The sequence below is a fragment of the Mesorhizobium wenxiniae genome (assembly GCF_002284535.1).
GTDB classification, from domain to species: Bacteria; Pseudomonadota; Alphaproteobacteria; order Rhizobiales; family Rhizobiaceae; genus Mesorhizobium; species Mesorhizobium wenxiniae.
The window spans coordinates 343,556-398,644 of the sequence record NZ_NPKH01000020.1; the positions used below are offsets into that span (position 1 = coordinate 343,556).

Sequence of the window (55,089 nt, forward strand, 5' to 3'; positions counted from 1 at the left end):
CCCAGGTCTGGAAATCGCCATCCAGCGACACGCCATAGGTCGAGCCGCGATACTGGTTGAGCAGCGAGACGCCCTTGGCGCCGTTGACATAGCCGCGCTCGGGATCGTCCCATTCCGGCTTGTACTGGGCGACGAAGTCGTCGAGCTTCAGGATGCCGCCGGTTTCGGCGAGATCGCCAAGACGGTTCCATTCCACCGCGTAGATATCATAGGCCCCACCCTTGGTGGAGATGTCCTGCATTGTCTTGGTGAACTCCTGGCCATTCGGCACGCCGACGATCTCGAGCGGAATGCCGGTTTCCTTCTCCCACAGGTCCTTGATCGAGGGCGCGCCGGCAGGAAATGGCTGCGTCAACTGGCCGATCGAGCCGTCGGACAGGCCGAGCACGATTTTGGCAGGCGCCTTGCCGGCGCCCTTCATCGCCTTTGCCGCCTCGATGGCGCGGCCTTCCGGCGTATCAGGCCCATACTGATAACGCTCTGAGCCGTCGAAGCCCGTCGGGCCGCCGATCATGCCCGGCGCGAGCGCATCGGCCGCATAGGCGCGGCTGGGACGAATGAATTTCGGTGCGATACCTGCGGCGGCAACAAGCACTGCCGCCTTTCCACCGGACGCCAGCAAACGGCGCCGCGACATGCCGATCATATCAGACATTGGAAGTTCTCCCTCGGGGCCTTGTTCCTCCACGGCCCTCATGATGGATATTGACGACACTATGGGAAGGCTGTCAACATCATAGATACTCAGAACACGTCATAACATCGCAAATGAGGGGAGAGAATGCAGTCCAACGAGGTCACTCTACGGTACCTGGTGCTTGAATTTGAGGGAACCGTGCGCCGCGCCTACCCTTTTCGATCCGGCTCGACGATTTGGTGTAGCGCGCCGGCTTGCGCATCGGCTAAGGCCGGATACATCATTTCCCATCAGAATCGCGGATGGCAATGAAGTCGTCGTCCGACGTACATCCGTTAATCCGCGGTTTTGATGCGCCTGTAGCGCACTAGCAGTAAGGTGATCGACTATGCGGTCCACCCTGACAGACATAGCCCGGGAAGCCGGCGTTTCAGCCGCCACGGTCGATCGTGTGCTCAACAACCGCGCCGGGGTCAGGGCGCGCACCCGCGAAGTCGTACTCGAAACGGCGCAGCGGCTTGGCTACATCGCGGAAAATTCGAACAGCCCAACCCCGCGCAATGCGCTGCGCGGCGATGTCATACGGCTCGATTTCGCTCTGCCCGCCGGCACCAATTCCTTCATCAAGATGCTGCACCGGCATATCGAGGCGCAGGCGCAGTCGCGGCCGGACCTCGACGTGCGCGTCGCCACGATCGAAGGCTTCAATCCCGACCGACTTGCCCGCCTGCTGCAGGAATTGCGCGGCCAGACGCAAGGTGTCGGCGTCATTGCGCTCGACCATCCGACCGTCCGTGAGACAATCCGCTCGCTGTCGGCCAGCGGCGTCAAGGTCGTCACCATCGCGTCCGACATCCTGCATGTGCCGAGGATCGCCTATATCGGCATCGACAACCGCGCCGCCGGGCGCCTCGCCGGCTATTTGCTCAATCGCTTCATGGGCGCTGATCGTCCGGGCAAGGTCGCACTGTTCGCCGGCTCGCTCTCCTATCGCGGCCATGAGGAACGCGAGATGGGGTTCCGCCACATCCTCACGGAAGAATCGCCCAATCTGCAGATCGTCGAGATGCGCGAGATGCTGGACGACCGGGAAAAGGCCTATGCGGAGGCCTCCGCCCTGCTGGACCGGCATCCGGACCTGGCCGCGATCTACAATGTCGGTGCCGGCAACACCGGCATCGCTCGCGCGCTTAAGGAGCGTGGGCGCGCACTGTCGACCGTGTTTCTCGGCCACGAGGTGACGGAAGGCACCAAGGATCTTTTGCTCGACGGCACGCTCGACGCGGTCATCGACCAGAACCCGCGCGTCGAGGCCCGCGAAGCGCTCAACACCTTGACCCATGCGGTCAGGGGCTCGCCCTACGAACTGCACCAGCCAAGGCTGCAGGTGATCTTCAGGGAAAGCATCCCGGAGATCTGAACGGAAGTTCCGGGATAAGAGAGGTCGCGCCAGCAAGTGGGGCTGTGGCGCTGCGGCGATCAGGGTAATCTGAGCTCGATGCCGTGCGGGCTGTTGTCTTCGGGACGAGGAGGACCGGGATCTCCTCCGCATGCAAACGGTTCGGCGTTCGGCTGGGTTCGCGGCGGAAGCGGCTGCCGCGAGGATCGTTCGCGAACACTGGCGCGGCACGCTGGGGCTCGGCCGCGACGAGACGCTGGCTGCGGCCTATTGGCGACGTGGCGCGGCGGGACCGATGGCCGGCTGGATCCTGCTCACGATCGCTTGCGCATCCTCGCCAAGGCCGATCGCGATCCGGTCGCCGGAAACAATGCCTGATATGTCGCAGACGACCAGCGGCATGCTGACATCGTAGAGAAACTCGGCGACGATGGCGCCGACGGCCAGAATCGGGTCGGGCCGCTGCAGGATAATGCCGGCCGGCGCAGTGCCCCTGCGGATCGCCTCGGCCAGAACCGAGGACGAGGACGAAGATCCCCGCCCGGAAGCCATCACCAGGATCTTGGCAGCGACATTTTGGCCAAGACCAGGATGCGAACGGTCGATGATGTCGCCCGTCTCGATGTCCAGGCCGCCCCAGAAACTGAGCGCTTGCGACAGCACCAGCGCCGAGCCTTGTGCCTCGCCGGCAAGCTGGAAACTGCCAACTCTGTTCAGGGCTCGACCTTTCAGGGCTCGACTTGCCTGTTCACTCATGGCGCACCCCTCACGACGTGCCCGACCGCTGCCGAGCGGATGCAGTCCTCCATCTCGCCGAACGCCACCGAGACGCCGATATTGCCGGGGGCGTAATGCGCCCATTTGCCGGAGTTGGTCATCACCACGCCGTCGAGGCGCTCGATGATGGTGGTGACATAGGTGCAGGTATCGGTCACTGGAATGAGGTTGAACGCCTTCACACTCTCCAGCTCGCCTTCGTCCTTAAGCCGCGTCAGCGTCGCGCGCCCGGTGTTGACATAGATCGGGATGCCCCTGCCCGGCGCGATATGGCGCAGCATCGGCAGCAGGCGCATCCACTCGTGATGGGAAAAATGCGGCGTGCCGAGCGATACGGCCACAAGCGGCGCACCGTCGGGGACGCTGGACAGCCTGGCCAGAGCATGATCGATGTCGGCGCGAGAGATCCGGATCGTCTCCTCCGGCGCCTTGCCGCGAAACGCCTCGTCGAGCGTCTTTGCTTCCGGCGTGATGCCGACCGCATGAAACAGTGCCACCGCGCCCGTCGTTGCCGCCGCCGCACCCAGCGCCTTCAGCTGGTCCTCGTCGCGCGGCTGCGGCAGGCCCGATATCACCGGGATGCGGTCGCGACTCGCCTGCCCGATGATCAGCCCGACGCCAACGAACAGGGCGTCGGTAGGCTCGAAAGAACCGGTCAGCTCGAACAGGATCTGGCCGCGCCGGTTTTCGCTTAAATGCAGCCCCCAGGCCGGCGCCCGCCCGGTCATCGCGCAGCACAAATCGATGAAATCACCATAGCGATTGGTCCGCGCTCCAATCACCGAATTGGCAAAGACGATGGCGTTGGACTCGCCCCAGGCGATCTGCTCGCCGAAAGCCGGCCGGAACCGCGTCTGATAGGGCGCGCAGGTGAAGGTCGCCTGACAGCCGAGCTCCAGATGCGCCTTCATCAGCCGCCGCGCCGGCACTTCTTCGGCGGCCGGCATCTTCACCAGGCCGGGATGGATGAGGTCGAACGAACCGACGTTCAATGTGGTGGGCACCCGAACGCTGCCACCGCCCTCGACCAGCCTCTCGACGAAATCGAAACCGGCCTGGCCGTGATAGAGGCAGCCGTCGATATGGGCACCGGCAATATCCAGCAGCTTGCGCGCGCCGACCGCCTTCGAAAAGGCGACCAGGATCTTCATCGCTGCGGCCACGGCCGGGCCGTGCTCGCCCTGCAGCATCGACTGATCGCCCGCCATCAATTCAAGCGTCATCGGGTGTTCCGCTTTCCTGACTATGCCCGACCATGCTCTCACTGATTGCAGTCCGCCTGGCAAGATCAGTTCGCGGCGATCAGCACCGTACTCTTCGGCGACCAGCGCAGCAGCACCTCCTGGCCTGCCGCCAGCCTGTCAGCGCCGGTGTTCTGCACGATGACCTTGAGCGTCTGGCCGTCGCGTTCGACGAAATAGGTACTGTTGTTGCCGGCGAAGATACGCTTGGAAACTTGGCCACGGAGCACATTGCCATTGGCCTGGTCCGCGCTTCCGGAATCGATGGCGATGCGGATGCGTTCGGGCCGCACCGCGCAGCTGGCCTTGGCGCCGGCGGCAAGCGTCGCCCCTGCCCGGGCGGCGATCGCCGTGCCATCGGGCAGCCGGATACCGACGCCTGTGGTCTCGCCGCGAAAGATGTTGGCATCGCCGAGGAAGGTGGCGGCGAATTCGCTTTTCGGGCTGTCGTAGATCTCCTCCGGCGGCCCTTCCTGCACCAGCCGGCCATCGCGCAGGATACCGATGCGGTCGCTCATCGTGAGCGCTTCTTCCTGGTCGTGGGTGACGAAGATGGTGGTGATGCCGATCTCGCGCTGGATACGCTTCAGTTCGATCTGCATGTCGACCCGCAGCGCCTTGTCGAGCGCGCCGAGTGGTTCGTCGAGCAAAAGCACACGCGGCTTGGTGACGATGGCGCGGGCCAGCGCAACCCGCTGACGCTGACCGCCGGACAGCTGGTGCGGCCGGCGGCCGCCGAGCTTGCTGAGTTGTACCAGATCGAGCGCGCGCTGCACCTCGCTTGCAATAGTTGCCTTGGCCTCGCCACGCACCGACAGGCCGAAGGCAACATTGTCGGCCACGCTCATATTGGGAAACAGCGCATAGTTCTGAAACACCATGCCGATACGCCGCCTCTCGACCGGCACCCGCTCGACGCTCTCGCCGCCGATCGCGATGCGGCCCGAGTCGGGGAAATCGAAGCCCGCGATTTGCCGCAGCAGCGTGGTCTTGCCGCTGCCCGAGGGCCCAAGCAGTGCATAGAAACCACCGTCGGCAAAATCGATGGAGACGTCATCCAGTGCCTTGTGCGCCCCGAAATTGCGCGACAAATTCGATACTTGAACGCCGGCCATTATTTCTCTCCGCCGAATTTGAAGAAACGTGCCGTAAGCAGCATCAGCGCCATCGAGACGACGATGATGATCGTCGAGACCGCGTTGATCTCGGGCGTGAAACCCTTGCGGATCGCGGCGTAGATCTCGACCGGCAAGGTTGTCTGACCCGGCGTCGACAGGAAGTAGGACACCACGAACTGGTCGAACGATACGGCAAAGGCGAACAGCCCGCCGGCGATGACGCCCGGCATGATCCAGGGCAAGGTCACGCGCCGAGTCACCTGCCACTGGTTGGCGCCGAGCGATCGCGCCGCCTCTTCCAGTTCCGGCGCAAAGGTCTGCAGCCGTGCCGAGACGACGACGATGACATAGGGCAGCGCCAGCGCCACATGGCCGAGCAGGATTGCGAACAGACCACGCCCGATGCCGACGCCGAAGAAGAAAATCAGCATCGCCGTACCGGTGATCAGCCACGGAATGGCGATCGGCGGAAACAGCAGCGCTTGCAGGAATTTCTTGCCGCGAAATTCGTAGCGATAGAACGCCAGCGATGCCGCCGTGCCGAGCGCTGTGCAAAGGATGGTGGTGATGACGGCGATCTCTATGCTGTTCGAGGTTGCGGAGATCAGCTGGTCGTTCTGCCACAGCGACGCGTACCATTCAGTCGTCCATTCGAACGGCAATTGGTAGAAGGGCGAGACGTTGAACGACATCAGCGCCATGATGACGATCGGGAGATAGAGGAAGGCGAGCAGCAGCCAGATGTAGAGCCGGCCAAGCCATTCGAGGATACGGGTCGTCGCCATCAGGCGGCCCTCCTGAGCACCGGCGATGTCAGCGCAAGAATGACCAGGACGACGGCCAGCAGGATGAAGGACAGCGCTGCGCCCAGCGGCCAGTTGAAGACGGCGACGAACTGATCCTCGATGACCGTTCCGTAGAAGGTACCGGTGCGCCCGCCGAGGATACGCGGCTCCATGAAGGAGCCGACGACGGGCACGAAGATCAGCGCTGCGCCCGCCACCAGCCCCGGCATGGACAGCGGGATGATCACCCGCCTCAGCATCTGCAGCCTTGAGGCGCCGAGCGAGCGCCCTGCCTCGATCAGCGAGTCGTCGATGGCCTGCAGCGTGAGGTAACAGGTCAGCACCATGTAGGGCACGTAGGAATGCACCAGCCCGATGACGACGGCCGGATACGAATACATCACGTCGATGTTGATCTTGAACGGCAGCACGGCGTTGAGCGCGGTGTCGAGAATGCCGCCCTCGCGCAGCACCATCGCCCAGGAGAAGATGCGCACCAGCCCGTTCGACCAGAACGGCAGGATGACGAGCAGGAAGATCGCCTCGCGGCTGCGCCCTTTCAGCACCTTGGCCAGCACATAGGCTGCGGGAAAGCCGATGACGACGCACCACAGGGTCACCTCAAGCCCGAGCCTGAGCGACGCCAGCAGCAGCGTCAAATACAGCCGCTCTGAGAAGAAGGTGGCGTAGTTCTCCAGCGTGAACGACCACGCCTTCCCCGACAGCGGCAGCTCGGTCATGGAGGAGAAGAAGACCATGGCCGACAGCGGCAGGAAGATCGCCACCGTCAGCCACAGATAAGCGGGCAGAAGCAGGGGCAAAGCCGATCGCAATCCGCTCCTCGAACCGGTCGCGACGTGTTCCGCCATATGCCTCTCCCCGAAAGCCCGCCCGCTACTTCACGTTGACCTTGAGCTCTTGCCACAGCGCCAGATAGGCCTCGCGCTGCGCATCGGTGATGGGCGCCTGGAACTGGATGCGCTTGGCGACATCGGGATCGCCCATCACCTTGCGGTTAAATGCATCTTCGGGAAGCGCTGCAACCGCCTTGGTGTTGGCCGAGACCGGGGCGCCGACCTTGGTGACCCATTCAACGTAGAAGCCGGGATCGATCATGTAGTTGATGAACGCCTCGGCGCCGGCGACATTCTTGGAGCCGACCGGAATGGAAAAGGCGTCGAGCCAGGCGACGGCGCCTTCCCTTGGGATGACCAGCGAGACCGGCAGCTTGAAATGCGTCTTGGCGCGGTCGGCCGAACCGCTCCAGTAGGTGCCGATGTCGATCTGGTTGGAGGCGACCATCTGGTTCCAATCGTTCTCCGAGCTCCAGAATGTCTTGATCTGCGGCATCAGCGAGGTCAGCTTCGCCTTGACGGCTTCCATGTCCTTGATGTCGTTGATGTTCTGGCCGGTGGTGATGGCGCCGAACTGAACCGCTTCGACCGCGTCGTCGCGAATGACCACGCGGCCCTTATGGGCCTCGTTCCACATTTCGGTGATGCTGGTCGGCGGCGTCTCGAAGGACTTCTCGTTGATGGCGAGCGCGGTCAAGCCCCACACCCATGGCACGCCATAGACCTTGCCGTCACGAATTAGCATCGGCGATCCCGCCTTGTCCGGGCTGATGTCGGCGTAATTGGGAATATTGGCGACGTCGATCGGCTGGATCAGCTTTTCCGCCATCGCCTGGTCGTTGAAGGCTGCGTTGATCATGACGACGTCGTAGAGGCCGGGATTGGTCCTCAGCTTGGTCAGCATTTCCTGTTCGGAATTGAAGAAGTCGTTGATGACCTTGTTGCCGGTCGCCTTCTCGAAGGCCGCGATGGCCCAAGGCTCGTCGGCCCCGTAGCCCTTCCAGTTGAGCACATGCACTTCGGCGGCAGTGGCGGCCAGCGTGAGCGCGGAGGTGAAGACGGCAGTCGCCGTCAGAAAAGCAGTCAGTTTGGACATGCGCATGTTCGTTCCTCTCATTGTTTGCCCGGTTAGCGGGGCTTGTTACGTCATTTAGGCTGTCAGAAATGGGCCTCTTGCTTCCGGCTATGCACGGTCGTCAGTCGATCGTAATGGCCGAGGAATGTCTGGATCTCCTGGTCGGTCGGCGCCGACGACCCGCCATGGCGGGTGACCGAGAGCGCCGCCGCCGCATTGGCGTAGCGCGCCGCTTCGACGGGCGGCACCCCGCGCGAAAGCGCGCTGACGAAGGCGCCGATATGGGTGTCGCCGGCGCCGTTGGTATCGACGGCGGCGACCTTAAAACCGGGCACGGCCTGCGCGGTGCCGTCAGCCAACCGCACGAAGCAGCCTTTCGCCCCGGCGCGTATGACGACCCCCTCGGCGCTCGGACTGTGATTGGAAAGAAGCCTGGCAGCAATAGCCTCGACATCGCCGGCGCCGGCGATCTCGGCCGCTTCTACGATGTTGCAGCTCAGCCAGCTCGTGCGCGCCAGCACCCGGTCGAGAATGGTGCGCGGGATGTCTGATATAACAGGCGTCGGATCGAAGACGAAGGGAATTTCCGCCGGCAGCGCCTCGATCCAGTCGGCCAGCGCATCGCGGCTGCCGACATAGCTCAGCGTGTAGCCGGAGGCGAACACCCAATCCCCCGGCGCAACCCGGATGGGCGCCATCATGCCGAGGCTGAGCACACTCTCGGCACCAGGCCATGACACGAAGGTGCGCTCGGCGTCGCCGCTGATCATGGCGACGCAATTGCCGCTGTCCATCATGGTGGATGCCGGGGTCAGCGTTGCGATGCCTTCCGCCGCGAGGGCGGCACGCAGGAAGTCGCCATTCGGTCCGCTGCCGAGTTGGCCGCCGAACGCCACTTTCATACCAGTGCGGCTGGCCGCGACCATCATGTTGAAGCCGCCGCCGGCGACCTGGGCAAAGCTCGATGCGGTTTTCTCGGTGCCGGGCGCCGGCAAGGCGTCGATGCGGTAGACAAAGTCGACCACCGCGCTGCCGATATGGACGAGACGCCCGCTCATGCCGCCGCGTCCTTGCCTGAAATGCTTTTCGCCATCCGCGCCGCGACCAGGTCGGCGGCGAGCGCGCGCACCTGCGCAATGTCGAGGCCTTTGAGCCGGTTGATGTGTTCCTGCGGCAATCGGGAAAAGCCGGCGCAGGCGCCTGCCATGCCGGCGGCAATGGCGCCGATCGTGTCGGTGTCGCCGCCGAGATTGGCGCTGATGACGGCCGCCAGCCAGGGATCGCCGCCGGCTATTTCCAGCACCGCGAAGGCCGCCGGAACCGATTCCTGGCTAGCGACGCCGGTGCCGACCAGGTCGACGATCAGCCGGATGCCGTCAGTGACAGCCTTGCCGCGAACGAGGCTCCTCGCCCAGTCGATCCGCGCGGCAATGTCGCCGCCGGTGATCCAGTGACCGAGTTCTGCGCCGCGCTTGGCCGCCACGACGGCACGATCTGCGGCGGCGCGCCAGTCGCCGCCGGCAACGCCGCGGCTGACGGCGGCAGCGACGGCTGCGGCTGAAGCAATGGCGATCGAGGTGTTGTGCGTGGCGCGGCAGGTTTCCGCCACCTTGGCGACCAGCGCGTCGAGCGGCTCCGGCGGCATCATGATGCCGACCGGCGCGATGCGCATGGCGGCGCCATTGGTGTCGCCGCCACTTCCCGCTTCCTCGGCCGGCACGCCGCCATTGATGGCGTCGATGGCGCGCTTGGTCGACGGTCCGAGCAGATCGTAGCTGCCGCGCGCCTTGACCTCGCGCTCCCAGTCGAGCAGCGCGTTGACCCAGCGCGTGTGGTCGAAGCTATCGCCTGAAACAACCAGGATGCGGCCGAGCAGCAGCGCCTGTTCGGTGTCGTCAGTAATAGTGCCGGCGGCCAGGCCTTTCGACACTGGATGGTCGGCGACGGGCGCGACGAAATCCTCGACACGACCGTAGAGCTCGGCAATGCGGGCCGGCGACAGCAACTGCGTCGGCATGCCGAGCGCATCGCCCAGCGCACCGCCGATAAGCGCACCCATCGCCCGGTCGATCGCCTCGGCCGTGTCCATACTCAGAACTCCAGGTGAAGTGCGAAATGCGCCGGATTGAGAAGGCTGGTGACAAATTCGATGGCGCGGCCATCGGCCGCGCGCGTCAACCGCCGCGTGCGCAGGAACGTCGCGCCCGGCGCGCAATCGAGAATGGCCGCGTCCTCGGCGCTCAGCATCTCGATATCGACCCATTCCTCGCCGTGATCGGGGACGAGCCCCGCCCCTCGCAGCGTCTGGTGCAGCGAGCCCTCGCGCAGGCCGCGCAGCGGCACGTCCTCCAGCTCGGGCGACAGCGGCAAGCGGCTGCGCTCGATCGAAATGGCGTGGCCGTCATCGGCGTTGCTGCGCACCCGGTCAACGGCGATGAAGAACGGGCTTTCGACGCCCAGCCTGGCAGCGAGCTCGGCATCCTGCATGACTTCGAGCCTGAGCGTGCGCGTGTCGGCATTGGCGCCGGCATTGGCCAGCGCCCGCGACCAGCCGACGGCGTCGTCGACCGGCATGCCGTCGAAGGTGACGAACGAGCCGATGCCGACTTTGGTGGTGATCAGCCCGCGGCTCGACAGTTCCTCGAGACCCTTGCGGATGGTGTTGCGGCTGACAGAAAAGCGCTGGACGAGCTCATTCTCGCTCTGCAGGCGGTCGCCGAAGCCGAGCACGCCGGAGCGGATCTCGTGTTCGAGGACGGTGGCGATCCGTCCGGGCTTGCCCGTACCGGGAGACGACAGAGCCGTGCGACGCGTCATGGAACACCTGTTCAGTAGACCTGTATAATCCTGTTCAATACCGTGACATGGCGGTCATGTCAACGGCTCGTGGCCAGCACGCTTTTGAGTTCCCCATACCTGGCCAGGATGGCTCTGATGATCACGAACGGTTCGTCGCAGGCTGGAATTTTATGGGAACCTTCACCACCCCCGAGCGGTTTTTTCTATAGTCGCAAATGCAGCGACAACCGAGAAAATGGAGACAAATGGAGAAAAATCATGCTCACGAAGATTCTCGCAGCGTCCGTACTCGCCGCCGGTCTGGCCACCTCTGCGATGGCCCAGAATACCAGCGACCCAGACGCTGACATGGGTCCCGGCAGCGACAGAAGCGTCGTCACCGACCCTGCCCCGGTCGATCCGAACCTCGCCGAGCCGAATGCCGTCGATCGGGTAGCATTATTGCGGGCCCTGATGACTTGAATTCAAATGCCGACTTGAATTCTAATGCCGATCGTAACTGCCCTATAGGCCCGCAGGGCGCGATGCCGGATGTAATGAACAAGGCTCCCGGCACGGTTTCACCGACCGTCAACGACAACCACTGCGGCAAGTAGCCGAGATCGATTTCCACACTTTCGGCCGCGGCACGGACAGAGTTTTCGTGCCGCGGCCGAAACGCTGTGTTACGAACCGCTATGTTAGCTTGCTGAACTCTTGCGCGGTCGGACAGATTTCGGCTTGGTGGCCTTTCCGGTCGCGGGAACCTTCGCTTTCGGCCTGCTCTCCTCACCGTCGATCTCGGCTGTGGCCTCATCCCAGTGCTGCTGGTGCGCGCCGTCGGGCCGGCCGGCCTGCTCCCAGATCGCGTGGGCCCGTTGGCGAATGCGTTTCTGCCTGTCGTCCGTCACTGTTGCCTCCATCGGCTCAAATCCGTGAGCGACAACTTTTAGCTGAAATTTCGATCGCCGTCTTGGGCGGCTTCAGCCCTGGTCGGACAGAACCGCGACACCGAGAAGCGCCGCCTTTTTGGTGATCAGCCCCGCCAGATCCGCGTCCGAGCGTTCCGTTCCAGTTCGCTCACGCACCTCTGCAATCAACTCCTTCATCGACAACAGGGCAGTGCCCCGTTCAGCAAGCAGCTTGTCGACAGATGCGGCCACATTGCGTGACTGGACATGGGGCAACATCGAAATGGCTCCTTCCCGCGACAAGACGATCAACGGCCGGCTGCCTGCCGGCGAGCCGCCGCTCCCTCTTGCGTCTTCCCGAGAGAGCGGCGGGTGAAGGTCAGTCGATGACCTGCACGATGCTGCGGGTGCCGGGGTCGACCAGCACGGTGCGATCGTCGACGACTACGTATCTGTACTCGACGTCGGGAACCTCGTGAAGTTCAACCGTGTCGGGCAAAGTGGAACCGACATTGAGCTCCACTCCCAAAAGGCTGATCGACGCCAGCGGGTGCTTCTGCACATATTCGCGGACGACTGTCTGCTGTTCGGGCGTGATAATCACCTGGTCTGCGGTGGCCACGCCGATACCGGCGAGCAGAACCAGCCCGGCGGCGGCAGGAACAAGGTGGATTTTCATCGTCTTCTCCTGTCTGGTTTGGGGGTCCACCTTCCACAGTCGGGAACGGCAGGCCCAGATTGCAAAACGCAGACGTAACCTTCTTTGTTCCGTGAGCGGCGGCCAATCGATCGCCGCATTGGCGCCGCACTGATGCGACCGCAGTGGCCCGCGTTCCTGTCGCAGGCACGCGGGCCGATCGGATTGCCCGATCAGCAGCGATACCGGAGGGGGTGATATCGACTGCTTCGAGAGGAACATTTAGCAAGAGCTAATGTTCCGGGCCGAAGGCGAAAAAGCCTGCCGTGGCACCCGTCAGGCGCAAGGCGGCAAAGGCCCGAATCTATTGTTTCGGCGGCTGTGCCGGCACCTCGCCGGGCTTGAGCACCGGTGTCTTCCCTTGGTCCGGCGGCGGTGCGGCCATGCCCTGATCGCCGGTCGGCGGCGGCTGCAGCACGCCGTCGCAGGGATCAAGCGTGTCGGTCAGGCTGTCGCTGGCTCCGTTGTTGACGGGCGGCTTCTGCTGCTGGCCGTTCTGCGGCTGGGCCTGGCAGGGGCCGGCAGGCGCCTGGTCTTGTGTCTCCGTCTGGGCGGCAACCGGCGCCGCCAACGCCAGCGCACCCAGCACGCCCATCATCAGCGTGCCCGTCATCAGCGTGCCCGTCATCAGCGTGCCCGTCATCCGCGTACTTGGCAAGAATTCGAAAGGTTTCACGTCGAACTCCTTTCCCGCGAAGGATCACCTCCTTGCCAAAGCAGGTGGGCGGCGATTGGTTCCCGTATGCTGCGACGCGCCCGGTTCCATGCTGGTTCAATCGACTGACACGATAGTTTTGAGCGGCAAGAGCGACGAGTTCCATGGAAGACGCGAAAACCGCCCCGTTTCCGGAGCGGCGCGGCATGTTGGGGAATCGTTAATCAGCGACTGCTACTATAGCGGGATCATGACCAAGAATCTCGGAAACGCCGTCAGGAACGCCCCGAAGGAACCGGCAAGGAGCTCCGCCCTCAGCCGGCTGGCGCCCGCCTTGTTTCCCCTGGCGGTCGTCGCGCTTGGATATCTGATCGGCTGGCAGTTCTTCGCCTTCTAGGGCATCGGCCCCCTCGCGCGAAGAGACGTCGCGCGAACAGACCTTGGATCAGAAGCCGGCTGCCGGGAAATCGAAACGCCATTCCTCGCATCGATGCACCCGACATTGACCGTCAAGCGTCCGGACATAGGACGCGACGGGCACGGCGGGTCGGTCGCACTCATTGCCAAATTGGCGGACATATCGATCATAGGTGTTGCGGCCGGTGGTCAGGACGATCGCGCGTCGGCTCTGGATCAGCTGCTGCGTCTGTTCGCATGTCATGGTGCGCGCATCCGGCCGGGCGTAAGCCATGCTTGTGGCGGCGAGCAGGATCGCTGCGGCTGTCGAGACGATTGGGCGAGCTGGCATGGTGCATCCTCTCAAGGGTCGTGCCTAACGCGCACCGTCGCCCGTGGTTCCGCACCTTCACCAGGGTCTCCCGCAAGAGGCTGTTACTGCGGCGCAAAAAGACAGGCGCGATCTCACTCCTCCTTCTCCGGCTTGAACCGCCTCACCACCACCTCGAAGACGAATCCGAAATCCACATCGCCGAGACGCCGATGAGGAACGCCGCGGCCAGCGTCGTGGTGTCGTCGTCGGGCGACGGCAAAGGCAGGCCGGCGCGGATGTAGTGCACCACGGGAAGCGTTAGGTAGGCCGCCGCAGCGCGCCGCAGATCGGCGACGCCACCATCTCGCGAACCTTGTAGCGGTGGCGCGACAAGGCCCGCAGAATGCCGCCGGAAAGGCCGGCGACCACCACCGGCGCCTTGATGCCGAGAGCATCGAGAAACTCCTGTATCATCACGGCCTCCACCCGCACCATCTGGCGCCCTTCCCGTTGTAGGCATTCACCTCGTCGAGCTCGGCCCGCGACATGGCGGCGACGACGCGGGCGGACGGACGCCGCGCCTGATTGTGGTCGCACCAGACCTGACGCGCGGGCGAAACCGGCGTTGTGCATCCGGCGAGCAACAGGCCCCCGAGCAGCAGCCCGATCGTCAGTGCCTTGCCCATCGCATCGCCTCCCGCCGTGCGGCTTCGTCCGGCAGGTCGCGCGCCGCGCGTTCGGCATCGGTCGCCTCGCGGTCCATTTCGAGGCGATCCTGCGCGGCGGCGAGTTTTTCCGCCGCTCGCCTGGCCGTATCCTTCTTGGCCCGGCTGATGCCGCCGGCGACAAAGAGGCCGATGCCGCCGACGAGTGCTGCGAAGATCGCCATGATCGCCTTGTTGCCGGCGAGCGCGCTCAGCATGGAAAGCACCCACATCTCAATTGCCCTCCACGGCGGGCTGTCTTCTGACGAGGCCGGCGACGCCGTCGCGGACGACATTCATCAGGATCTTGAGCAGGGTCAGCACCCCGGTGATCTTGAGCGCCAGGGCCGCGTCGATGCCGAACATCGTCCAGTCGAAGCCGACCAGGCCGGTAAGCAGCAGGATCAGCACATTGATCAGATTGTGCGCGGCATTGGTATTGAACCACGTCATGGCTTTGCCTTTTGAAACAAAGAGGGGGCCTTTCGAAACAAAGAGGGGGCCTTTCGAAACAAGGAGAGGATTGCGGCGACCAACGGAGCCAGGACCGCGGCCCAGAATCCGGGCAGCGGTCCGGGCCGGACTCCAGCCCTGCCCGGCTCTGCCTCCGAAGTCGGGGAACCGTTCAGCTGCGGAGCCTGCGGGATCGGAACAGGCGCTGGAGGCTGTGCTGGGGCAGTGTGCGGCCACGGCGTGTCCCTGATCCCAGACCATTTGCGGAACGCGTCGGCAAGCCTGATATCGTAGGCGTTCTTCCCAAAGGATGCGCCGTTGTAGCCCTTGGCAAAGCCGGCCCAATCGTGCTTGCGCAATTTGCCGTCGAGCCGGTTGGCGGCGATGAAATTGACCGCCGCCGCCAGCTGCAGCGCCTCGTCCTCCATCATGGCTTCGACCATGGCCTGCACGGTGGGGAAGCCGGCCGCCTTGAAATTCTCGCCGAGAACCTGGCCGAGCCCCCATGACGCCGATCTGAGCGCCGCCGTCTCGTCGATCGCGATAGCCGCTTTCAGGCGCGGATAGCTGTCCCGGGGATAAGGCTTTTCGCCCCACCTGACATAGGCAAGTCCGGCCGCGACTGCTTGCGCCCGCTTCGCCCCCGACAGGTTGCGGAAAAAGACATGCGGCTCGAACAGGATGATCGGCCGGCCATGGGCGTCGAAGCCATGCCCGCTGGTCTCGACGTCGAGAAAGGCGTGGATCTCATCCTCCCGACGCCGATCCTGGCGCCAAGTTTTGGCAGATCGAGGTCGTCCAGGCGCCTGGCGGCACCCTTGAACGTGGTATCCATGATCGTGTCCTTTCCGCCCAGGTCGCGGGCAGGTTGATGTTTGCAACCGACTGTGTGAAATGAGCCCAAGAGGAGCGGAGATCGGGAGGACAGCGGCCCATGTCGCAAGATGAAGGAACGGCGCGCTGGACGGTGAAGGCCGAGCTATGCGCGGTCGGCCGCGACAAGCCCTTGCTTGTGGCGCTGGCAGCGATCCTGTGCCTCTATTGCGGGCTGGTCACCGGGCCGATCCTCTATGCGTTCCTGGCCATCCAGGGCATGGCGGATTTCTTCAAGTGACGGTGTTGACCATTTGAAAACAGCTCGATCCGTCTTGCTGCCTGATCCGAAATTGCTTAGCCGGGATGAAACTGCTCCCATGAACCGTTCGTACCTTGTGGGACACAGGGTGCGGGAGGGCACGTGACAATAAGGATCAGGCTTCCGGGCGGGACCTTGAAGATCAAGACGAAGGACGAGCTGCGCAGCCGCGAACAGAAGCGCGAAGTTCCGGTCTGGCAGTCGGAAATTACTTCATCGTCTGGTGGCCGAGCAGCATATCGGATTGTCCGTCCAGGCCCCCGCCAAAACGATAACCCTGCGACCCGACCCTTCTGGAAACAGTCCCAGAAGATAGCCCCAGAAATAGTCAATGACCGGCCATTGACTCTTCCGCCACGGAAGCTCTCTAATTGCTGCGCTGCACAATGGGGTTGGGCTGATGGCGGTTCGTATCAAGTTGCCGGGCGGCACCTTGAAGATGAAGGTGTATCGGGAATTGCGCGAGCGCGAGCGCACCCGCCGCATCCCTGTCCTAAAGGTCGGTTCGGTCTATTTCACCTGGTGGTCGAACCGCCAGCCTCAAGATGAAAGTCTATCGCGAATTGCGGGTGCGCGAACGCGAGCGCCGCGTGCCGGTCATGAAGGTAGGTTCGCTGTATTTTGTCTGGTGGTCGAACAGCCAGCCTCACGACAAGTCGCAAGACAGCCGTCATTAGTCTTTGCAGTATTTGCGCCATTCGCCTGCGCGGGCTACGGCGTGTCTTTTGGACGCGTAAGCCCAGCCAGCCGCGGCCGAAATTCTCGACTGACAGGATCGCTCGGTACAAACCTATCTACGGTCGACGACATGCTACCGGCACTGGCTCGTTGCCTGAGGCCGTGTCGAGCCAAACGAATTACCGCGTGAACACCTCACCATCACGCTTGCAAAGCGGAGATGCTTGCCGCAAATGATGGGCGGTCCAACGGATCTGCCCCTGACGATGCGAACTGACCTGCTGGTGCCATAAACCCTCAGCGCTTTCCGGCTCCAAGCGATCGGCGCATCCCGCGCCAATGGTGGAAACCGACGATGAGCGCGATGCGCGGGCAGCATTGGAGGGTGCTTTGTGCGCAAATGCCACAACCTCATTGTCTGCGACGGATCGCAGGTCGCCGAGAGACAGCAACAGATACGATACGGAACACACTAACATGCCTTTTGTGCCGCGCTTCCTGCAACACCTAGCGGGCGTCAATGTCGGCGCCGGCACGAAGATGGCCATTCAGAGCGTCCGCACTGCCCGCCGTGGCCATCACTCGATCGGCGAGGACGGTATCATCAACTGCCGGTTCTCTTTTGACCGGTCAGCAGCCCAAATCACGATCGGCCGCCGCTGCTTCATCGGCAAGAGCCACCTAGTCGCCGCCGAGCACATCAGGATCGGCGATGACGTCGTTATCTCCTGGGGTACGACGATCGTTGACCACAACTCGCATTCGCTGGATTGGAAGCAGCGAGCCAACGACGTCGCGGACTGGCATCAGGGCAAAAAAAACTGGTCGGGTGTCGGCATCGCGCCGGTCACGATCGAGGAGAATGTCTGGATCGGCTTTGGCGTGACAATCCTGAAAGGCGTCACGATCGGCAAGGGCGCGGTCGTCGGGGCGGCGTCTGTCGTCACGAAGGACGTAGAGCCCTTCACGGTCGTTGCCGGCGTTCCGGCCAAAAGGGTCCGCGACCTCTCAGAATCGACTACTTAGTGCTGCAGAGCGCTCCGGCCATGTACGCCATGTTCCGCAGCGCAGTCTTGGGCGCGAACCTGAGAAATTCGGTCCGCAACTTGTATTTCACCCATCCTTTTGACCGGCCGGCCAGGTGCTGCTCATAAGCAAGGTCATGGGCGAAAGTCATTTGCCTCTCAACCTTGAGACCAGAAGTCTTCAGCAGATTTTCGAACGTCAACGGCGTGTAGAAATTGATGTGCCCATACGGCCCGGACATCCGAATGGCGCGATTGAGGTTTCTCGTATGCTCCAGCGGCACCTCGATGTAGAGCTTCTTGCAGACCCTCGCCGCCTCCATCAAAAACATCCGTTCGTGCTCGACATGTTCGACGACGTGGATGGCGAGACCGAGATCGAACGACTTGTCGGGATGAGGGATGTGGTAGCCGTCAAAGATATCCAGGCTGGCTAAGTTCGCGACATTCCTGGCCTTAATGGCCTCGACGCCACTTGTTGAAATCTCGACGGCTCCAAGAGTCTTCCCGAGACCTTTCTTGTTCAGCTTGTCCAGAACGGCACATCCTCCTAAGGATCACCCCCGCCAAGCCAACCGTGCCATAGTGCGCGAACCGCGTCCAGTGCGGACTAGGCGCCTCCCAGCCACACTTCGACGAGCCTTCGGCATCGTCCTTAGGCACTGTGATTCCTCGACAATAAGTTCGGGTCATTGAACTGTTAGGATCTTCTTTCCGACGATCACCCATTCCTCGCCCTCTGCAAGCGTCGCGATCACTTTACCCTTGCACTGAATAGCGAATGGCGTGGCCTTACCCCCTTTCCGCGACGTATTTCGATGAAGCGCAATGCATTGCCGTCGTGGCCGGCGTCGTTGAAGTGCAGGCCTTTTGATAGGCCCCCGAGCTGATGTAATCGAACCCGTCGATCGGGATCGTCGGCACATTGCGCGACCGGGTAGGTTTGGCGGATCGCGCCAAGCGCTGCGTCGTATGTTCGGCCGCCCGTATAGCTGCCATCCCAAGACGAGGACGGGCGTTGGCGGCGCCAGGGCCGCTTCCAGCGTGTTGATGATCGACGTGATGTTCGTTGAAATCGTCGCCGGCGGCGTGCCAAAGCTGTCGTTGATGCCCAGGGCGAGGACCGGCACGATCTTGCCGCCAGCATAGCCGCATTGTGCGACCGCAGAAGCAAGGCGCGGCGCGTTGAAGGACGCGAATGTATAGCTTCCGTGCGCGGCGCGCGGCGCGCGGCGTCCGCAGACGCGGGCGCGAGCCGGCCGCCTTTATGCCGAGACGGATAAGCCCGGTGATCTCCACAGGTCCGCCTGCGACCGTGAGGGTATAGTTTCCGCTCGCCGCCTGCCCTGTCAGGGACGGGCCGGAATATTGATCGAGTGCCAGAGCACCGGCAGCGTTCACAGTCTTGTAGGCCGCGCCGCCGTTGAAGGCGAAGGCGAAGGCGAGCGAGCCTTGACCGGCGTCCTGGGTGTGGTGGACGCCGACCTGTTCATAGGCGCCCGTGAAAGCCAGGGACGCACCATCCGCAAGGATGATGCTTTCGCCGAGCGGCCCGCGCGTTCCCGTCGAGACGGTTCCGCTGGTCGTGACGCCATAGAAGGCGGGCGTGTAGGTAGAGCTTGGCCGCAGCGCCGTCATGCCCGGTTCATCGTCAGCAATACTGACATTTGCGAACTGCGTGACGCGATTGAACCAGTGTGCGGGGCGGTTGCTGGCCAGCGCCCAATGACAGCCGGAACCGCTTGCCCCGGCATTAACTTCGGTAATGTACCCATCGGACGGCGCTGGCGTTTGCATGACAACGCTGTAGTTCGACGGGGTATTCGTGCCTGTGTTGACCAATGACGGCCAGCCAACAACCTGCTCTGATCCGACAATATCAGCCAGTTCGTTTGCGCTAGCATAGGCAGCACGCGCCTTGACGCCGATTTCGCCCGTGAAAGTTGCCTTCCATTGCGGGCCACTGGTAAAACCAATGGTCTTGGCGGTGTTCGACGTAGGAACCGCCGCCGTGAACCACTCGGCTTCGCCGTTCGGAATGGCCCCCGCCGTATAGTACCAGGTGCCGGAGCCGGTGCGCTGGAGGCCCATGACACTGCCGGCCGGTTTCAGGATCGAGAGCCCCGAGTTGACGGAGGACGGGCCGGCAACGGCAAGGATGGTTTGTTCAGAGACGAGACTCAGCGTGCCGTCGCCCTCGACGTGGGCAAAGACGACATGAATGGTCCCGGCTGTCACACCGAAACCGAGCTCTACGCTCGACAGATTTTCATCTATCGCGGACAGAGACCCCGGCCAGTAATAGACAGAAGTGTTAGTGATAGCCGTGCCGCCGACCGAGCCGGTAATGGCTACCGGACCCACCGTCCGCGATCCGATCAAGGCGATGACTTCCGCCGCTGACGCGCGAACGCCCGTGTCGATGGCAACCGGCCCGCCACTACGTTGTCCATTCCGAGGATACCGGCGCCGATTTCGGTCCAAAAGTATTCACCAACCTCAACATTCCGGGCAAGAACCGGTGGGGCGCTGGCACCAGCGAGGCCGGCTGACGCGCCAAAGCTAAAAGCAGGTGCGGTGGTATAGGAACCCGACGCCGTGATGAGGATCATAGTGACTACGCCGCCAGCGACGATGAACCGACCGGCAGCGCCAGAGCCAACACCGCCAGTAATGGCGAGATCGAATGTCCCATCAGTCCCGCCAGCACCGCCCACGAGCGCACCGCTACCAACGATACCAAAGCCGACCGCCCACACGATCGTCGGGAAGATGCCCTTGCCATACAGGGACGCGTCGCGCCGCCTGGGCGCTGGCCAGATTGGCCGCGGTTGCTTCGACATCGGCGGCGGTTTGTCCGGCATTGGCGGCGGAGGTGGAGGCGCTGGCAGCTGCCTGGCCGGCACTGGTCTCAGTGGCATCCTTCAGCACCTTCGTTTCATCGCGCAGCGCTTCCGCCTCATCGACAACGTCTGAAATGTCGGGCGACACAAACGGGATAATGGCGATGGCGTCGGTGCCCACGACCGGCTCGTCGGCCGTAAACTGAAACACCCGGTCGACATTGACTGTCCCTATCTGGGTGTGGACCGTCGTTCCCTTCTGCAAGGTGCGGGCGGTGCGGGCATCGGCGGCGCGAAGCCATTCGCCTTCGCTCACCGTGTAGATCCCGTTCTTCGTCGGGTCGGACTGGGTCGCCAACCTCGAATGGCACGCCGTCGATGGTTTTCAGGCCATGAAGGAGGATGTTGGCTGTGGTCGCCAGACGCACGGGTTCGCGTTCGCCGGTCAGAAGTCGAACGGCGGCAGTTGCAGGTCGGGCCATCAGGCTTGCTCCATGAAAAAAGCCTCGGCGAAGCGAGGCTTAAAAGTGCTCTATGATTTCAGCGCGCACCACAGGACCTGCCCGTCGATTGTCGATGCCAGCCGCGACGATCGCGTCCGTATTTGCGGATGCGCAGGCTTCGAATATCATGTCAGTTTTCTGCTGTCTGCCGAGATTGCGCTTTCTAGGCGGGGCGTCGCTTAGCAGTCGCTTAGCACCTGTCATTTCAGCCGGTCTCAGATCAGGTGAGTTTAGGTGCCGGCACCTCGTGTTTAAGACCTAAGCGCCGTCTTCGACGAGAGCGGACGGATCAATACTCCTCGGACTTGACTCGCGAAGCTGGCGCGGCGTTGGCGTCTTGAGGGCCATCTGGACTCGCCTTCGAAGCCACTCCGGAGGAAATGGCTGGCAGATGAAGGTCGGATCGGCGTCGAAGAAACGCTCTGAGGTACAGATGGAATGCGGCGAGGTCGGAACCATGCGCTGTTTAACGGCAAGCATTCTTGGTACAAAGCGACACAGCCGCCGCCACAGGTCTTGTGCGGACGGCTTTGCGAAGACATGAAACAGCGCGGCCGGATCGATCCGTGTTGCGTGGACAAGCGGAGCGATGGCCGCGCCTGGCGACGTGCGGGCGGCTTCGCTGCCATAATACGCTGACGCCACGCCATCGGACCAACGAAACAAGAAAGACGCTAGCCTGGGATGTCGCGTGCGGACTGTTTCAAGGACGATCCGGTGCGACGTCAGCATGGCGACATACCTGGTCGACATAGAAGATGGTGATCGCCGGTAACCAATCAGATACTCGGGAACGACATCATAATCGCAGATCGCGGCAATGTTGAGCTGCATCTGCAAGTCTTCGGCTCCTTGGGCCCCTGCGGCTCTGAGCGACGGGTCGTATCCCCCGGTTGCCGTAAGAACTGATCGCCTGATTAGCGGTGAACTTGCATTGCCGATAAAATTCTCAACCAGCAGCCAGTTGTGAACGTCCCCGCGAGCGAGAATTGGTGGGGAGCATTCTATCACCAAATCATCATCATCGATGACCCTATACCATGCGTAGACAAGGCCGAGAGACGGCCGCGATTGAAAGAGGCCGTGCTGCTTCTCCAGCTTTGTCGGGTGCCACACATCATCCGCATCAAGCGGCGCTATAAATTCACCCTTCGCCGCATGAATTGCCAGGTTTCTGGCGACAGCAACCCCTTGGTTCTGCTGTCTCAGAAGAGAAATACGCGGATCACTGGTTGCAAATGTCTCGACGATCTCAGCGGTCCGGTCGGTCGACCCGTCATCGACCACTATGATCTCCAGCTGTTTGAAAGTTTGTGAGGCGGCCGACTGGAGGGTGTGTCGGATAGTCTTTTCCGCATTGTAAGCAGGAATGATGACGGAAACTGCGGGTTGCATATCAAAAAAAGCCTGCTTTTGATGAAGGATGAATGCCACCAGCCTAAATACTAGCATGCTCGAGCGGGATAGTATCAAGCCGCTTGTCCCTACCGGCTACTTCAAAATCTGAGAATTCGCCCGGTATTCGCACTCACGGCGGCGACATGTGCTAATATGCTGGTTCCAATCCGCTCAAACTTGTGGATACCTTCATGCTTCCTTTCGTTTCGCTCACATCCGTGCCCATGGCCTCGTGGTCTTATTGCCATCAGCTATATGCTTTGAACACTCACATGTATCGCGTTTCTGCCGATGGGGATGGCATCCGCGATCGGACATGAGCGTAGTTTTTACTGTTCCCGCGGCGGGAGACCGATGGTGATTCCGCGCGTTCTCCTGCAGCTCGGTCGGCTGGTGCGGCGTCGACCCCTGCGCCGTGCTCCCATCATACTGATGTACCATCGCGTTGCAGATATCGCCGTCGATCCATGGAGCCTAGCCGTCCATCCGGCGAGGTTCGACGAACAAATCGAAGCGCTGACGCGGACCCGGCGGGTGGTGCATTTGCATGAGCTGTTCGATGTCATCGAACGGGGAAAGCCGGGCAAACCGCTTGCGGTTGTCACGTTTGACGACGGCTATCACGACGTCTACAGCAACGCTCGCCCGATCCTACAGCGTCACGACTGCCCGATGACGCTGTTTGTTGCGACGGGAGCAATAGGAAGCGGCAGAGAATTCTGGTGGGATGCGCTCACGCGCATCTGTCTTGAGACGCCTGAACTGCCTGACCAACTCGACATCACGATCGAGGGAGGCAGGCATCACTGGCCTATCCCGAAGATGGTGGATCAGGCCGGCCGTGACAAAGTCTACCGGGAGGTGTGGTCGGCGCTCCGAACGCTGCCGTATGAGCGGCAGAACGCACACGTCGAAGACATTGCGAAATGGGCAGGCGTTGGTCTCGACGCCAGGCCAGAGCACTGTATTATGACTCCCGCGGAAGTTGGTGACATCAGTGACGACCTGATCACGATTGGCGGTCATACTGTCAGTCATCCCACGCTTCCGGCCCATTCCTTCGCGACCCAGCTTCGCGAGATCGTCGACGGCCGTTCGGCCTGTGAGCAAATGACCGGAAAACGCGTTCTCTCTTTTGCATATCCATTCGGAGACCATGACGCTCTGTCGGTATCTGCCGTCAGGAAAGCGGGATTTGAGTTCGCATGCACGACGCGCGCCGGGTGCGTTGCGCCCGAGGCAGACGTGCTGCGTTTACCTCGATTGTATGTCGGCAACTGGTCAGGGGACGAATTCTTGCGAAAAATCGAGGATCATCTGTTCTGATGAACGCACAGCAGACTACCATTATCACTCCTCGACGCGGCTGGTTTGACCTCGATTTCTGGCACCTGTGGCGCTATCGCGATCTGCTGCTCCTGTTCGCGATGCGCGACATCAAAGTCCGCTACAAGCAGACCTTGCTTGGTCCGGCTTGGCTGATCCTGCAGCCCCTGGCGCTTACCGCAGCCTTGACCACCGTCATCAGCGGTATCGCGGGCATATCAACCGGTGGCCATCCCGCGCCAATCTTTTATCTGACAGCGCTGGTGCTATGGTCGTATTTTTCCCAAGTCGTCTCCACCGCGAGCCAGGTCTTCATTGCCAACGGTCATCTTTTCAGCAAGATCTACTTCCCGCGACTCGTCGTTCCCGTGTCGTCGCTGCTGTCGAACAGTGTGGCCCTGGCGATCCAGCTTGGCGTCGCATTGGCCTTCTTGCTCTGGTACCAGCTGACAGGAAAAGTGGACGGGTTGTCGTGGCGCCTCGCGTTCTTTCCGCTGGTGATCATCCAGATCGCGGCATTCTCGTTGGCTGTTGGGCTTTGTCTAGGAGCGTCAACCGCGAAGTACCGCGATACAGCTCATATGACTCCGTTCCTCATTCAGATCTGGCTGTTCGTGACGCCGATCATCTTTCCTTTTTCGGCTATTCCCGAGCAGTACCGGACGCTGACTGGATTTCTGAATCCGCTCGCTGTCATAATTGATGAATGGCGCTGGTGCTTCTTCGGCACTTCGGCAGTCGGTGCGCCACAAATCGCTGCAGCGCTTGTCACGACCTCGGTCGTGCTGTTCATCGGCGTCGTGATCTTTCAACGCGTCGAACGAACGGCCATGGACATGCTGTGAAGAGAAATGACAACCCTTGCGGCCCCGTAGAGAGTGAAGGTCGCCCTTCGTCGGCCGCCGCGCATTCTGCACAATGGGCACGACGCCGATGCCATTGATCTCCGTCATCACGCCTTTCCTCAATGTCGAGCGGTTTCTTCCGGACGCGATCGAAAGCGTGCGCGTGCAAACCTTCACCGACTGGGAAATGCTTCTTATTGACGACGGATCATCCGACGGGAGCGTTGCAATCGCGGTGGCTGCAGCAACCGGCGATCCGCGGATCCGTTTCATTCGATCGAACGGCCAGCGTCGCGGCGCCGCCGCGGCGCGCAATGCCGGAATCGCGGCGGCGTCGGGCATGTTCTTCACGTTCCTGGATGGCGACGATATATTTGAGCCGGAAAAATTCGAGACGGAACTTGCGATCTTTGATGCGCATCCTCGCGCCAAGGTCCTTTACGGACCGACCCTGTGGTGGTTCCCCGATGAGCCGCACAGGAACTGGACCGACTCGATGCCACGCCAATCGGGCCGTCTGCACATGCCGCCCGACCTGCTCGACCAGGTCATCGTGCGCCAGCGGGCTCATGTGCCGTGCATCTGCTCGATCATGGTTCACCGCGAAGCTTTGGTAGCGGTGGGCGGCTTCGATGAGGCGTTCGAGCTCTACGAAGACCAGACCCTTCTAGTGAAGCTGCTGTTGCGCTATCCGGTATTCGTGACATCCACGCCCACCGGCCGATACAGGCAGCACCTCGATTCGACATCGGCCAAGGCGACTGCTTCCGGCATCTACGATCGACTGCGCCCGCATGCTGCTCGCATCGGCTTCCTCGAATGGGTTGAGATGCATGCGTCGGCCTCGGGATTGATGACGCCGGAGTTGCAGCGGGCGCTCCGCTTCGCATTTGCGCGCTATCCGGCCCAGCGTCGGCCCCTGACACTTCGCGATAGGTTTGACCTCGCCATCGAAGCCGGACGCTGGTTCGCCCGGCGGCTGACGCCACGCCGCACCCTGTCGAAGGTGTTCAAGCTGCTGACGAGAGCACGGAAGTAGTGGGCGGGATCGGTGGCGCGGATTGGATCGCGACCGAGCCTGAGATGTCTGATACTAACGATACCGTTTTACGTGAATGACAAGTCGCATCGCCTCGCTGGGGGCGACGTGCTAAAACGAACGAGTGTCCATCATTTCTGTGCCAAAATTCTGTTTGTGAGGCCTACGGTCGCGTTCGATTTCTGGCAACGAACACCAGCCCGTTGCCTCTCTGCGAAGCTAAGGAGAATTTGGCTGTTTCATGATCGCAGTCGTCATAACAACTTACAACCATACTCGCTTTCTCGAGGAAGCCATTCAGAGCTGTCTTCATCAAAGCCGGCCGATCGATGAAATTATTGTCGTTGACGACGGATCCACCGACAATCCGGCATCGGTTGTCGAGCGTCATCCAGGCGTGCGCCTGATCAGGCAGGACAATTGCGGGCTCGCGGCCGCCCGAAACACCGGACTGGCGGCTTCCAGATCCGATTACATCACCTTTCTGGACGCGGATGATCGTCTCCTTCCAAATGCCATGGAGACGGGCGTGCGAGTGCTGGTTGCGCATCCAGATGCGGTTCTCGCTTACGGAGCTCATCGCTTCATCAATGGAAGCGGTGCGATCGAGTCAGACAAGCATCACGTCGCGCTTGTCGAAGATCCTTATCTTCAGTTACTGCGGACGGGAAACTTCATTGCGATGCATGCGACCGTGGTTTATCGGCGGGAGAGGCTCGCGGCCATAGGCGGGTTCGACGTTTCAATGCGGTCCTGCGAAGACTATGAGCTATTCTTGCGAATCGCCCGGCGCGGTTCGATTGTAACGCACGACGATGTCGTCGCCGAATATCGCATGCACGGCGACAACATGTCGAACAATCGATCGATGATGCTCGCTGCAGCATTGTCGGTGCTTGACAAGCAGTTGGCAGGTCCGGTTGACGACGATGTGCGTCTTGCAGTCCGCGATGGTAGGCGGTTCTGGAAGACCTACTATACCGGAGAGATGACTACTGATGCCTTGCGCGCGATCCGCGCCGAACCCGCCAAAGCGATTCGCATGCTGCGGCAGGCTTTGCAGATGTCGCCGCCGATCACGCTGCAAACGGCGGCATTTAAGATAACACGCAAGGTCGGCAGGCATGTGCAACGGCTGCTCGGAGCTTCCGGCGCCGATTGGCGGGCTCCGCGCGTCGGTTCGGTGCGGTTTGGGGATTTCGCACGCACGATGCCGATGAGCCACTCATTTGGATATGATCGCGGCAAGCCAATAGATCGGTATTATATCGAGAATTTCCTACAATTGAATGCGGCCGACATACACGGCCGTGTGCTGGAAATCGGCGACAACAGCTACACGATGCATTTTGGCGGTGCTCATGTCGTCAAGAGCGACGTGCTGCATGTTGACCCCGATGATCCAAACGCGACCATCATAGGCGACCTGTCGCAGCCCGGAGTGCTGCCGTCAAACGCCTTCGACTGCATCATCCTCACGCAAACACTTCATCTGATCTTCGACATGTCGGCCGCGGTCGCTGCACTGGCCGAAGCGCTCAAGCCCGGGGGCGTGCTGCTGCTAACTGTTCCTGGCATCACCGCGGTCGATCGCGGGGAGTGGGGCAGCACGTGGTTCTGGTCATTGACGCAGGCGGCGTTGGCGAAGTTGCTTGCGAAATCCTTCAGCCCGGCGAACATGGCGCTCGAAACCCACGGCAACGTCTTTGCGGCAGTTTGTTTTCTTCAGGGACTCGCCAAGGAAGAAGTTTCTGACCAGAAGCTCGACGTCCGGGATACCGCCTATCCTATCGTTGTCACGGCGCGCGTCGTGAAGGACGGGCTGACCGCGGATCAACCCGCCAGTCGAACCGCAAATGTTACGGCTTGAGATCGATGACAGAATTGCCAGCCGTTGAGGTCCGAGGACTTTCCAAGCGCTACCGGCGCGGCGCGATCGGCGTGCGCTCATTGCGTGAGGAGGTCGAACAACTTGTCGCGCGTTTGCGCTCGCGGGAAGCCAAAGCTTCCCTCAACGAATTCTTCGCCATCAAAGACATCACTTTTTCCGTTCCGACTGGCACCGTGTGCGGTATCATCGGACGCAACGGCTCGGGAAAGACCACGCTGCTCAAGGTTCTGACCTCGATCACGGCTCCGGATGAGGGCGAGGCAGTGATGCGAGGCCGGATCGGAAGCTTGCTGGAGGTAGGGGCCGGATTCCATCCGGATCTCGACGGGATCGAGAACATCTACCTCAACGGCGCGATCCTCGGCATGAGTAAGGCCGAGATCACGCGTAAGCTAGACCGGATCATCAAATTTGCCGATATCGGCAGCTTTCTCGAAACGCCGGTCAAGCGCTATTCGTCCGGCATGTATGTTCGGCTTGCCTTCGCGATCGCTGCTCATCTGGAGCCCGAGATTCTCGTCGTCGACGAGGTGCTTGCTGTCGGCGATGCTGAATTTCAAAGGAAATGTCTCGGCACGATGAAGAACGTCGCGGGTGAAGGTCGGACCGTGCTGTTCGTGAGCCACAACATGGCCATGGTTCGGCAGCATTGCACAAAAGCGCTTTATCTGGACCGCGGCCTTCTAAAGGATTTTGGCGAGGCATCATCGATCATCGATGCGTACCTGTCGAACACCGCCCCGAGCAATGGATCCGAGCGCGTTGGCGATGATGACCTCTGGATGCAGGTGGCTATTGTGCATCCGGGTACGCGCGAGCGCTGCAGCCAGCTCAAGTTTGGCGGCGATTACGATTTTGTGCTGAAGCTGGGCGCGAGGAATTCCTTTCACCGAAGCGTGGTTGATATCCAGATTTTTGACCAGGAAGGCAACTTGATCTCTGTGCTCGAAAGCCTCGCGGAAGGTGTTGATCAATTTGACATAGTTGGGCAGGCCAAGGTCGTATTCAGCGTGCGATCGTTGGGATTGTTGCCTGGCACTTATAGCGCTGGAGCGGCTCTCTATGCGTGGGGAGAGGATTACCCGGACCTCGCAAGCGAGAACTTGCTAACGTTCGACGTTGTTGCGGCTACAGTCAATGACTCCTATTGGCCATATCAAAAAGAACACGGGATTGTGCGACTGTCGCATTCTGCCCAGTTGCTTAAGGTGGATTGAAGGCGCGTGGAGAGACGTCCTGGCGAACGAATCTTCGATGGAGCTCAATCCGTCGACCGCGCGACCGCAACGTTGAAATCGCGCGCCCTGCAAAGACTGAAGGGCACCGGGCTTGCGGGAACGCCTCGGTCAGGCATCGCGAAAACGAATAGAGGAAAATTTCTCACTCGCCGCAGTCGCCGCCGCTCTCGGTTGCTTGTTGACCAGGCGGTAGGGCTCTTTCGCAAAAAAGATCGTCACAACCGGCGGCGATACCAGGCCAGCGCCGTTTCGACGATCCGGTCGATTCCGGATTGCTTAGGCATCCAGCCGAGTTCCCGGGCCGCCTTGCCGGCCGCGGCTACAAGCGCAGGCGGGTCACCTGCCCTGCGCGGACCGTAGGCCACAGGAAGGCGCGTTCCCGAAGCCCGGCTCACCGCATCGACCAACTCGTTCACCGTCGTTCCGGTTCCGGTGCCGAGATTGTAGACGTGGACGCCCGGATCGCGCAGAAGCTTCTCCCCTGCCAGAACATGCGCACGGACGAGATCGGTGACGTGGACATAGTCCCGCACCGCGGTTCCGTCCCTTGTGTCGAAGTCGGTGCCGTTAATGGTAAAAATCCGGCCCGATCTAACCGCCGCCTCGATAGCGAGCGGAATGACATGCGTTTCCGGTTCATGCCGCTCACCGACCTCGCCGTCCGGATCACATCCGGCCGCGTTGAAATACCGGAGCACAACCGCGTTGAGGCCATGGGCATCCGAAAGATTGTCCACCATTCGTTCTACGATGAATTTCGACCATCCATAGGGATTGATGGGCGACTGCGGATGCGTTTCGTCAATCGGAGAACGAATCGGAACGCCGTACGACGCGCAGGTGCTCGACAAAATCAGCTTGTCGACGCCGATCTTCAGCATTTCCTCGAGCAAGACCAGCGTCCCAAAACTGTTATTTCGGTAGTAGAGTTCCGGGCGCTCGACGGACTCGCCGACATAGGCGTAAGCGGCGAAATGCGCCACCAAATCCGGCCGATACTGGTGCAGCGCTGCTGCCACCGCTGCGACATCGCAAATATCGCCCTCGACAAGCGGTCCCCATTTGACCGCGTCGCGCCAGCCGCGCGAGAGGTTGTCATACGCAATGACCGACCAACCGGATTCGGCGAATGCCTTGCAACAGTGTGAGCCGATATAGCCGGCCCCGCCAGTGACCAAGACTGTTTTCATTCGGCTGCAGCGGACCGAGCATATCCCGATGAGACCAAGTCTTCGAAATAGGCAATGGTCGTGGCGAGACCGTCACGCAACGCAATTCTTGGCTTCCAGTTGAGCTCGCGCAAGGCACACCCGATATTAGGCTGTCGCTGCCTTGGGTCATCGACGGGCAAGGGTAAAAACCTGATCTTGGATCGGCTTCCGGTAAGTTCGATCACGAGATTGGCGAGTTCAAGCATCGTGAATTCGACCGGGTTGCCGAGATTGATTGGACCGGTAACATCGTCGGCCGTGTGCATCAGGCGAACCAGACCGTCGATGAGATCGTTGACGTAGCAAAATGAGCGTGTCTGCTGGCCGGTGCCGTACACGGTTATCGGCTTGTTTCGCAGTGCCTGCATGATGAAGTTGGAAATGACGCGGCCGTCGTCCGGACGCATCCTCGGACCGTAAGTGTTGAAGATGCGCGCTACCTTGATCCGCAGCCTATGCTGCCGCCAATAGTCGAAAAACAGGGTTTCGGCACACCGCTTGCCTTCGTCGTAACAGGAACGGGGACCTATCGGGTTTACCCTGCCCCAATAGTCCTCGGTCTGCGGGTGAATCTCGGGATCGCCGTAGACTTCCGACGTGGACGCCTGAAGGATCTTTGCGCGAACCCGCTTGGCGAGCCCCAGCATATTGATCGCCCCATGGACGTTGGTCTTTGTCGTCTGGACCGGATCGAACTGATAGTGAACCGGGCTCGCCGGGCAAGCAAGGTTGTATATTTCATCAACTTCTATGTAGAGCGGAAATGTCACGTCGTGGCGAATGATCTCAAAGGATCTGTTGTCGAGCAAATGCGAGACGTTTCTCCGACTTCCTGTGAAGAAATTGTCCACGCATACAACCTCGTGGCCTTCAGCAAGCAACCGCTCGCATAAGAACGATCCCAGAAAACCTGCGCCCCCCGTCACCAAGACTCGCTTTGCCTGCTGCATTTTAGGGATCCTCACGCCAGTTCTTCACGCGATCGAATGCGCAAAGCCCTGAGGCGAGGATAGGAAAAAAATGCTGCGCAGCAAACACAAAATGTTAACAAACTTGAAATAGTCGCGTGAGGTGTGGCGAAAAAATACGCGAAAAACCCTTCATTCACCCATTTTGACGGTTTTCGTCCGACGTCGGCTTGCCGGCAATCGGCATTTGGACGTGAACGCGTTGCGCCGCAGCATGATCGATTGCTAATTAAGGGAGATGGGTCCCGCACAGCCTTGACCCCGGCTCCTAGCACCGACAATGAACGCCTAGCGACTGGGGTCAACAGCTGACATAGCGATGTTCACTTTCGACCCCTGCGTCCTCTCTCCACCAACCTACGCCGGTTGCAACTCCCTGCGCGGCAGCCGCGGGAAGGCGATCGCCACCGCCACCGCGCCGAGTCCGACAAGGGCCGACCCGATGAACAGCCAGGAATAGCTGGCATAGGCATCGAACACCATGCCGCCGGCGAGCGGGCCGAAGGCCATGCCGATGCTGGACAGCATGGTTACGGCACCAAACACTGTGCCGAGGATGCGCTGGCCGAAATATTCGCGCGCCAGCACCGCATAGAGCGGCATCACGCCTCCATAGGTGGCGCCGAAGATGACGGCGAGCGTGTAGAACTGACCAAGCTCACTGACGGCGAGATAGGCTGCGATCACCACGGACTGTATCGCCAGACCGGCAATCAGCACCGGCTTGACCCCCAGCCGGTCGGCAAGCACGCCGTATAAAAGCCTGCCGCCCAGCCCCGCCAGGCCCTCGATGCTGTAGATGCTGACGGCCGCCATCGGCGCTATGCCGCACAGCATCGCATAGCTCACCATGTGGAAGATTGGCCCGGAATGCGCCGCGCAGCAGGCAAAGAAGGTCAGTGCCAGAACGATGAATTGCGGCGAGCGCAGCGCTTGGCGAACCGACATGCCGGTATCGTTGGCGGCAAGGTCGGAGGTGGCGTCGTCAGCGGCAGGCTTGGGCGGCTGGCGCACCAGCAATGCGGCCGGCACCAGCAGCGCCCACGCCGCGACGCCGATGACGAACATGGCGGTGCGCCAGTCATAGGCCGAGATCAGCCAGCGCGCGAAGGGCGAGATGGTCATTGGTGCCACGCCCATGCCGGCCGAAACCAGGGAAACGGCAAGGCTGCGGTTCTTCTCGAACCAGGCCGTGGTCAGAGCGATCATCGGCGCGAAGAAGGCGCTTGCCGCGAGGCCGACAAGCACGCCATAGGTGACCTGGAAGACAAGCAGCGAGCCGGTGCGGCTGGCCAGCACCAGCGCCAGCCCGAGCAGCAACGCACCTGTCATCACCACGATGCGGGCGCCGTAGCGGTCGTAAATGGCGCCCCAGGCGAAGCCGCCGAGGCCCATCACCAGGAAGTTCAGCGTCATCGCGCTCGATATACCGGCGCGTGACCAATCTGTGTCGAGCGTCATCGGTTCGAGGAAGATCGCCAGCGAGAACATCGCCCCGAGGGCGACACAGGTCATCATGGCGCCAGCCGCGACGATGACCCAACGGTAGGAAAGGCTCATATTTTTCTCCCGAGATCGTTTGGACACGGCGCGACTTCTTTCGTGCTTCGCAGCGCCGCTTGCGTCCGAAGGACGATGGCGACATTTCGAATCCTACAATCCGGTTGCATTTTTTATCCAGTCGGAAATCGCGCCACTCGATTGCTCCATTACGTTGACCGTGCGCCATCCTGAGCTAGATTTCCAACCTGGCGATCAGGAGCTAACAGGCATGGAACTTCATCGCGGCCGTCTCATCGACCACGTCCAGTTGGTGGTCAGGGATCTCAAGGCCAGCCGCCGCTTCTACGAGTCGGTTTTCAAGGTGCTCGATGTTCCGATCGGCGGCAGCGCCGAGGATTATTTCTGGGCAGACGAACTGTTCGTTTCGAGCGCCGACAGCCGGGCGGCCCAGGGAAAACTGACGGGGCGCCACCACCTTGCCTTCCAGGCAAAGGACCGCGCGATGGTCGACGCCTTCTACAAGGCCGGCCTCGAGGCCGGCGGCACGGACAATGGCGCACCGGGCGAGCGGCAGCACTACCATCCCGGCTACTATGCCGCCTTCCTGCTCGATCCCGACGGCAACAACATCGAGGCCGTCTTTCACGGGCCGGCGAACCGCAGCGCCGCCTCGGTGAAGATTGCGTTCTGATGACCGGGTGACGGATCGACGGCGGAGGCCGTCCCGACCTATCCTATCGCGTCAGCACCGCCATCCGGCCCGCCAGGAAGTCGCCGAACAGCCGGGCGCGGACCGGTAGCTGTCGCCCATACGCATGGACGATGTGCACCGGCATGGTCGGCATCGCCACCTCGGGCAGGATGCGGACCAGACGGCCGGCGTCGAGATCGTCCTGCACGGCAAACTGCATCAGATGCGCGATGGCGGCTCCGGCAAGCGCCGCTTGACGGATGGTGCCGCCGTCATTGGTATCGAGCCGCCCCTTCGGCACGATCACCGTGCCGTCGGCCAATGTGACGGGATAGGGCCGGCCAGCCATCTGGTAACGGACGAAGTCGTGGCTCTGCAAATCCTCAATAGAGGCCGGCCGGCCGCGCCGTTCGACATAGGTCCGCGAGGCCACCAGCACGATCGGCAGATTGGCGATCTTGCGCGCGACGAGCCCGGTGTCCGACAGCGCCCCCATGCGCACCGCGACGTCATAGCCTTCGCGGATCAGGTCGGCATGGCGGTCGGTGACGCTGAGCTCCAGCTTCACCTCGCCGTGCTGAGCCAGGAACGCTTGCGCCCAGGAGGCGATCAGGCCGCGCCCGAGTTCGACGGCTGCCGTGACGCGCAGCAGGCCGCGCGCCGTATCCGCCATCTGAACGATGTCCTCGGCATCGTCCAGCGCTCTCAGCAAAGGCGCGACCCGCTCGTAATAGGCGAGGCCTTCGCTGGTCAGTCCCAGCCGACGCGTCGAGCGCTGGATCAGCCTGACCCCCAGCCGCCGCTCGAGCCGCGCCACGCTCTTCGACACCGCCGACGGGCTGGAGCCGAGCAACCGGCTGGCGGCATGGAACGAGCCGGCGTCGACTGTACGCACGAAGGCGACAAGACCGGCGGTCTTTTCGAGGATGGTGGTCATTCAAGAATTCCAGGCACGAAAGAACCGATCGAGGTAATCCTAATACGCTATCCGATCACGATTAAATACCGCTCATCATCGACAAAGGAGATTTTGATGAGCAAGCTGAACGGCAAGGTCGCCATCGTCACCGGCGCCTCCAAGGGTATCGGCGCCGGCATCGCCAGGGGTCTTGCGGCGGCCGGTGCCGCCGTGGTCGTCAACTATGCTTCGTCGCGGGAAGGTGCGGACCGCGTCGTTACCGCGATCAAGGACGCAGGCGGCCGGGCCGTTGCCGTCCACGGTGATGTGTCGCAAGCGGCCGACGTGCGCCGCCTGTTCGAGGCGGCCAAATCGTCGTTCGGCGCGGTGGACATCCTGGTCAACAATGCCGGCGTCTTCGCATTCGAACCGCTGGAGGCTGTGACCGAGGCCGAGTTTCACCGAGAATTCGACACCAATGTGCTGGGCACTATCCTGACCATCCGGGAAGCGGTGAACCATTTCGGTGCCGGAGGGGGCAGCGTCATCAACATCAGCTCGGTCGCCAGCGTCAATCCGCAGCCGAACTCCCTGGTCTACGCCGCCACCAAGGGCGCGGTGGATTCGATCACGCTGTCCATGTCGAGAGAATTGGGCGCCCGCAACATTCGCGTCAACGCCATCGCCCCAGGCGGCGTCGACACTGAGGGTCTGAAACGCATCGGCATCGTCGGCAGCGAATTCGAAAGCCAAATCGTCGCCATGACCCCGCTCGGGCGCTTCGGCCAGCCCGACGACATCGCCCGCATCGCGGTGTTCCTAGCCTCCGACGACGCGTCCTGGCTGACCGGCGAGCGCATCACCGCCTCGGGCGGTTGGCGGTAAGCATAGAGCCGCGGACCGGCCGTTCACGCCCCAGGCAGCGCGACGTCGATAAAACACCGCAATCGATGACGGGAGCGATCTAAGCCCTATTTTGCGGCGAGGGAGGAGCGCCGTGCGGTATCGATGACGGCGAGAAGCCAGGGAGATAACGGATGACGGACGACGAAAGAGCAATCCGAAAGCTGGTCGAGACCTGGATGGATGCGAGCAGGCGTGGAGACACCGCGACCGTCCTCAGCCTGATGACGGACGACGCGATCTTCATGGTTCCCGGCCGGGAACCCTTCGACAAGGAGATCTTCGCGGCGGCCGCGCAGGAGATGGCCGGCGTTCATGTCGATGGCACGAACGAGATCGTTGAACTACAGCTTCTCGGCGACTGGGCCTTCATGCGCGGCCGTATCGATATGACCGCGACGCCGCCGAACGGGAAGCCGGTGCGTCAATCGGGATACACGCTGACGCTCCTGCGCAAGGAGGCTGACGGTGAGTGGCGGCTCGCGCGCGACGCAAACCTGCTGACGGCGCAAAGCTAGAGCCGGTCTCCTGCGTCTCTGCACCGGATGCGATGCAGGTCGCCCTGATCAGCCTCCTCCACCTGATCATACCGGCAACAGGGCGTTCGGCTTGACATCGGCTATGGAGGCGAAGTGTGCGTTTCGCACCACGCTATCTAAGCGGTTGTGTGCTGATCTCACGCAGAGATGGAAGTGGCGGGCACCGATCGAGCCGGCATTTGCGTTGACCATCTCTGCCCTATGTTGCGGCAACGGAGGAGCGCCATGCGATGACGAACGACAGCGGGGAATGGACGGTCCGGCTGACGCATGCACCGGACCTCCGGGCACCGAACCTCGAGGCAAAGGAACGGGCCGCCGCTTCTCTCTACCGCTACAATATCGAGAAGACCGGGATCGACGACAGAATGCCGGTCGGCGCGGAGCTTTGCAGCTCTTCGGGAGAGGTATTGGGCGGCCTTTGGGGCCGGACTGAGCTTGGGGTGTTGTTTCTCGATATGTTTTTCCTGCCGGAGCGCGTACGCGGGAAATCGCAAGGTGCACGGCTTCTCGCGGTGGTCGAGGAGGAAGCGAGAAGCCGCGGCTGCAAGCGTGCCGTTGTCGAAACAAGCAGCTTCCAGGCTCCGGATTTCTATCTCCGGCACGGCTACGACGAATTTGGCCGGGTTGAGTTCGGCAACGACGGTCACGCCCGCATTTTCTTGCGCAAAACGCTGGAATGAGGCGCCGCTTGTCAGACCCGGCTTCGCACCTGCCCCTCAGGCCGGCTCGCGCTTCAGCGCCTGCGCCATGCAATGGATGCCGCCGCCGGTCTTCGAGATCTCGCTCATATCGACCGCCGCGACCTCGAAGCCACGTGCCTTGAGCTGGCCGATTAGCGTTTGGCTGGACGTCGGCGCGATCACCCTGTCCTTGCCCAGCGACATGAAGTTGCAGCCGAGTGCCATCGTGTCCTGGAACGGCACGTCGATGATCTCGTGGCCCTTGCCTTTCAGCCAATCGACGATGCCCGGCTCCGTGCAGGCGAGGCAGACGGCGGTCAGCTTCTCGGCGATCGGCACCACCATTAGGTCGATATGGACATAATATTCGTCGATGAAGGCGATGCGGGTTTCCCAACCCTCCTTGTCGAACCAGGCCTGGACCTGGCGCGCGCCCTCCTCCTGCGTGCGGGCGCCACCGCAGCCGATCAGCACCACGCCGTCCTCGATGACGTTGAAGTCGCCGCCCTCGAAGGTGCCCGCGGTGACCATGTCGTAGATCGGGATGCCGAGCTTCTCATAGGTGCGGATCGCCGCATAGTTCTCGCCGCGCCGCCACCAGTTGGCCATCGCGGTGATGATGACGCCGTACGGCGTCATGACGCTGGAATCGCGTGAATAGACCTGCATCGGCAGTTCCGGCGTCGGCTCGTGCCAGTGGATGTTGACGCCGAAATGCTCATAGGCGGCGACCAGATCCTTGTGCTGCGCCTGCGCGATCTGGACGTTGCACGGCGCCTCGCGCAGATGTTTGCGCGACAGCGAGCTGGTCGAGAGGTGGCGCAGGAAATTGGGCGAGCCGAGCAGGACGTCGGTCAAGACATCGGTCTCGTTGGCGAAGCCCCAAGTAGTCAGTGGCTTGGTGCCGCCGGCCGGATTGCGGCGTTGCAACGAAAACGGTTCTGCTACGATGCGGTCATGAACGGTCATGGGGTTCTCCTCGCTTGGGTGATCACGCGGCTTGCGGGTTGCTTGGTATCCACCAGTCCCGTCCGCGCGGGGTGGTGACATATTCCGGCCAGCGGAAATGGATCGGTGGGTCGTAGTCGCAAAGTGGCGCCAGCCAATTGCTGCCGCCAATGCCGCCACCGGTGCGGGCGACGAATTCGTCCATCGCCGCATCGCGGGCGGACTTGTCTTCCAGCAGGCGAAGTGCTGCCAGCGCAATCGTCTTCGACGCGCAGGTGACCATCGGATCGATCGTGGCGGAAATACCGCCCAGCGCGTTCATCGCCCAGGACGGATAGGCGTAGCCGTTCCGCGAACGCAGCGCCGGGCGGGCGACATAGAACCGCGCCGTCGGCGCGTGCCATGACATGTCGGTGTAATCATCCGAGGTCGAATTGAGCTGCGACGGCGGCAAGTCGCGGCGCAGGATCGCCTCCGCATCCTGCGGCGCAATCAGGTGCTCCATCTCGGCTATGAACGGCTCGTCGGTCGTCGCGCCGCCGGCATTGACCTGGATTTCGCGGGCGGTCGCCTTGGCCGTCTCGTCCCAGCGCGGTGGCCCGACCGTCGACAGCGCCTCATAGGCGATATCAGCCATGGCGTGATTGGCCAGGCCCGGACGCGACTTCGACACCCAGTGCCGCTCATGGCGGCAGCCGCTCATTTTCGCGGCGGCTTCCGCATTGCGGTCGAGCACGGCGGTCACCTGCTCGGCCATCGCAAGCGTCGGCACGCGGATCATGTACTGGATCTCGGCCAGCCCGGCCGGCAGATTGTCGGCGGTCGCCTGCCCCGCCGTCAGGATCGCCTCGCTGATCGACCAGCCGCCCTGATGCGGCAGCATGGAATCGCGTAGCGCCTTGGACGCCATGTACATCATCATGAGCGCGTCGTTGGCACCCGGCGCCCTGACCGCCGAATGCGCCTGCGGAATCGGTGCACCATCGCTTGCGCGAACCCAATTTTCGGGCTCGTCGCACACAAAGCGGTAGATCATCGCGTAGGCGGCACCGCAATGCGTGTCCCAGCGCGCCGTGTTGCAGAGCGGCAGCATGTAGAAGGGATGAAAGGAGATCATGCCGGCAAGCCCGTCATAATAGCCCTTTGCCGCATGAATCGGCTTCGATCCCCGCACCTTCTCCGCCGGCTCGCCGGTGAAGCGCAGCGTGCCCGGTATGCCGTGCCGCTGCATCGCCGCTTTGGTCGCCAAAAGCCCGCCAAGGCTGGCAATACCGAGGCCGGAATGCGGATCGGTGTGGCCGCCGGCCTGTTCGCCGAGGCCCGGGCGCGGACGCCTCACTGTCGCCGCATCCTGGCAATTGCCGGGTACGGCGTCATACTCGGCATACATGCCGATGGTCGGCCCGGCGCCGTTGGTCCAATGGGCGCAGAAGGCGGTGGGCATGCCGCCAGAGCCTTCCTCCACAGAAAAGCCTTCGTGCTTCAGACGTTCCACATACCAGGCGGCCGACTGGTATTCGCGCCAGGCGGTCTCGCCGAAATCGAAGATCGTCCGCGTCCACGCCGACAGCGACGGCTGGATGTCATCCAGACAGGCAAGCGCGGTCGCTTGGGCCGAGTTCGTCACCGGTTCCTCCATGGACGAGAAGAAAGCAGTGAAGCGCCTCGCCAAAAAGTGATATGTTTTCCCGGCTCATGCAAATTCGGTTCACCTCTTGAGAATTCCTTCGACGCAGGCGCTGCGCGCCCTCGACAGTTTTGCCCGTCACGGCAGCGTCTGGCGCGCTGCTGACGAACTTCATCTGACCCGCAGCGCCGTCAGCCATCAGCTTCGCCTGCTCGAACGCGATCTCGGCTTCGATCTGCTCGAGCGCATCGGCAAGGGCGTGGCGCTCACTCCGCGCGGCCAGCGCTATGCCAGCGACGTGCGCAAGGCGCTGACTGTGCTGGGCGACGCAGTGACTCGCCACGCCGGCACCGGCGTCGGCGGCTCGTTCAGCGTCAGCTGCACGCCGGGTTTCGCCTCGCTGTTCCTGTGCACTCACATTGGCGAATTCCGGCAGATGTACCCCGATGTCGCGCTGCGCATCCTGACGCCGCGGCGGCTGGACGACGTCAGCAATGCCGAAGCCGACGCCTTCATCGCCTTCGGCGTCGGCAACTGGCCGAACCGCGCGGTCGAGCTATTGTGCGAAATCTCGTTTACGCCGCTGTGCAGCCCGACGCTGCTCAACAAAGTCGGCGGCTTTTCCAAGCCGGCGGACGTGCTGCGCGCCAATCTGCTGCATCTCGGCGACACCGAGGACTGGGCGCGGTGGCTGGCGCTATCGAAGGTCGAGAATCCGGACATCGAGGGCGGCATCTTCTTTTCCGACATGAACCTGGTCTTTTCGGCGGCGATCGCCGGCCAGGGCATCGCCATGGGCGACGAGTTGACCAGCCGCCGGGCGCTGAGCGAAGGCCGACTGGTGCGCCCCTTCGACATCGCGATCAGTTCGCCGCGGTCGTACTTCTTCGTCTCAGAGCATGCCAAGGCGAGCCACCCGGTGCTGGATGTATTCAGTGGATGGTTGCGGTCGAAGCTGTCGGAGAACCAGCGTTAATCTCCCCCCTCGAGGGGGAAATGGCCGCGGAGCGGCCAGAGGGGTCGCTTCGCTTCGGCTGGGCTCGGCCCGGTCTGGCTTTCAAAGAAAGAGGAAGTTGGCGCTCACGCGCAGCGACCCTCTGTCGCCTTCGGCGACATCTCCCCCTCGAGGGGAGAGATTTGGCACTACACCTCACCATAGATGAATCAAATTTGCCGGTCAGGCGAAAACTATTCGGTTGCGGTGAGCCGCCGCCCTGCCTACGATTTCAATCAGCATTGAGGACAAAGGCAGGATGCAGCAACCCGGCCGGGCCGCAGAGATCAAGGCAATCGGGATCGGCAAGAGCTTCGGCTCGTTCCGTGCACTGGACGATCTGACGCTCGATATCGGCCGCGGTGAGTTCCTGACCCTCCTCGGGCCTTCCGGTTCGGGCAAGACCACCTTCCTGATGATCCTTGCCGGTTTCGTGCAGCCGACCGACGGTCGCCTTTACAGCGACGGCGTCGACATCACCGAGCGGCCGGCCGAACAGCGTGCGGCCGGCATGGTTTTCCAGGGTTACGCGCTGTTCCCGCATATGTCGGTCGAGGCCAACATCGCCTTCCCGCTCAAGGTGCGCAAGAAATCGTCGGCAGAGATCAAACGACGTGTCGGCGAGATGATCGAGCGCGTCGGGCTGAAGGGCCACGAGAAGAAACTGCCGTCGCAGCTTTCCGGCGGCCAGCAGCAGCGCGTGGCGCTGGCACGCGCGCTGGTGTTCGAGCCGGGCGTGCTCCTCCTCGACGAGCCGTTCTCGGCGCTCGACAAGGGCTTGCGCGGCCAGATGCAGGCCGAGATGAAGCGGCTGCACCAGGAGACTGGCACCACCTTCGTCTTCGTCACCCATGACCAGAGCGAGGCACTGGCGCTATCGTCGCGCGTTGCCATCTTCAACCACGGCAAATTGCTGCAGGTTGGCGCGCCTGACGAGGTTTACGACCGGCCGGCCAGCCGTTTCGTCGCCGAGTTCCTCGGCGAGATCAACATGCTGCCGCTGAAGGGCGTGCGCAACGCCGACAACGGCGCCACCGGCCTATGCGAAGATCGCACCATCACGCTGCGCGGCAATGCCAGCGCCGTCGGCGGCAACGCCATCCTGGCGATCCGGCCCGAATACATGTCGATCGCGCCCGAAGCGGCCGCCGGCGAGAACGGCATCGCCGCGACTGCGGTCGCTTCGACCTATCTCGGTGCCGCGACGCGGCTCGATCTCACGACGCGCCAGGGCGCCAAGGTGACGGTCTCGGTGCCGAACGAGGTCGCAGCGTCGGCACTCAGCAAGGGCAATTCCGTGTGGCTGACATGGCCGGCGGAAAAAGGTTTCCTCCTTCCGGACGGAGGACAATGACGATTGGCGTGGCGAAGCTGAATTCGCCAAGCGGACTTTCGGGAAGTATCAACGACAAAAAAGGGGAACTGACATGACAAACAATTCAAAGATGAGCGAAACCAAGAAACACTCTATCGAGACGCTGTCCGCCAGGGCGGCGCGCGGTGAGATCTCGCGCCGGCAGTTCACGCAGCTGGCCGCACTCGTGCTGGCCGGCACGCCGATCCTGCTGCGCTCGACCGGCGCGTTCGCGCAAGCCAAGGAACTGGTGCTGGTCAATTGGGGCGGCGACGCCATCACCGCCTATGATGCGGCCTATGGCCAGGCCTTCACCAAGGAGACCGGCATCACCGTCAAGATGGATGGCTCCGGCCCGACAGAAGGCGCGATCGCGGCGCAGTTCAAGAGCGGCGCCCCGACCTGGGACCTGGTCGACGTCGACCCGTTCTCGGCCATCACCCTCGGCGCCCAAGGCATGCTCGAGCCGATCGACTATTCGATCGTCGACAAGAAGAAGATGCGCGAGGGCTTCGGCTGGGAGCACGCCGCCTCGACCTATTTCTTCTCCTATGTCATCGCCTATGATTCCGAGAAATTCGGCAGCCAGGCACCGACCGGGATGGCCGATTTCTTCGACGTGACGAAATTCCCCGGCAAGCGCTCGCTCTACAAATGGGGCGTGTCGAGCTGGGAAGCGGCACTGCTCGCCGACGGCGTCGCGCCTGCCTCGCTCTACCCGCTCGATCTCAAGCGCGCGCATGACAAGATCGCCGCCTTCAAGGAAAACGTCGTGGCCTATTGGGGCGGCGGCGCCGAAAGCCAGAGCGTGCTGCTCGATGGCGAGGCTTCGATGGCGATCGTCTGGTCGACTCGGGCGTCGCTGATCGAGCAGGATTCCGGCGGCAAGATCAAATTCATCTGGGACCAGGGCCTGATCTCTCCCGGCGCGCTCGCGGTGCTCAAGGGCAATCCCGGCGGCAAGGACGCGGCGATGAAGTTCATCGCCAGCGCCCAGGATCCGGAAAAGCAGCTCATTATGTTCGACAAGCTCGGCCAGGGTCCGGCCAACCCGGCCGCCGACGCGCTGATCCCCGCCGACAAGAAGCGCATCAACCCGGTCGACCCCGAAAACATGAAGAAGCAGATCGCGCTCGACATGGAGTGGTACGCCAAGAACTACGGGGCCGCACTCGACGAATACACGAAGATCATCTCCGCCTGATAGGACCGGGATAACCGGGGCCGAGATGAAAGCATATCTCTCCGACAGGATGGGCGCGGCGCTGTTGATGGCGCCGCTGCTCCTGTTCCTTGGCGCCGCCTATGCCTGGCCATTTTTCGGCGTCGTCAATTGGAGCTTCACGCTGCCAGAGCCGGGGCTCGGGCAGTATGGCACGCTGCTTAGCGACCCGCTGGTTCAGTCGGTGTTTGTCCGCACGCTGCGCATCGCCGCGATCGTCACGATTGTTTCGGTTGCCGCTGCCTATGCCATCACCGTGGTCTGGGTGCGCGGGACGCCGGCGCAGCGCGTAATCGCCGAATTCTGCATCCTGGTGCCGTTCTGGATCTCGGTGCTGACGCGCGCTTTCGGCTGGGTGGCGCTGCTTTCCAATCGCGGCCTGTTCAATACCTGGCTGCAGGCGATCGGCTTCATCTCAGAACCGCTGACGCTGGTACGCAACGAATTCGGCGTCATCGTCGGCATGACGCATTTCCTTATCCCCTTCGCCGTGTTTCCACTGGCGTCGTCGATGCGCAGCCTTGACGACCGCGTCCTGCTGGCGGCGCGCGGGCTCGGCTCCAGCCGTATGCGCACCTTCTGGTCGGTGTTCGTGCCCATGACCCGCTCCGGCATCATCGGCTCGGCGCTAATCGTCTTCGTGTTTTCGCTGGGCTTCTTCGTGACGCCGGCGATCCTCGGCGGCGGCCGCAGCGTGATGGTCGCCGAGCTGATCTATCTCCGCATCTTCCAGAGCCCGGACTGGGGCCTGGGGGCGGCGATCAGCGTCGTACTGGTGCTGTTCGTCGGCGCGCTGATGGCGCTGGTGTTCCGCTATGTCAGACCGAAGCAGCTGATCTGATGCCGACCTACCGCCCCGGCCCCGTCTCGCTGGTCCTCGCCGCCCTGGTTGCGCTATTTCTGCTGTTGCCGCTGCTTGCCGTCATCCCGGTGTCGCTGACGCCGACCCGCATGCTTGCAATGCCGTCAGGCGAATTGTCGCTGCGCCATTACCGGGCGCTGACCGAGGATCCGCGCTGGATCAACTCGATCCTGCTCTCGATCAGGATCGGCGTCGTCAGCAGCGCCTTTTCCACCGTGCTGGCGCTGTGCTTCAGCCTCGGTGTGTGGATGTTCCAGCCGCGCTTTACCGCTGCACTCGTCGGGTTCGTGCTGCTGCCGATGGTGGTGCCGCCTGTGGTCTCGGCGATCACGCTCTACTTCCTGCTGACCTCGATCTCCGGCGTCAGCTCGTTCTTCGGCTATGACACCTGGCTCGGTGTCGCCATGGCGCATGCGGTGATGACGGTGCCCTTCGCCACAGTGCTGATCCTGGTGTCGCTCAGCCAGCTCGACCGGCGCATCGATCTTGCCGCGCGCGGCCTCGGCGCCACCGTGTGGGAGCGCGCCACCCGCATCATCATGCCCAACATCAAATTCGGCATCGTCACCGCAGCCCTCCTGTCCTTCGTGCTGTCCTGGGAAGAGATCGGCGTCACCCTGTTCATCACCTCGGTCAACGCCATCACGCTGCCCAGGCTGATGTGGATGGGCCTGCGCGACAACATCGACCCGGCGATCGCCGCCCTTTCGGTGATCCTGATCATCATCACGGTGCTGGTGCTGGCGGCGCGCAGTGTTGTGGTCAGGCTGCGCCGGCCGAATTAGGATATAAGGTCTGGCTGCAGACGCGAATGGCCGCACCACGTTGCCGCTAAGTGATGGACCTCCGGTGAGGATCGGTCACCGGAAAGAACCCAAGGGGTTGCAGCCGGTCGATGAGAGCCTCGGTGCCATTCTCCTTTGCGAAGGCCAGTTCACTATCGGTGATCCCTGTAAAGGTCAGGAGATCGACCTGCCCTGAAGGGCAATTGGAAGCCCGTCGGCAAAGAGGCGGGGCGCGAAAGGATCACATTTCTGATGAGGCAGTTTTCCTTTCCGTTGATCGGCGAGCGGATTGGAATGCGATCGCCCTCGGTCAATGGCTGACCGCCCGGGAAATGGCCCACCTCGAGCAGCAGGTCGAAAGCCAGCAGGTTTTGCAGGCATTGGGTTGCCCAATCGCCGCGCTCCGCGGATGCAAAAATGAACTCGATGCCAGCCCCTGATTGAGAGGCAGGATCGTAGCCGTCGCTTTCCTCGTGCCACGGATTTGAGTGACCCGAAGTGACGTAGAGCCAGAACGGCCTTTGTGGCGTCGGTGCGAACTCACATACGCCGTAAAGCGGCGGTGGGATCGATCTCTTTGACACCGAACCTTTGCGCAAACAACTCAGATGAAAGCGTAAAGATGCCGCGTTGCTCTCCGCCGAAGAGGGTTGGATAGATTTTCTCTTCCCGGATCCGCCAGACTTCCTCCAGGTCCATGGACGCCCCCGAACTTGCCTGGTGAGTCCAGGTTGGCGAAGCCTGTCAGAACTTATGGAACGAAAATAGTCCTGGAACATGTTTGGCGAGCCCGGCAAGATTCGATTGCAGTCGACGATGGCGCCTGGGCACTCGGTCGGACAACTGGCCGAGCCATGTCAACGCGTCACTCTATCCCATCGCGTGGCGGATTGTCTTGGACAGACTGCTAAGGAATGCCGGTCTAGACGATGCGTCGAGCTTCCACGACAGCACCGCCGTCGCCATTTTCCGTGGCAACACCCCGACTGACAGGAACCAGGCGGCAAGGACGGCGCGCCGCCGCAGGGACGCGGTCATTTCGAGGCTGGCGACGGCGCCCGCCGCCCCGAGCGCCAGCCGGAAATCATTGGCCACGGGATGCCGGCGTCTGTCTGCGCACAGCGACGCCAGCCGCTCTTCCAGATGGACCGGATCGTGGCGGACCGCCTCCGACGGCACGATTGTTAAGCCGATCCCGGAGGCTTGATCCGACAGCGCCTGCATGCGGCGGAAATCGTGGGTTACCCTCCAGCGCGCCCGCTCGGCGAGCTTTTCACCGAAGACCGAATGGTTGGCGCCGTGGATCCGGTAGGCGCCGACGCATTCCTCAATGGACTGGACGTGCCCGTACATAGGCGCCAGCGTTGCAAGATAGCCGTCGGCGCCCTGGCGGAACTCCGGCTCTGGAATCGGCATGATCGATTCCAGGGTTGTGCGGTCAAAGGCCAGCCCGCTGGTTACGGTTGTCTGGTAGCGGCCCTTGTGCAGAAGTTTCGGCATGACGTCGCCGCTGTCGAACGGCAGTTCGGGCGGCGGAAAGACGTCCTTGATGCGTTGCCGCTCGTCGACGATATGCAGCCTGGACTGCACCTGGGCCGTTGCCGCATCCCAGGTGTCGACGATCGTGGAAACAGCGGTCGGATAGAGGTAGTCGTCGGCGTCGAGGAACAGGACGATCTTGCCCGAGCTTGCCGCAAAGCCGGTGTTGAACGCGGCGGCATGCCCGCCATTTTGCACTCGCGGGCATGCGACGATCTCGTCGCGATAGGATTCTATGATTGTCGTGGAATTGTCCTGGGATGCATCGTCGACGACGACGACTTCGACATCCGCGTAGTCCTGCTCCAGCGCGCTATCAATGCTGCGTTTGAGGAAACGCGCGTAATTGTAGTTCGGGATGATGATTGATACCGGAATCCTCGGTTCAGACTGCATCGCGTTCGACCTCGCATCTTGCTTTGGTTTCGGCAAAGCCCGCTCACGGGCCGCCCCCTCTTCAAGCGCGACGAGTTCCTGAGAGGAAGCATGCGCCTTCCGTCAGGAGACGGGTCACGTCTCTTGCGACTTCGTAGCGAGGCCGCCATGCCTTCGAGGGCTGCCGCCTTGGTCAAGGTTGTGGTCGGCGGCAGCAAAAGCTCCGACGGTTTCGGCCGCTCGCAACCGAGCCCGACGGAAATGTCTCGCCTTCGGTCGCGATCAGGTCGGGATCGAAGTGGACGGGTGCCTTGAAGGCATGGCGGATACTGGCCATCAAATACGGCTGGAGCAAGCCCCGCGCCAACAACAAGACTCACAAGCCTGTTACATCCAAGGCAGCGCGCAGCGGCGTGGCCTGTGGATAATCGCAGATGTTAGAGATTGGCCGCGGCTAGTCCGAAGCCGGCGGCAGCCGGCTTCGGAGTATGACCATGCAGCCTGACAATCAGGCGGCCTGCAGCCCTGGCAGCGCCAGGTCAGCTTCCTCCGGCAAGTCGCCGGCCATTGCTGCGGCAAACTTGGTCTGGTCAAGTTCCCCTTCCCAGCGCGCCACGACCACCGTCGCCACCGCATTGCCGACGAAGTTGGTCAGCGCCCGGCATTCCGACATGAAGCGGTCGACGCCGAGGATCAAAGCCATGCCGGCGACCGGCACCGTGGGTACGACCGAGAGCGTCGCGGCGAGCGTGATGAAGCCGGCGCCGGTGATGCCGGCGGCACCCTTGGAGCTCAGCATGGCAACGGCGAGCAGCAGGATCTGGTCGCCGAAGGTGAGCGGCGTGTCGGTCGCCTGCGCTATGAACAAAGCGGCCAGCGTCATGTAGATGTTGGTGCCATCGAGGTTGAAGGAATAGCCGGTCGGGATGACCAACCCGACCACCGAGCGGTTGCAGCCGGCGCGCTCCATCTTGGACATCAGGCCCGGCAGTGCCGCTTCCGAGGACGAGGTGCCCAGCACCAGCAGCAGCTCTTCCTTGATGTAGCGGATCAGCGCCAGGATCGAGAAGCCGTTGTAGCGGGCAACGGCGCCAAGCACCACCAGCACGAACAGCAGCGCGGTCAGATAGAATGTGCCGATCAGCATCGCGAGGTTGGCGATCGAGCCGATGCCGTATTTGCCAATGGTGAAGGCCATGGCGCCGAAGGCGCCGATCGGCGCGGCCTTCATCAGGATGGCGACGAGGCGGAAGATCGGCGTGGTCAGTGCCTGCAGGAAATCGACGACCGGACGGCCGCGGTCGCCGACCATGGCCAAAGCGACACCGAACAGCACCGAGAAGAACAGCACCTGCAGGATGTCGCCCTTCGCGAAGGCGCCGGTGATCGTGTCGGGGATGACATTCATCAGGAAGCCGACAATACTGGTGTCGTGCGCCTTTTCGGCATAGGTCGCCACCTTGGTGGCGTCGAGCGTGGCCGGATCGATATGCATCCCGGCACCCGGCTGGACGACGTTCGACACGACGAGACCGACGACAAGCGCCAGCGTCGAGAACACCAGGAAATAGATCATCGCCTTGCCGGCGACGCGGCCGATCTTCTGCAGGTCGGCAACGCCGGCGATCCCGGTCGCCACCGTCAGGAAGATCACCGGCGCGATCACCATCTTCACCAGCTTGATGAAGGCGTCGCCGAACGGCTTCATCGCCTCACCGGTTTCGGGATAGAAGTGGCCGAGAAGCACACCGGCGGCGATCGCCGCCAGCACCTGCACATAGAGATGCCGGTAGAAGGGAAGTTTGCCGCGCGGCTCGGCGGCAGCGAATACTGTCTGCATGACGTCCTCCATTGTGCTCCGATCGAAAGCTCGACCTCCCGGAGCAATTGCATTGACCTCCAGCAGCCTCGCGACCGCTGAATTCGTGTTTGCAACTGCCGTGCCAGACTGCGTGGAAGAGAATTTCCCTATGATTTTATTGAATATTCTCGAAATCGAGGTTTCGTTTCGCGCATAGGAAGTGCGGATATTCGCATAGCCGAATTGTGCTTTGTGCGAAAACATGCACAGATGGCTGATGCTGCAACGCCCCGCCGCTGCCCCGTTTTCAACGCCCCAACCGTCGACGCCCGAGCAACTCGGCAGGCGAGCGCGCCGTGCCTGGCTGCTGTTTGCGGCCATCGCCCTTGCGATCGCCACGGCCGCACTTTACGGCGCAGGCCTTTATGGCCGCACCACGGAGGTTGGGGCACTGGCGGCGCAAGGCCGCACCGACGCCAATCTGAAGGTCGCGCTGCTGCGCGCCGTGCTGGAGAGCCCGCGCGCCCTGCCCCTGCTTTTGTCGGAGGACCAGCAGGTGCGCGACGCGCTGGCACAGAAAAGTGCTGCTGCGGTCGATGTGCTGAACCGCAAGCTTGAAGGGCTGGTCTCCGGCACCAAGGCTTCGGTGCTCTATGTCATCGGCACCGAAGGGCTGGCGATCGCCTCCAGCAACTGGCGCGAGCCGATCAGCTTCGTCGGCAACGACTACCGATTTCGCGATTATTTCTCCGGCGCGATGCGGGCCGGAACTGCCGAATATTTCGCGCTCGGCAATGTCAGCAAACGCCCCGGTCTCTACATCTCGCGCCGCGTCGGCGATGATGCCGCACCGCTCGGCGTCGTTGTCGTCAAGGCGGAGTTCGACCAGCTCGAGGCCGACTGGCACGAGGCGAACCGCCCGGCCTATGTCAGCGACGAGAATGGCGTCGTCCTGATCACCAGCGTGCCGTCCTGGCGCTTCATGACGACCGGGCCGCTTGCCGGGCCTGATCTTGCCGCCATTCAGAACAGCCAGCAGTTCGGCGACGCACCGCTGATGCCATTGCCGATCACGCGCCCGCAGGCGCTCAGCCCGGACGTGTCGATCATCAATGCGGTGACGCCCGGCGGCAACGACGCGGAATATCTCAGGCTTTCTACGCCGGTCCCTTCGACTCCGTGGCGGCTCGACTATCTCGTCCCGGCCGAAGCGCCGATCGCCGCCGCGGTCCGTGAAATGCGGCTCCTTGCACTCGGCGTCATTGTCCCGTTGCTCGGCCTTGCTGCGTATCTGTTGTGGCGGCGGCAGTCGGGGCAAATGCGGATCGCCGCCGAACAGGCGGCGCGCACCGAGCTCGAACGCCGCGTCGTCGAACGGACCGAGGATCTGAGCCGCGCCCGCGACCGGCTGCAGGCGGAGATATCACACCATCGCAGCACGGAAGCCAAGCTGCAGGTGGTGCAGCAGGATCTGGTCCAAGCCAACCGCCTCGCCATCCTCGGCCAGGTCGCCGCCGGCGTCGCCCATGAGATCAACCAGCCGGTCGCCACCATACGCGCCTATGCCGACAACGCCCGCGTCTTCCTCGACAGGAAGCAGACCTCGCCGGTCGAGGAAAATCTCGGCGCCATCGCAGCGCTGACCGAACGCATCGGCACTATCACCGAGGAGTTGAAGGCCTTTGCCCGCAAAGGCCGCGCCGCCGCCGAGCCTGTCGAACTGCGCGGCGTCATCGAGGGCGCCGTGGTGCTGTTGAGAAGCCGCTTTGCCGGCCGGCTCGAAGCGCTGGCCATCGACCTGCCGCCGCCGAGCCTCAAGGTCATGGGCAACCAAGTCCGGCTCGAACAGGTGCTGATCAACATCTTCCAGAACGCGCTGGAAGCGCTGGACGGCCGCGACGATGCCAGGGTGCAGGTCTCGGTCGAAGACACGACGGATGGGGTCACGGTCGGCGTGTCCGACAACGGCTCGGGCATTCCGCCCGCAATCCTCAAATCGCTGTTCACGCCGTTCAACACATCGAAGGAAAAAGGCCTCGGCCTTGGTCTCGTCATCTCGAAGGACATCGTCGCCGATTACGGCGGACGCATCGAGGTTTCGAGCGACGACAGCGGCACCCGCTTCACCATCCATCTTGCAAAAGCAGCGTAATGGCCAAGGCAGAAATGACGAACGATGACGCCGCGCCGGTCATCCTGATCGATGACGACAGCGATCTCCTGAAGGCCACTGCGCAGACGCTGGAGCTTGCCGGCTTCTCGGTATCGGCTTTTTCGGTGGCGGCCGAGGCGCTGGCGACGCTCGACGCCGGTTTTGCCGGCGTCGTGGTCTCGGATATCCGCATGCCTGAGATCGACGGCCTGCTGCTTTTCGACCGCGTCCTGCGGCTGGACGCGGACATTCCGGTCATCCTGGTCACCGGGCATGGCGACATTGCCATGGCGGTCAAGGCGATCAAGGACGGCGCCTACGACTTCATCACAAAGCCCTTCGCCGCCGACAGGCTGGTGCAGAGCGTGCGCCGCGCGGCGGAAAAGCGCCGCCTGGTGATGGAAAACCGCGCCTTGCGCGAAGCGGCCGGAGAAGCGCAGGACGGCCTGCCGCTGATCGGCCAGACGTCGGCGATGGAAAGGCTGCGCCGCACGCTGCGCCAGATCGCCGACACCGACGTCGACGTGCTGGTGACCGGCGAGACCGGCTCCGGCAAGGAGGTGGTGGCAAGCCTCTTGCATCGCTGGAGCCGCCGCGCCAGGGGCAATTTCGTTGCGCTGAATTGCGGCACTCTGCCGGAGACGGTCATCGAGAGCGAGTTGTTCGGCCATGAGGCCGGCGCCTTCACCGGCGCGCAGAAGAAGCGGATCGGCCGCATCGAGCACGCCAGCGGCGGCACGCTGTTCCTCGACGAGATCGAAAGCATGCCGGTCTCGACACAGGTGCAGATGCTGCGCGTGCTGGAGATGCGCGAGGTCACGCCGCTCGGCACCAACGAGTTGCGGCCCGTCGACCTGCGCGTGGTTGCGGCCGCCAAGGTCGATCTCGGCGATCCGCGCCAGCGCGGCACGTTCCGCGAGGATCTCTACTACCGGCTCAACGTGGTGACGATCTCCATTCCGCCGCTGCGCGAGCGCCGCGACGACGTCGCCCTGCTGTTCTTCTATTTCGCCGAGCGCGCCGCCGCCCGCTTTCGGCGTCCGGTGCCGGCGGTGTCGGCCTCGGTGCACCGCCATCTCAGGGAGCATGACTGGCCGGGCAATGTGCGCGAGCTCGCGCATTTCGCCGAGCGGTTTGTGCTTGGATTGGAAGAAGACGCTGGAGCGCTTCCCCCTGGCCCAGCCCGGCCGGATGCCGACATGAAGCTGCCGGAGCGGCTGGAGCGCTACGAGGCCAACATCATCCGCGAGACGCTTGGCCGCAACGAGGGCGACGTCAGGCGCACGATCGAAGCGCTGGGGATTCCGCGTAAGACGTTCTACGATAAGCTTCAGCGCCATGGCATCGTGCGCAGCGAGTTTTCCAGGTAAAGGGCCGACAGGCCGGCAAGCGTCGGCGACCCTTCCGTGGCCTTGCTCCGAACGCCGATTCCGATCTTCGCGATCATGCGCTAGACTTGCAGGAACTCAACCGGGCTGACCCATGATTGTCCAGACCTGCATCAATGGCGCGCGCAGCGCCGATTTTCATCCGCAACTGCCGCTTGACCCCGGAGCCATGGCGCGTGACGGCGCGGCCTGCGTCGCTGCCGGTGCCGCCGAGCTGCATGTCCATGCGCGCGGGCTCGACGGCCGGGAAAGCCTCGCTCCTGAGGCGATCGACCGCACCATCCTTGCCCTCCGCCGCGCCTGCCCGGGAACGCTGATCGGTGTCTCCACCGGTGCCTGGATCGAGAACGACGACGAGCGGACGCTTGCCGCGATCGCCAGCTGGAGCGAGCTGCCCGACTATGCCTCGGTCAATCTGAGCGAGAAGGCCGCGCCCGAGGTCATGCAAAGCCTGCGGCAGCGGGGCATCGGCATCGAGGCCGGGCTCGCCTCCGTCGCTGATGCCGAGCGCCTGGTCCGGCTCGACCGTGGCAGCCAGGTGCTGCGCATCCTGATCGAGATCTCCGAGCAGGCGCTGGACGCGGCATGGGAAGTCAGCGACGGCATCGCGGCCGTGCTTGACCGCGCCGGGATTGGACGGGCGATCCTGCTGCATGGCGAAAACGCGACAGTCTGGCCATTGGTGCACCGGGCGGCAGAGCGCAACTGGTCGACGCGTGTCGGGCTGGAAGACGGCAAAGAGCTTCCGGACGGCGCTACGGCATCAGGCAATGCCGCACTGACGGCTGCTGCCGTCGCGATCTTCCGGGCCGGTCGCTGATTCATCCCACAGGTTTCGGGCGCCTTGCCTGACCAGGATCTTTTCGGGATCCTGCGTCAGGCCACGTCCCGCAAAGTCGAACGCGGCGTCGCCGACTTGGCGCCGGTGCGATCCTCGTGAAGCGCGAAACCCGCGGCGCCCGGATCGCCCAGTTCGGGACGGAGCTGCATGCTCGGGATGTGGTAGTCCCCGCCATTCTGCTGCCGATAGGGAATGGGCCGGATTGTCTCGAGCGTCCGCATTCTTTCTCGCAGCCGATCCGCGACAGGCTCGAAATCGGCCTCCCCAAAACGATCCACTCTGTAGACCACGAACGGCGGAAGCACGTCGTAGCCTGGATAGTAAAGGATCCCGTGATTGATCGGGAACAGCAAGTCGTCGATCGGGCCGTTGACGCCGCGGGCGGAGTAATGCTCTTTCCAGCCGCCGGTGGTCACGATCAGCATAGCGCGCTTGCCGGCGAGCGTTCCCTCACCAAAGCGATCACCCCACCGCTTGTCGCTATGCTCGCCGACACCATAGGCGAAGCCGTAGGCGTACACCCGGTCGACCCAGCCCTTGAGGATCGCCGGCATGGCGTACCACCACAGCGGAACTGGAGGATCAGCGTGTCGGCCCACAGCAGCTTGTCGATTTCCGCTTTAACGTCACCGGTCAGAGTGTTGGTCGCAAAAGCTTTTTTGGATGCCGCAGCCGGCAGGAGGCGTTCTTCGGGCGGCCACGACGGAAAGTCGGCACGGTCCACCTCGGATTTCCAGCCATCGGCATAGAGGTCCGATATCAGCACCTCGTGGCCCTGGGCCTCGAGTTCCCTGATGGCGACGTCACGCAGTGCACCGTTGAGCGAACGCGGTTCAGGATGAGCAAAAACAAGCAGGACTTTCATGGGTCAACTCCGAAGGAAGGACGATCGACGCTAAGGTAGCCAGCCCCGGGATGATCCTCTATATCTGAGTAATGCATAAGATTATGCCGAATAATGGATAGGTCTGACGTCACACTCGAGCGCATGCGCACCTTCGTTCGCGTCGCCGAGCGCGGCAGCCTCTCGGCGGTGGCGCGCGAACTCGGAGTTGGGCAGTCGACGGTCACACGGCATCTGCGCGAGCTCGAAGACGCCGTCGGCGTGCCCTTGCTCAGCAGGACCACCCGGCGTGTCACGATGACCGATGAAGGCAGCCGTTACTATGCCGACGCCGTCCAGATCCTGCGCCTCGTCGAGCAGGCCGGCGATGAGGCACGGGGCACCCGCGGCGCGTCGGCCGGCACGATCCGGATATCCTGCACGGCGGCGCTCGGGGTCTTGCACATCAGCCGGCTGATCTTCGCCTTTCAGGACCGCTATCCCGACATCGGGGTCGATCTCAGCCTCACCGACGAGCGCATCGACCTTGTGCGGGAGGGCGTCGACATCGCGCTTCGCCTCGGTCCGCTCACCGACAGCTCGATGAAACTGCGGGCGCTCGGCCAGTCCCGGCGTCTGCTGGTGGCGTCCCCGGCCTATCTGGCGGCGCGGGGCAGACCGGCTGTCCCGCAGGACCTGCCTGACCATGAAGGCATCCGGATGTCGAACATCGCAGGAAGCGACACGCTCGCCCTGCAGGGGCCGGGCGGTGAACGCCACGCGGTTCCTTTTGGCGGCCGATTTCGGGTCGACCACGGGCTTGCCGCGCGCGAAGCGCTCGTCGCCGGGCGCGGCATCGCACCTGCCCATCACTGGCTTGTCGACGATCTCCTCGCCGCCGGCCGGCTGGAAGTGATCCTGCCAGACTACACCCCGCCTCCCATACCGCTGAGCATGCTGATCCTTCCCGAACGCGCGGGCATTGCCCGGGTCCGGCTGCTGGTCGACTTTCTCGCCGAGCGGATCGGCGGCATTCCGGGGATTGGGAAGCCGCGTTAGCCGGCGTGTCCTCGGTCGGCTGCGGCACCGGCAACGCCCTCCCGTCTTCCGGAATACATCATCCGGCCTTGTTGACAGCGGCCGAATGCTCTTGCGATTTCAAAAAATACGCCCTAAGCTGTTTTCATATCAGAAAGAAAACTCCATCATTTCTTTTCATTTATGAAAGTTTGAACGCTGCGGGAACATCTCGATCAGACCGACCGGCGACTGGTCAAGCTGCTGTCGCAGGATGCGCAGCTTGGCGTCAACCGGCTCGCCGAGAAGATGGCCGTCTCCGTCCCGACGGTGCGCATGCGGCTGCGCAACCTGCTCGACCGCAACCTGCTCAAGATCGTCGGCCTGCTCAACCTGACCGAGCGCCCCGAACTGATCTCGGCCATCGTCGGCATCAATGCGCAGGGCCGAGGCCGCGCCCGGGAACTGGCGCAACGCATCGCCGAACTGCCTTTCGTGAACTCGGCCTCCGTCGTCACCGGACGCTTCGACATCATCGTCGACGTGACGGTGGCGGGCGACGTTGCCGATCTCTACCGCGTCACCAGCGAGCTGATCCCCGGCGCGGGCGAGCCAGGCGAAGTCGTGCGCAGCGAGACGTTCGTCGTCATGGCCTCCTGCAACAAATGGGTCAGCCTGCCGGAAGGCTGCTGGTCGGATGAGACCAAGCGCGACGAAACTGGGCGGCACGAAACTGGCCGAAAGGAAATGCCATGAAGATCGCGGTTCTCGGCGGCCTTGGCCTGCAAGGCCGGGCGGCGATCGCCGATCTCGTCGCCAGCGCCGGTGTCGAAGAAGTCGTCTGCGTCGATACCGCGCCGGATGGCGCGGCCCGGCTTGGCGGCCTGACCGACCTCGCCCGCGTGCGTTTCGTCGTGCCCGAGGGCGCGATCGCCCCTGTGTTGGCGAACGTGCTGGCGGGTGTCGACGCCGCCATCGATCTGTTGCCGCAGCCGCTGATGCGCGAGGCGGTGCAGGCCGCGATCGCGACGCGCACGCCGCTGGTCACCACCAATTACGGCAAGACGATCGCCGACCTTGCCCCGGCGGCACAAAAGGCCGGCGTCTCGATCATGACCGAATGCGGGCTCGACCCCGGCATCGACCTCGTGCTCTACGCACGCGCCGCAAGGCAGTTCGACGCCATCACGGCGATCGACTCCTATTGCGGCGGCATCCCCGAGCCGAAAGCGATGGCCAAGCCGCTGCGCT

At 62.6% G+C, this 55,089-nt stretch carries 61 protein-coding genes and 2 pseudogenes (2 of these 63 only partly in view); 27 read left to right on the plus strand and 36 right to left on the minus strand.

Translation table 11 applies throughout. The annotated features are described in order from the left end of the window. On the minus strand, positions 1-655 hold the 5' portion of the coding sequence (locus tag CIT31_RS11885) for an extracellular solute-binding protein (RefSeq protein ID WP_095518742.1). The gene continues 959 nt to the left of window position 1, outside the view; 655 of the gene's 1,614 nt are visible here — the first part of the coding sequence; it begins with the start codon at positions 653-655; its stop codon lies beyond the left edge, outside the window. 370 nt (positions 656-1,025) lie between these two features. Here CIT31_RS11885 and CIT31_RS11890 point away from each other — a divergent pair, with 370 nt between their 5' ends. Then, entirely contained in the window at positions 1,026-2,057 is a 1,032-nt protein-coding gene (locus tag CIT31_RS11890; protein WP_095518743.1) for a LacI family DNA-binding transcriptional regulator, read from the plus strand. 246 nt (positions 2,058-2,303) lie between these two features. Here the strand turns inward: CIT31_RS11890 and CIT31_RS11900 are convergent, their stop codons facing one another. The 9 genes from CIT31_RS11900 to CIT31_RS11940 form a co-directional block, all read right to left on the minus strand. Further along, on the minus strand, positions 2,304-2,792 hold the full coding sequence (locus tag CIT31_RS11900) for an aconitase X swivel domain-containing protein (protein ID WP_095518744.1): 489 nt from the start codon (positions 2,790-2,792) through the stop codon (positions 2,304-2,306). Next, a complete protein-coding gene (locus CIT31_RS11905) occupies positions 2,789-4,036 on the minus strand; it encodes an aconitase X (protein WP_095518745.1) in 1,248 nt (415 codons plus the stop codon). The genes CIT31_RS11900 and CIT31_RS11905 overlap by 4 nt, the downstream gene beginning before the upstream one ends. Before the next feature lie 65 nt (positions 4,037-4,101). Further along, positions 4,102-5,169 carry an ABC transporter ATP-binding protein gene (locus CIT31_RS11910; RefSeq protein ID WP_095518746.1) on the minus strand — a complete coding sequence of 356 codons (1,068 nt, stop codon included), beginning with the start codon at positions 5,167-5,169 and terminating at the stop codon, positions 4,102-4,104. Next, positions 5,169-5,957, minus strand: a complete 789-nt coding sequence (locus CIT31_RS11915; RefSeq protein WP_095518747.1) for an ABC transporter permease — start codon at positions 5,955-5,957, stop codon at positions 5,169-5,171. The genes CIT31_RS11910 and CIT31_RS11915 overlap by 1 nt, the downstream gene beginning before the upstream one ends. After that, the gene (locus CIT31_RS11920) at positions 5,957-6,826 is read right to left on the minus strand and encodes an ABC transporter permease (protein WP_095518748.1); all 870 of its coding nucleotides are present in this window, start codon (positions 6,824-6,826) and stop codon (positions 5,957-5,959) included. The genes CIT31_RS11915 and CIT31_RS11920 overlap by 1 nt, the downstream gene beginning before the upstream one ends. 25 nt (positions 6,827-6,851) lie before the next feature. Further along, on the minus strand, positions 6,852-7,913 hold the full coding sequence (locus CIT31_RS11925) for an ABC transporter substrate-binding protein (RefSeq protein ID WP_095518749.1): 1,062 nt from the start codon (positions 7,911-7,913) through the stop codon (positions 6,852-6,854). Between the two features lie 56 nt (positions 7,914-7,969). Continuing rightward, positions 7,970-8,944 (minus strand): PfkB family carbohydrate kinase, encoded by a 975-nt coding sequence (locus tag CIT31_RS11930; RefSeq protein WP_095518750.1) that lies wholly within the window; start codon positions 8,942-8,944, stop codon positions 7,970-7,972. Further along, complete coding sequence (locus tag CIT31_RS11935) at positions 8,941-9,975, minus strand: ADP-ribosylglycohydrolase family protein (protein ID WP_165778415.1); 1,035 nt, start codon at positions 9,973-9,975, stop codon at positions 8,941-8,943. The genes CIT31_RS11930 and CIT31_RS11935 overlap by 4 nt, the downstream gene beginning before the upstream one ends. Positions 9,976-9,977: 2 nt before the next feature. Then, on the minus strand, positions 9,978-10,703 hold the full coding sequence (locus tag CIT31_RS11940; protein WP_095518751.1) for a GntR family transcriptional regulator: 726 nt from the start codon (positions 10,701-10,703) through the stop codon (positions 9,978-9,980). A gap of 117 nt (positions 10,704-10,820) precedes the next feature. Here CIT31_RS11940 and CIT31_RS35060 point away from each other — a divergent pair, with 117 nt between their 5' ends. Beyond that, positions 10,821-11,147: a hypothetical protein gene (locus tag CIT31_RS35060; protein ID WP_245316184.1), complete on the plus strand. Its 327-nt coding sequence runs from the start codon at positions 10,821-10,823 to the stop codon at positions 11,145-11,147. Between the two features lie 218 nt (positions 11,148-11,365). Here CIT31_RS35060 and CIT31_RS11950 read toward each other — a convergent pair whose 3' ends face one another. From CIT31_RS11950 to CIT31_RS11965, 4 genes are all read right to left on the minus strand, one after another. Continuing rightward, positions 11,366-11,575: a DUF2934 domain-containing protein gene (locus tag CIT31_RS11950; protein WP_095519337.1), complete on the minus strand. Its 210-nt coding sequence runs from the start codon at positions 11,573-11,575 to the stop codon at positions 11,366-11,368. Between the two features lie 72 nt (positions 11,576-11,647). After that, on the minus strand, positions 11,648-11,854 hold the full coding sequence (locus tag CIT31_RS11955; RefSeq protein ID WP_095518752.1) for a hypothetical protein: 207 nt from the start codon (positions 11,852-11,854) through the stop codon (positions 11,648-11,650). Between the two features lie 100 nt (positions 11,855-11,954). Then, positions 11,955-12,254, minus strand: coding sequence for a DUF1236 domain-containing protein (locus tag CIT31_RS11960; RefSeq protein WP_095519338.1), 300 nt, complete (start codon positions 12,252-12,254; stop codon positions 11,955-11,957). A gap of 322 nt (positions 12,255-12,576) precedes the next feature. Then, positions 12,577-12,948 carry a hypothetical protein gene (locus CIT31_RS11965; RefSeq protein WP_342586915.1) on the minus strand — a complete coding sequence of 124 codons (372 nt, stop codon included), beginning with the start codon at positions 12,946-12,948 and terminating at the stop codon, positions 12,577-12,579. 229 nt (positions 12,949-13,177) lie between these two features. On the opposite strand from CIT31_RS11965, the gene CIT31_RS34155 reads away from it, so the two are divergent. Further along, entirely contained in the window at positions 13,178-13,324 is a 147-nt protein-coding gene (locus tag CIT31_RS34155) for a hypothetical protein (RefSeq protein ID WP_095519340.1), read from the plus strand. 48 nt (positions 13,325-13,372) lie between these two features. Here CIT31_RS34155 and CIT31_RS11975 read toward each other — a convergent pair whose 3' ends face one another. The 6 genes and pseudogenes from CIT31_RS11975 to CIT31_RS12000 form a co-directional block, all read right to left on the minus strand. Beyond that, complete coding sequence (locus CIT31_RS11975; protein WP_095518753.1) at positions 13,373-13,675, minus strand: hypothetical protein; 303 nt, start codon at positions 13,673-13,675, stop codon at positions 13,373-13,375. A 113-nt stretch (positions 13,676-13,788) separates the two neighbouring features. Further along, positions 13,789-14,131, minus strand: a pseudogene (locus CIT31_RS11980) (hypothetical protein). Next, entirely contained in the window at positions 14,110-14,322 is a 213-nt protein-coding gene (locus tag CIT31_RS11985) for a hypothetical protein (protein WP_095518754.1), read from the minus strand. The pseudogene CIT31_RS11980 and the gene CIT31_RS11985 overlap by 22 nt, the downstream one beginning before the upstream one ends. After that, the gene (locus tag CIT31_RS11990; RefSeq protein ID WP_065009808.1) at positions 14,307-14,573 is read right to left on the minus strand and encodes a hypothetical protein; all 267 of its coding nucleotides are present in this window, start codon (positions 14,571-14,573) and stop codon (positions 14,307-14,309) included. The genes CIT31_RS11985 and CIT31_RS11990 overlap by 16 nt, the downstream gene beginning before the upstream one ends. A gap of 1 nt (position 14,574) precedes the next feature. Next, positions 14,575-14,793 carry a hypothetical protein gene (locus tag CIT31_RS11995; protein ID WP_029351719.1) on the minus strand — a complete coding sequence of 73 codons (219 nt, stop codon included), beginning with the start codon at positions 14,791-14,793 and terminating at the stop codon, positions 14,575-14,577. Continuing rightward, positions 14,790-15,674 (minus strand): N-acetylmuramidase family protein, encoded by an 885-nt coding sequence (locus CIT31_RS12000; RefSeq protein ID WP_245316187.1) that lies wholly within the window; start codon positions 15,672-15,674, stop codon positions 14,790-14,792. The genes CIT31_RS11995 and CIT31_RS12000 overlap by 4 nt, the downstream gene beginning before the upstream one ends. 53 nt (positions 15,675-15,727) lie before the next feature. Here CIT31_RS12000 and CIT31_RS12005 point away from each other — a divergent pair, with 53 nt between their 5' ends. The 3 genes from CIT31_RS12005 (at position 15,728) to CIT31_RS12015 (ending at position 17,632) form a co-directional block, all read left to right on the plus strand. Beyond that, positions 15,728-15,907 (plus strand): hypothetical protein, encoded by a 180-nt coding sequence (locus tag CIT31_RS12005; protein WP_095518755.1) that lies wholly within the window; start codon positions 15,728-15,730, stop codon positions 15,905-15,907. A 566-nt stretch (positions 15,908-16,473) separates the two neighbouring features. Further along, positions 16,474-16,605 carry a hypothetical protein gene (locus CIT31_RS35725; RefSeq protein WP_280950327.1) on the plus strand — a complete coding sequence of 44 codons (132 nt, stop codon included), beginning with the start codon at positions 16,474-16,476 and terminating at the stop codon, positions 16,603-16,605. Between the two features lie 340 nt (positions 16,606-16,945). Next, positions 16,946-17,632, plus strand: coding sequence for an acyltransferase (locus CIT31_RS12015; protein WP_280950328.1), 687 nt, complete (start codon positions 16,946-16,948; stop codon positions 17,630-17,632). Here CIT31_RS12015 and CIT31_RS12020 read toward each other — a convergent pair. The 3 genes from CIT31_RS12020 to CIT31_RS12030 form a co-directional block, all read right to left on the minus strand. After that, entirely contained in the window at positions 17,625-18,167 is a 543-nt protein-coding gene (locus tag CIT31_RS12020; protein ID WP_342586934.1) for a methyltransferase domain-containing protein, read from the minus strand. The two genes, CIT31_RS12015 and CIT31_RS12020, sit on opposite strands and share 8 nt — an antisense overlap. Positions 18,168-18,423: 256 nt before the next feature. Beyond that, positions 18,424-20,115, minus strand: a complete 1,692-nt coding sequence (locus tag CIT31_RS12025) for a hypothetical protein (RefSeq protein ID WP_133116137.1) — start codon at positions 20,113-20,115, stop codon at positions 18,424-18,426. 243 nt (positions 20,116-20,358) lie between these two features. Beyond that, a complete protein-coding gene (locus CIT31_RS12030) occupies positions 20,359-20,790 on the minus strand; it encodes a hypothetical protein (RefSeq protein ID WP_133116138.1) in 432 nt (143 codons plus the stop codon). A gap of 178 nt (positions 20,791-20,968) precedes the next feature. Between CIT31_RS12030 and CIT31_RS12035 the strand changes: the two genes are divergently transcribed. Then, entirely contained in the window at positions 20,969-21,160 is a 192-nt protein-coding gene (locus tag CIT31_RS12035; RefSeq protein ID WP_133116139.1) for a hypothetical protein, read from the plus strand. Between the two features lie 75 nt (positions 21,161-21,235). Here CIT31_RS12035 and CIT31_RS12040 read toward each other — a convergent pair whose 3' ends face one another. Beyond that, positions 21,236-22,411, minus strand: a complete 1,176-nt coding sequence (locus CIT31_RS12040; RefSeq protein WP_165778416.1) for a glycosyltransferase family 2 protein — start codon at positions 22,409-22,411, stop codon at positions 21,236-21,238. Positions 22,412-22,729: 318 nt separating this feature from the next. On the opposite strand from CIT31_RS12040, the gene CIT31_RS12045 reads away from it, so the two are divergent. From CIT31_RS12045 to CIT31_RS12065, 5 genes are all read left to right on the plus strand, one after another. Next, complete coding sequence (locus CIT31_RS12045; protein WP_165778417.1) at positions 22,730-23,701, plus strand: polysaccharide deacetylase family protein; 972 nt, start codon at positions 22,730-22,732, stop codon at positions 23,699-23,701. Next, positions 23,701-24,546, plus strand: coding sequence for an ABC transporter permease (locus tag CIT31_RS12050; protein ID WP_051695003.1), 846 nt, complete (start codon positions 23,701-23,703; stop codon positions 24,544-24,546). The genes CIT31_RS12045 and CIT31_RS12050 overlap by 1 nt, the downstream gene beginning before the upstream one ends. A gap of 88 nt (positions 24,547-24,634) precedes the next feature. Next, positions 24,635-25,585 carry a glycosyltransferase gene (locus tag CIT31_RS12055; protein ID WP_165778418.1) on the plus strand — a complete coding sequence of 317 codons (951 nt, stop codon included), beginning with the start codon at positions 24,635-24,637 and terminating at the stop codon, positions 25,583-25,585. Between the two features lie 241 nt (positions 25,586-25,826). Then, positions 25,827-27,455, plus strand: a complete 1,629-nt coding sequence (locus CIT31_RS12060) for a glycosyltransferase family 2 protein (RefSeq protein WP_095518763.1) — start codon at positions 25,827-25,829, stop codon at positions 27,453-27,455. A gap of 5 nt (positions 27,456-27,460) precedes the next feature. Continuing rightward, a complete protein-coding gene (locus CIT31_RS12065) occupies positions 27,461-28,693 on the plus strand; it encodes an ABC transporter ATP-binding protein (protein ID WP_095518764.1) in 1,233 nt (410 codons plus the stop codon). 236 nt (positions 28,694-28,929) lie between these two features. On the opposite strand, the gene galE is transcribed toward CIT31_RS12065, so the two are convergent. From galE to CIT31_RS12080, 3 genes are all read right to left on the minus strand, one after another. Next, the gene (galE, locus tag CIT31_RS12070) at positions 28,930-29,904 is read right to left on the minus strand and encodes a UDP-glucose 4-epimerase GalE (protein ID WP_095518765.1); all 975 of its coding nucleotides are present in this window, start codon (positions 29,902-29,904) and stop codon (positions 28,930-28,932) included. Next, complete coding sequence (locus CIT31_RS12075; RefSeq protein ID WP_095518766.1) at positions 29,901-30,875, minus strand: UDP-glucuronic acid decarboxylase family protein; 975 nt, start codon at positions 30,873-30,875, stop codon at positions 29,901-29,903. Before CIT31_RS12075 ends, galE begins: the two co-directional genes overlap by 4 nt. Before the next feature lie 375 nt (positions 30,876-31,250). Continuing rightward, entirely contained in the window at positions 31,251-32,453 is a 1,203-nt protein-coding gene (locus CIT31_RS12080) for an MFS transporter (protein ID WP_095518767.1), read from the minus strand. Positions 32,454-32,664: 211 nt separating this feature from the next. Between CIT31_RS12080 and CIT31_RS12085 the strand changes: the two genes are divergently transcribed. Next, positions 32,665-33,087, plus strand: coding sequence for a VOC family protein (locus tag CIT31_RS12085; RefSeq protein WP_095519342.1), 423 nt, complete (start codon positions 32,665-32,667; stop codon positions 33,085-33,087). Positions 33,088-33,130: 43 nt separating this feature from the next. On the opposite strand, the gene CIT31_RS12090 is transcribed toward CIT31_RS12085, so the two are convergent. Further along, a complete protein-coding gene (locus tag CIT31_RS12090) occupies positions 33,131-34,024 on the minus strand; it encodes a LysR family transcriptional regulator (RefSeq protein WP_095518768.1) in 894 nt (297 codons plus the stop codon). 96 nt (positions 34,025-34,120) lie between these two features. Here CIT31_RS12090 and CIT31_RS12095 point away from each other — a divergent pair, with 96 nt between their 5' ends. The 3 genes from CIT31_RS12095 (at position 34,121) to CIT31_RS12105 (ending at position 36,110) form a co-directional block, all read left to right on the plus strand. Then, positions 34,121-34,870 (plus strand): SDR family NAD(P)-dependent oxidoreductase, encoded by a 750-nt coding sequence (locus CIT31_RS12095; RefSeq protein ID WP_095518769.1) that lies wholly within the window; start codon positions 34,121-34,123, stop codon positions 34,868-34,870. A 152-nt stretch (positions 34,871-35,022) separates the two neighbouring features. After that, positions 35,023-35,406, plus strand: a complete 384-nt coding sequence (locus CIT31_RS12100; RefSeq protein ID WP_095518770.1) for a YybH family protein — start codon at positions 35,023-35,025, stop codon at positions 35,404-35,406. A gap of 251 nt (positions 35,407-35,657) precedes the next feature. After that, entirely contained in the window at positions 35,658-36,110 is a 453-nt protein-coding gene (locus tag CIT31_RS12105) for a GNAT family N-acetyltransferase (RefSeq protein ID WP_095518771.1), read from the plus strand. A gap of 36 nt (positions 36,111-36,146) precedes the next feature. On the opposite strand, the gene CIT31_RS12110 is transcribed toward CIT31_RS12105, so the two are convergent. Together CIT31_RS12110 and CIT31_RS12115 are read right to left on the minus strand one after the other, a co-directional pair. Then, a complete protein-coding gene (locus CIT31_RS12110; RefSeq protein ID WP_065006680.1) occupies positions 36,147-37,079 on the minus strand; it encodes a dimethylarginine dimethylaminohydrolase family protein in 933 nt (310 codons plus the stop codon). A gap of 22 nt (positions 37,080-37,101) precedes the next feature. After that, positions 37,102-38,697 carry an amidohydrolase gene (locus CIT31_RS12115; protein WP_165778458.1) on the minus strand — a complete coding sequence of 532 codons (1,596 nt, stop codon included), beginning with the start codon at positions 38,695-38,697 and terminating at the stop codon, positions 37,102-37,104. 76 nt (positions 38,698-38,773) lie between these two features. Between CIT31_RS12115 and CIT31_RS12120 the strand changes: the two genes are divergently transcribed. The 5 genes from CIT31_RS12120 to CIT31_RS12140 all read left to right on the plus strand — a co-directional run bounded on the left by CIT31_RS12120 (position 38,774) and on the right by CIT31_RS12140 (position 43,902). Then, complete coding sequence (locus tag CIT31_RS12120; RefSeq protein WP_029350660.1) at positions 38,774-39,661, plus strand: LysR substrate-binding domain-containing protein; 888 nt, start codon at positions 38,774-38,776, stop codon at positions 39,659-39,661. Between the two features lie 277 nt (positions 39,662-39,938). Then, on the plus strand, positions 39,939-41,033 hold the full coding sequence (locus CIT31_RS12125) for an ABC transporter ATP-binding protein (RefSeq protein WP_095518772.1): 1,095 nt from the start codon (positions 39,939-39,941) through the stop codon (positions 41,031-41,033). Positions 41,034-41,124: 91 nt separating this feature from the next. Then, the gene (locus CIT31_RS12130) at positions 41,125-42,237 is read left to right on the plus strand and encodes an ABC transporter substrate-binding protein (RefSeq protein WP_065006765.1); all 1,113 of its coding nucleotides are present in this window, start codon (positions 41,125-41,127) and stop codon (positions 42,235-42,237) included. 25 nt (positions 42,238-42,262) lie between these two features. Continuing rightward, entirely contained in the window at positions 42,263-43,096 is an 834-nt protein-coding gene (locus CIT31_RS12135; protein ID WP_065006677.1) for an ABC transporter permease, read from the plus strand. Continuing rightward, positions 43,096-43,902 carry an ABC transporter permease gene (locus tag CIT31_RS12140; RefSeq protein WP_095518773.1) on the plus strand — a complete coding sequence of 269 codons (807 nt, stop codon included), beginning with the start codon at positions 43,096-43,098 and terminating at the stop codon, positions 43,900-43,902. The genes CIT31_RS12135 and CIT31_RS12140 overlap by 1 nt, the downstream gene beginning before the upstream one ends. Positions 43,903-43,948: 46 nt before the next feature. On the opposite strand, the gene CIT31_RS36015 is transcribed toward CIT31_RS12140, so the two are convergent. The 5 genes from CIT31_RS36015 to CIT31_RS12165 all read right to left on the minus strand — a co-directional run bounded on the left by CIT31_RS36015 (position 43,949) and on the right by CIT31_RS12165 (position 47,656). Further along, positions 43,949-44,080 carry a suppressor of fused domain protein gene (locus tag CIT31_RS36015; RefSeq protein ID WP_095519344.1) on the minus strand — a complete coding sequence of 44 codons (132 nt, stop codon included), beginning with the start codon at positions 44,078-44,080 and terminating at the stop codon, positions 43,949-43,951. After that, positions 44,055-44,486, minus strand: a complete 432-nt coding sequence (locus CIT31_RS36020; RefSeq protein WP_425350607.1) for a suppressor of fused domain protein — start codon at positions 44,484-44,486, stop codon at positions 44,055-44,057. The genes CIT31_RS36015 and CIT31_RS36020 overlap by 26 nt, the downstream gene beginning before the upstream one ends. Then, complete coding sequence (locus CIT31_RS34160; RefSeq protein ID WP_165778401.1) at positions 44,443-44,601, minus strand: hypothetical protein; 159 nt, start codon at positions 44,599-44,601, stop codon at positions 44,443-44,445. The genes CIT31_RS36020 and CIT31_RS34160 overlap by 44 nt, the downstream gene beginning before the upstream one ends. 171 nt (positions 44,602-44,772) lie before the next feature. Next, entirely contained in the window at positions 44,773-45,837 is a 1,065-nt protein-coding gene (locus CIT31_RS12155) for a glycosyltransferase family 2 protein (RefSeq protein WP_095518775.1), read from the minus strand. A gap of 487 nt (positions 45,838-46,324) precedes the next feature. Then, the gene (locus CIT31_RS12165; protein WP_095519345.1) at positions 46,325-47,656 is read right to left on the minus strand and encodes a dicarboxylate/amino acid:cation symporter; all 1,332 of its coding nucleotides are present in this window, start codon (positions 47,654-47,656) and stop codon (positions 46,325-46,327) included. Between the two features lie 238 nt (positions 47,657-47,894). On the opposite strand from CIT31_RS12165, the gene CIT31_RS12170 reads away from it, so the two are divergent. The 3 genes from CIT31_RS12170 to CIT31_RS12180 all read left to right on the plus strand — a co-directional run bounded on the left by CIT31_RS12170 (position 47,895) and on the right by CIT31_RS12180 (position 51,977). Beyond that, positions 47,895-49,769 (plus strand): sensor histidine kinase, encoded by a 1,875-nt coding sequence (locus CIT31_RS12170; protein ID WP_095519346.1) that lies wholly within the window; start codon positions 47,895-47,897, stop codon positions 49,767-49,769. A gap of 14 nt (positions 49,770-49,783) precedes the next feature. Then, on the plus strand, positions 49,784-51,139 hold the full coding sequence (locus CIT31_RS12175) for a sigma-54-dependent transcriptional regulator (protein ID WP_095519347.1): 1,356 nt from the start codon (positions 49,784-49,786) through the stop codon (positions 51,137-51,139). A gap of 112 nt (positions 51,140-51,251) precedes the next feature. Beyond that, positions 51,252-51,977, plus strand: a complete 726-nt coding sequence (locus CIT31_RS12180) for a 3-keto-5-aminohexanoate cleavage protein (RefSeq protein ID WP_095518776.1) — start codon at positions 51,252-51,254, stop codon at positions 51,975-51,977. 56 nt (positions 51,978-52,033) lie between these two features. Here CIT31_RS12180 and CIT31_RS12185 read toward each other — a convergent pair. Next, positions 52,034-52,863 (minus strand): annotated as a pseudogene (locus tag CIT31_RS12185) (NAD(P)H-dependent oxidoreductase). A gap of 93 nt (positions 52,864-52,956) precedes the next feature. On the opposite strand from CIT31_RS12185, the gene CIT31_RS12190 reads away from it, so the two are divergent. The 3 genes from CIT31_RS12190 to CIT31_RS12200 form a co-directional block, all read left to right on the plus strand. Beyond that, entirely contained in the window at positions 52,957-53,880 is a 924-nt protein-coding gene (locus tag CIT31_RS12190; protein ID WP_095518777.1) for a LysR family transcriptional regulator, read from the plus strand. 177 nt (positions 53,881-54,057) lie between these two features. Next, on the plus strand, positions 54,058-54,594 hold the full coding sequence (locus CIT31_RS12195) for an Lrp/AsnC family transcriptional regulator (RefSeq protein ID WP_095518778.1): 537 nt from the start codon (positions 54,058-54,060) through the stop codon (positions 54,592-54,594). Further along, a protein-coding gene (locus CIT31_RS12200; protein ID WP_095518779.1) for a saccharopine dehydrogenase family protein crosses the window boundary here: on the plus strand, positions 54,591-55,089 show its 5' portion. It continues 665 nt past the right edge of the window; only the first 499 of its 1,164 coding nucleotides appear in the window; its start codon is at positions 54,591-54,593; its stop codon lies beyond the right edge, outside the window. The genes CIT31_RS12195 and CIT31_RS12200 overlap by 4 nt, the downstream gene beginning before the upstream one ends.

Coding starts and splice junctions, on each gene's coding strand:
- CIT31_RS11890 (WP_095518743.1), top strand. CDS start 1,026: ATGCGGTCCACCCTGACAGACATAGCCCGGGAAGCCGGCGTTTCAGCC.
- CIT31_RS11900 (WP_095518744.1), bottom strand. CDS start 2,792: ATGAGTGAACAGGCAAGTCGAGCCCTGAAAGGTCGAGCCCTGAACAGA.
- CIT31_RS11905 (WP_095518745.1), bottom strand. CDS start 4,036: ATGACGCTTGAATTGATGGCGGGCGATCAGTCGATGCTGCAGGGCGAG.
- CIT31_RS11910 (WP_095518746.1), bottom strand. CDS start 5,169: ATGGCCGGCGTTCAAGTATCGAATTTGTCGCGCAATTTCGGGGCGCAC.
- CIT31_RS11915 (WP_095518747.1), bottom strand. CDS start 5,957: ATGGCGACGACCCGTATCCTCGAATGGCTTGGCCGGCTCTACATCTGG.
- CIT31_RS11920 (WP_095518748.1), bottom strand. CDS start 6,826: ATGGCGGAACACGTCGCGACCGGTTCGAGGAGCGGATTGCGATCGGCT.
- CIT31_RS11925 (WP_095518749.1), bottom strand. CDS start 7,913: ATGCGCATGTCCAAACTGACTGCTTTTCTGACGGCGACTGCCGTCTTC.
- CIT31_RS11930 (WP_095518750.1), bottom strand. CDS start 8,944: ATGAGCGGGCGTCTCGTCCATATCGGCAGCGCGGTGGTCGACTTTGTC.
- CIT31_RS11935 (WP_165778415.1), bottom strand. CDS start 9,975: ATGGACACGGCCGAGGCGATCGACCGGGCGATGGGTGCGCTTATCGGC.
- CIT31_RS11940 (WP_095518751.1), bottom strand. CDS start 10,703: ATGACGCGTCGCACGGCTCTGTCGTCTCCCGGTACGGGCAAGCCCGGA.
- CIT31_RS35060 (WP_245316184.1), top strand. CDS start 10,821: ATGATCACGAACGGTTCGTCGCAGGCTGGAATTTTATGGGAACCTTCA.
- CIT31_RS11955 (WP_095518752.1), bottom strand. CDS start 11,854: ATGTTGCCCCATGTCCAGTCACGCAATGTGGCCGCATCTGTCGACAAG.
- CIT31_RS11960 (WP_095519338.1), bottom strand. CDS start 12,254: ATGAAAATCCACCTTGTTCCTGCCGCCGCCGGGCTGGTTCTGCTCGCC.
- CIT31_RS34155 (WP_095519340.1), top strand. CDS start 13,178: ATGACCAAGAATCTCGGAAACGCCGTCAGGAACGCCCCGAAGGAACCG.
- CIT31_RS11975 (WP_095518753.1), bottom strand. CDS start 13,675: ATGCCAGCTCGCCCAATCGTCTCGACAGCCGCAGCGATCCTGCTCGCC.
- CIT31_RS11985 (WP_095518754.1), bottom strand. CDS start 14,322: ATGGGCAAGGCACTGACGATCGGGCTGCTGCTCGGGGGCCTGTTGCTC.
- CIT31_RS11990 (WP_065009808.1), bottom strand. CDS start 14,573: ATGTGGGTGCTTTCCATGCTGAGCGCGCTCGCCGGCAACAAGGCGATC.
- CIT31_RS11995 (WP_029351719.1), bottom strand. CDS start 14,793: ATGACGTGGTTCAATACCAATGCCGCGCACAATCTGATCAATGTGCTG.
- CIT31_RS12005 (WP_095518755.1), top strand. CDS start 15,728: ATGTCGCAAGATGAAGGAACGGCGCGCTGGACGGTGAAGGCCGAGCTA.
- CIT31_RS35725 (WP_280950327.1), top strand. CDS start 16,474: ATGAAAGTCTATCGCGAATTGCGGGTGCGCGAACGCGAGCGCCGCGTG.
- CIT31_RS12015 (WP_280950328.1), top strand. CDS start 16,946: ATGGTGGAAACCGACGATGAGCGCGATGCGCGGGCAGCATTGGAGGGT.
- CIT31_RS12035 (WP_133116139.1), top strand. CDS start 20,969: ATGAAAAAAGCCTCGGCGAAGCGAGGCTTAAAAGTGCTCTATGATTTC.
- CIT31_RS12045 (WP_165778417.1), top strand. CDS start 22,730: ATGGTGATTCCGCGCGTTCTCCTGCAGCTCGGTCGGCTGGTGCGGCGT.
- CIT31_RS12050 (WP_051695003.1), top strand. CDS start 23,701: ATGAACGCACAGCAGACTACCATTATCACTCCTCGACGCGGCTGGTTT.
- CIT31_RS12055 (WP_165778418.1), top strand. CDS start 24,635: ATGCCATTGATCTCCGTCATCACGCCTTTCCTCAATGTCGAGCGGTTT.
- CIT31_RS12060 (WP_095518763.1), top strand. CDS start 25,827: ATGATCGCAGTCGTCATAACAACTTACAACCATACTCGCTTTCTCGAG.
- CIT31_RS12065 (WP_095518764.1), top strand. CDS start 27,461: ATGACAGAATTGCCAGCCGTTGAGGTCCGAGGACTTTCCAAGCGCTAC.
- galE (WP_095518765.1), bottom strand. CDS start 29,904: ATGAAAACAGTCTTGGTCACTGGCGGGGCCGGCTATATCGGCTCACAC.
- CIT31_RS12075 (WP_095518766.1), bottom strand. CDS start 30,875: ATGCAGCAGGCAAAGCGAGTCTTGGTGACGGGGGGCGCAGGTTTTCTG.
- CIT31_RS12080 (WP_095518767.1), bottom strand. CDS start 32,453: ATGAGCCTTTCCTACCGTTGGGTCATCGTCGCGGCTGGCGCCATGATG.
- CIT31_RS12085 (WP_095519342.1), top strand. CDS start 32,665: ATGGAACTTCATCGCGGCCGTCTCATCGACCACGTCCAGTTGGTGGTC.
- CIT31_RS12090 (WP_095518768.1), bottom strand. CDS start 34,024: ATGACCACCATCCTCGAAAAGACCGCCGGTCTTGTCGCCTTCGTGCGT.
- CIT31_RS12095 (WP_095518769.1), top strand. CDS start 34,121: ATGAGCAAGCTGAACGGCAAGGTCGCCATCGTCACCGGCGCCTCCAAG.
- CIT31_RS12100 (WP_095518770.1), top strand. CDS start 35,023: ATGACGGACGACGAAAGAGCAATCCGAAAGCTGGTCGAGACCTGGATG.
- CIT31_RS12105 (WP_095518771.1), top strand. CDS start 35,658: ATGACGAACGACAGCGGGGAATGGACGGTCCGGCTGACGCATGCACCG.
- CIT31_RS12110 (WP_065006680.1), bottom strand. CDS start 37,079: ATGACCGTTCATGACCGCATCGTAGCAGAACCGTTTTCGTTGCAACGC.
- CIT31_RS12115 (WP_165778458.1), bottom strand. CDS start 38,697: ATGGAGGAACCGGTGACGAACTCGGCCCAAGCGACCGCGCTTGCCTGT.
- CIT31_RS12125 (WP_095518772.1), top strand. CDS start 39,939: ATGCAGCAACCCGGCCGGGCCGCAGAGATCAAGGCAATCGGGATCGGC.
- CIT31_RS12130 (WP_065006765.1), top strand. CDS start 41,125: ATGAGCGAAACCAAGAAACACTCTATCGAGACGCTGTCCGCCAGGGCG.
- CIT31_RS12135 (WP_065006677.1), top strand. CDS start 42,263: ATGAAAGCATATCTCTCCGACAGGATGGGCGCGGCGCTGTTGATGGCG.
- CIT31_RS12140 (WP_095518773.1), top strand. CDS start 43,096: ATGCCGACCTACCGCCCCGGCCCCGTCTCGCTGGTCCTCGCCGCCCTG.
- CIT31_RS34160 (WP_165778401.1), bottom strand. CDS start 44,601: ATGGACCTGGAGGAAGTCTGGCGGATCCGGGAAGAGAAAATCTATCCA.
- CIT31_RS12155 (WP_095518775.1), bottom strand. CDS start 45,837: ATGCAGTCTGAACCGAGGATTCCGGTATCAATCATCATCCCGAACTAC.
- CIT31_RS12165 (WP_095519345.1), bottom strand. CDS start 47,656: ATGCAGACAGTATTCGCTGCCGCCGAGCCGCGCGGCAAACTTCCCTTC.
- CIT31_RS12170 (WP_095519346.1), top strand. CDS start 47,895: ATGCTGCAACGCCCCGCCGCTGCCCCGTTTTCAACGCCCCAACCGTCG.
- CIT31_RS12175 (WP_095519347.1), top strand. CDS start 49,784: ATGACGAACGATGACGCCGCGCCGGTCATCCTGATCGATGACGACAGC.
- CIT31_RS12180 (WP_095518776.1), top strand. CDS start 51,252: ATGATTGTCCAGACCTGCATCAATGGCGCGCGCAGCGCCGATTTTCAT.
- CIT31_RS12190 (WP_095518777.1), top strand. CDS start 52,957: ATGGATAGGTCTGACGTCACACTCGAGCGCATGCGCACCTTCGTTCGC.